This is a genomic window from Streptomyces bottropensis ATCC 25435 (assembly GCF_000383595.1).
In the GTDB taxonomy this organism is placed as follows: domain Bacteria; phylum Actinomycetota; class Actinomycetes; order Streptomycetales; family Streptomycetaceae; genus Streptomyces; species Streptomyces bottropensis.
Map to the genome: position 1 here is coordinate 5,495,716 of NZ_KB911581.1, position 57,671 is coordinate 5,553,386.

Annotated in this window: 43 protein-coding genes, 1 tRNA gene and 7 pseudogenes (1 of these 51 running past the window's edge); 23 read left to right on the top strand and 28 right to left on the bottom strand. The window is 67.9% G+C overall.

Annotated features, from left to right (window positions below):
- Window positions 1-287 precede the first annotated feature (287 nt).
- Together STRBO_RS40485 and STRBO_RS40490 are read right to left on the bottom strand one after the other, a co-directional pair.
- Window positions 288-476 carry a hypothetical protein gene (locus STRBO_RS40485; RefSeq protein ID WP_020114959.1) on the bottom strand — a complete coding sequence of 63 codons (189 nt, stop codon included), beginning with the start codon at window positions 474-476 and terminating at the stop codon, window positions 288-290.
- A 244-nt stretch (window positions 477-720) separates the two neighbouring features.
- Complete coding sequence (locus tag STRBO_RS40490; RefSeq protein WP_020114960.1) at window positions 721-1,317, bottom strand: RNA polymerase sigma factor; 597 nt, start codon at window positions 1,315-1,317, stop codon at window positions 721-723.
- Between the two features lie 530 nt (window positions 1,318-1,847).
- Here STRBO_RS40490 and STRBO_RS0124515 point away from each other — a divergent pair.
- From STRBO_RS0124515 to STRBO_RS45695, 4 genes are all read left to right on the top strand, one after another.
- Window positions 1,848-3,035 carry a nucleoid-associated protein gene (locus tag STRBO_RS0124515; RefSeq protein WP_005477051.1) on the top strand — a complete coding sequence of 396 codons (1,188 nt, stop codon included), beginning with the start codon at window positions 1,848-1,850 and terminating at the stop codon, window positions 3,033-3,035.
- Between the two features lie 19 nt (window positions 3,036-3,054).
- On the top strand, window positions 3,055-4,053 hold the full coding sequence (locus STRBO_RS0124520; RefSeq protein WP_005477052.1) for a nucleotidyltransferase family protein: 999 nt from the start codon (window positions 3,055-3,057) through the stop codon (window positions 4,051-4,053).
- Window positions 4,050-4,703: a hypothetical protein gene (locus STRBO_RS0124525; RefSeq protein WP_237547419.1), complete on the top strand. Its 654-nt coding sequence runs from the start codon at window positions 4,050-4,052 to the stop codon at window positions 4,701-4,703. Before STRBO_RS0124520 ends, STRBO_RS0124525 begins: the two co-directional genes overlap by 4 nt.
- Before the next feature lie 275 nt (window positions 4,704-4,978).
- Window positions 4,979-5,899, top strand: a complete 921-nt coding sequence (locus STRBO_RS45695; RefSeq protein WP_005477056.1) for an HD domain-containing protein — start codon at window positions 4,979-4,981, stop codon at window positions 5,897-5,899.
- A gap of 174 nt (window positions 5,900-6,073) precedes the next feature.
- On the opposite strand, the gene STRBO_RS0124540 is transcribed toward STRBO_RS45695, so the two are convergent.
- The 3 genes from STRBO_RS0124540 to STRBO_RS0124550 form a co-directional block, all read right to left on the bottom strand.
- Window positions 6,074-6,484 carry a hypothetical protein gene (locus tag STRBO_RS0124540; RefSeq protein WP_005477058.1) on the bottom strand — a complete coding sequence of 137 codons (411 nt, stop codon included), beginning with the start codon at window positions 6,482-6,484 and terminating at the stop codon, window positions 6,074-6,076.
- Window positions 6,481-7,050: a hypothetical protein gene (locus tag STRBO_RS0124545; protein WP_005477059.1), complete on the bottom strand. Its 570-nt coding sequence runs from the start codon at window positions 7,048-7,050 to the stop codon at window positions 6,481-6,483. The genes STRBO_RS0124540 and STRBO_RS0124545 overlap by 4 nt, the downstream gene beginning before the upstream one ends.
- A 115-nt stretch (window positions 7,051-7,165) precedes the next feature.
- A complete protein-coding gene (locus tag STRBO_RS0124550; RefSeq protein ID WP_005477060.1) occupies window positions 7,166-8,518 on the bottom strand; it encodes a HEPN/Toprim-associated domain-containing protein in 1,353 nt (450 codons plus the stop codon).
- Between the two features lie 165 nt (window positions 8,519-8,683).
- Here STRBO_RS0124550 and STRBO_RS43030 point away from each other — a divergent pair.
- Both STRBO_RS43030 and STRBO_RS0124565 read left to right on the top strand, forming a co-directional pair.
- Window positions 8,684-9,537: pseudogene (locus STRBO_RS43030) on the top strand (IS5 family transposase).
- 39 nt (window positions 9,538-9,576) lie between these two features.
- Entirely contained in the window at window positions 9,577-9,936 is a 360-nt protein-coding gene (locus tag STRBO_RS0124565) for a type IV toxin-antitoxin system AbiEi family antitoxin domain-containing protein (protein ID WP_005477063.1), read from the top strand.
- Between the two features lie 71 nt (window positions 9,937-10,007).
- Here STRBO_RS0124565 and STRBO_RS0124570 read toward each other — a convergent pair whose 3' ends face one another.
- Window positions 10,008-13,298 (bottom strand): tetratricopeptide repeat protein, encoded by a 3,291-nt coding sequence (locus tag STRBO_RS0124570; protein ID WP_020114963.1) that lies wholly within the window; start codon window positions 13,296-13,298, stop codon window positions 10,008-10,010.
- Between the two features lie 193 nt (window positions 13,299-13,491).
- Between STRBO_RS0124570 and STRBO_RS45510 the strand changes: the two genes are divergently transcribed.
- A complete protein-coding gene (locus STRBO_RS45510; RefSeq protein WP_272926546.1) occupies window positions 13,492-13,614 on the top strand; it encodes a hypothetical protein in 123 nt (40 codons plus the stop codon).
- Between the two features lie 253 nt (window positions 13,615-13,867).
- Here the strand turns inward: STRBO_RS45510 and istB are convergent, their stop codons facing one another.
- The 3 genes from istB to tap form a co-directional block, all read right to left on the bottom strand.
- Complete coding sequence (istB, locus tag STRBO_RS0124580; RefSeq protein ID WP_005477086.1) at window positions 13,868-14,632, bottom strand: IS21-like element helper ATPase IstB; 765 nt, start codon at window positions 14,630-14,632, stop codon at window positions 13,868-13,870.
- A 638-nt stretch (window positions 14,633-15,270) separates the two neighbouring features.
- Window positions 15,271-15,828, bottom strand: coding sequence for a telomere-protecting terminal protein Tpg (tpg, locus tag STRBO_RS0124590; protein WP_005477097.1), 558 nt, complete (start codon window positions 15,826-15,828; stop codon window positions 15,271-15,273).
- 12 nt (window positions 15,829-15,840) lie between these two features.
- Complete coding sequence (gene tap / locus STRBO_RS0124595) at window positions 15,841-18,096, bottom strand: telomere-associated protein Tap (protein ID WP_005477099.1); 2,256 nt, start codon at window positions 18,094-18,096, stop codon at window positions 15,841-15,843.
- A 283-nt stretch (window positions 18,097-18,379) separates the two neighbouring features.
- On the opposite strand from tap, the gene STRBO_RS45700 reads away from it, so the two are divergent.
- From STRBO_RS45700 to STRBO_RS46030, 3 genes and pseudogenes are all read left to right on the top strand, one after another.
- Window positions 18,380-18,562: a zeta toxin family protein gene (locus STRBO_RS45700; RefSeq protein WP_005477101.1), complete on the top strand. Its 183-nt coding sequence runs from the start codon at window positions 18,380-18,382 to the stop codon at window positions 18,560-18,562.
- Window positions 18,477-18,803 (top strand): annotated as a pseudogene (locus STRBO_RS44945) (zeta toxin family protein); the annotation flags it as partial. The gene STRBO_RS45700 and the pseudogene STRBO_RS44945, both read left to right, overlap by 86 nt.
- 211 nt (window positions 18,804-19,014) lie before the next feature.
- Window positions 19,015-19,194 (top strand): annotated as a pseudogene (locus STRBO_RS46030) (IS1380 family transposase); the annotation flags it as partial.
- Here the strand turns inward: STRBO_RS46030 and STRBO_RS0124605 are convergent.
- From STRBO_RS0124605 to STRBO_RS40945, 5 genes are all read right to left on the bottom strand, one after another.
- Window positions 19,136-23,506, bottom strand: a complete 4,371-nt coding sequence (locus STRBO_RS0124605) for an nSTAND1 domain-containing NTPase (protein ID WP_005477103.1) — start codon at window positions 23,504-23,506, stop codon at window positions 19,136-19,138. The pseudogene STRBO_RS46030 and the gene STRBO_RS0124605 overlap by 59 nt on opposite strands.
- Before the next feature lie 34 nt (window positions 23,507-23,540).
- Window positions 23,541-23,885, bottom strand: coding sequence for a CU044_2847 family protein (locus STRBO_RS0124610; protein ID WP_020114967.1), 345 nt, complete (start codon window positions 23,883-23,885; stop codon window positions 23,541-23,543).
- Window positions 23,886-23,958: 73 nt separating this feature from the next.
- On the bottom strand, window positions 23,959-24,573 hold the full coding sequence (locus STRBO_RS0124615; RefSeq protein WP_158690955.1) for a hypothetical protein: 615 nt from the start codon (window positions 24,571-24,573) through the stop codon (window positions 23,959-23,961).
- A 243-nt stretch (window positions 24,574-24,816) separates the two neighbouring features.
- Window positions 24,817-25,332: a lamin tail domain-containing protein gene (locus STRBO_RS0124620; protein WP_005477107.1), complete on the bottom strand. Its 516-nt coding sequence runs from the start codon at window positions 25,330-25,332 to the stop codon at window positions 24,817-24,819.
- Window positions 25,333-25,650: 318 nt separating this feature from the next.
- Window positions 25,651-26,106, bottom strand: coding sequence for a PASTA domain-containing protein (locus STRBO_RS40945; RefSeq protein WP_020114970.1), 456 nt, complete (start codon window positions 26,104-26,106; stop codon window positions 25,651-25,653).
- Window positions 26,107-26,707: 601 nt separating this feature from the next.
- On the opposite strand from STRBO_RS40945, the pseudogene STRBO_RS45705 reads away from it, so the two are divergent.
- Window positions 26,708-26,862 (top strand): annotated as a pseudogene (locus tag STRBO_RS45705) (IS5/IS1182 family transposase); the annotation flags it as partial.
- On the opposite strand, the gene STRBO_RS0124640 reads toward STRBO_RS45705, so the two are convergent.
- Window positions 26,856-27,080 carry a hypothetical protein gene (locus STRBO_RS0124640; RefSeq protein ID WP_005477110.1) on the bottom strand — a complete coding sequence of 75 codons (225 nt, stop codon included), beginning with the start codon at window positions 27,078-27,080 and terminating at the stop codon, window positions 26,856-26,858. The pseudogene STRBO_RS45705 and the gene STRBO_RS0124640 sit on opposite strands and share 7 nt — an antisense overlap.
- Before the next feature lie 705 nt (window positions 27,081-27,785).
- On the opposite strand from STRBO_RS0124640, the gene STRBO_RS0124650 reads away from it, so the two are divergent.
- From STRBO_RS0124650 to STRBO_RS0124675, 6 genes are read left to right on the top strand one after another with little or no spacing between them, the layout of a single operon-like run.
- Window positions 27,786-29,078 (top strand): helix-turn-helix domain-containing protein, encoded by a 1,293-nt coding sequence (locus STRBO_RS0124650; protein ID WP_020114973.1) that lies wholly within the window; start codon window positions 27,786-27,788, stop codon window positions 29,076-29,078.
- Between the two features lie 12 nt (window positions 29,079-29,090).
- The gene (locus STRBO_RS0124655; protein WP_005477116.1) at window positions 29,091-29,846 is read left to right on the top strand and encodes a TIR domain-containing protein; all 756 of its coding nucleotides are present in this window, start codon (window positions 29,091-29,093) and stop codon (window positions 29,844-29,846) included.
- The gene (locus STRBO_RS0124660) at window positions 29,843-31,825 is read left to right on the top strand and encodes a hypothetical protein (protein ID WP_005477117.1); all 1,983 of its coding nucleotides are present in this window, start codon (window positions 29,843-29,845) and stop codon (window positions 31,823-31,825) included. Before STRBO_RS0124655 ends, STRBO_RS0124660 begins: the two co-directional genes overlap by 4 nt.
- On the top strand, window positions 31,822-32,277 hold the full coding sequence (locus STRBO_RS0124665; protein WP_005477119.1) for a hypothetical protein: 456 nt from the start codon (window positions 31,822-31,824) through the stop codon (window positions 32,275-32,277). Before STRBO_RS0124660 ends, STRBO_RS0124665 begins: the two co-directional genes overlap by 4 nt.
- A gap of 33 nt (window positions 32,278-32,310) precedes the next feature.
- Window positions 32,311-32,856, top strand: coding sequence for a hypothetical protein (locus STRBO_RS0124670; protein WP_237547420.1), 546 nt, complete (start codon window positions 32,311-32,313; stop codon window positions 32,854-32,856).
- Between the two features lie 48 nt (window positions 32,857-32,904).
- Window positions 32,905-33,348, top strand: coding sequence for a hypothetical protein (locus STRBO_RS0124675; protein ID WP_005477122.1), 444 nt, complete (start codon window positions 32,905-32,907; stop codon window positions 33,346-33,348).
- A 346-nt stretch (window positions 33,349-33,694) separates the two neighbouring features.
- On the opposite strand, the gene STRBO_RS40950 is transcribed toward STRBO_RS0124675, so the two are convergent.
- From STRBO_RS40950 to STRBO_RS42110, 5 genes and pseudogenes are all read right to left on the bottom strand, one after another.
- Entirely contained in the window at window positions 33,695-34,456 is a 762-nt protein-coding gene (locus STRBO_RS40950; RefSeq protein ID WP_005477124.1) for a hypothetical protein, read from the bottom strand.
- Between the two features lie 518 nt (window positions 34,457-34,974).
- Window positions 34,975-35,048, bottom strand: a tRNA-Met gene (locus STRBO_RS0124685).
- Window positions 35,049-35,109: 61 nt separating this feature from the next.
- A pseudogene (locus tag STRBO_RS44950) lies at window positions 35,110-35,310 on the bottom strand (transcriptional regulator); the annotation flags it as partial.
- A 321-nt stretch (window positions 35,311-35,631) separates the two neighbouring features.
- Window positions 35,632-39,354, bottom strand: a complete 3,723-nt coding sequence (locus tag STRBO_RS0124690) for a hypothetical protein (RefSeq protein WP_020114975.1) — start codon at window positions 39,352-39,354, stop codon at window positions 35,632-35,634.
- 596 nt (window positions 39,355-39,950) lie between these two features.
- A pseudogene (locus STRBO_RS42110) lies at window positions 39,951-40,389 on the bottom strand (transposase); the annotation flags it as partial.
- Window positions 40,390-40,725: 336 nt separating this feature from the next.
- On the opposite strand from STRBO_RS42110, the gene STRBO_RS43045 reads away from it, so the two are divergent.
- Together STRBO_RS43045 and STRBO_RS42115 are read left to right on the top strand one after the other, a co-directional pair.
- Entirely contained in the window at window positions 40,726-41,352 is a 627-nt protein-coding gene (locus tag STRBO_RS43045) for a pentapeptide repeat-containing protein (RefSeq protein WP_086016309.1), read from the top strand.
- Window positions 41,349-42,776, top strand: coding sequence for a pentapeptide repeat-containing protein (locus STRBO_RS42115; protein ID WP_106961095.1), 1,428 nt, complete (start codon window positions 41,349-41,351; stop codon window positions 42,774-42,776). Before STRBO_RS43045 ends, STRBO_RS42115 begins: the two co-directional genes overlap by 4 nt.
- A 187-nt stretch (window positions 42,777-42,963) precedes the next feature.
- Here STRBO_RS42115 and STRBO_RS0124705 read toward each other — a convergent pair whose 3' ends face one another.
- From STRBO_RS0124705 to STRBO_RS44960, 4 genes are all read right to left on the bottom strand, one after another.
- Window positions 42,964-44,187 (bottom strand): VWA domain-containing protein, encoded by a 1,224-nt coding sequence (locus STRBO_RS0124705; RefSeq protein ID WP_005477138.1) that lies wholly within the window; start codon window positions 44,185-44,187, stop codon window positions 42,964-42,966.
- Window positions 44,188-44,468: 281 nt separating this feature from the next.
- Window positions 44,469-45,443, bottom strand: a complete 975-nt coding sequence (locus STRBO_RS0124710; protein ID WP_020114977.1) for a hypothetical protein — start codon at window positions 45,441-45,443, stop codon at window positions 44,469-44,471.
- A complete protein-coding gene (locus STRBO_RS0124715) occupies window positions 45,443-46,018 on the bottom strand; it encodes an RNA polymerase sigma factor (protein WP_005477142.1) in 576 nt (191 codons plus the stop codon). The genes STRBO_RS0124710 and STRBO_RS0124715 overlap by 1 nt, the downstream gene beginning before the upstream one ends.
- A gap of 765 nt (window positions 46,019-46,783) precedes the next feature.
- Window positions 46,784-47,338 (bottom strand): hypothetical protein, encoded by a 555-nt coding sequence (locus STRBO_RS44960; protein ID WP_237547421.1) that lies wholly within the window; start codon window positions 47,336-47,338, stop codon window positions 46,784-46,786.
- 631 nt (window positions 47,339-47,969) lie between these two features.
- Here STRBO_RS44960 and STRBO_RS0124735 point away from each other — a divergent pair.
- The 4 genes from STRBO_RS0124735 (at window position 47,970) to STRBO_RS0124750 (ending at window position 51,313) form a co-directional block, all read left to right on the top strand.
- Window positions 47,970-48,233, top strand: coding sequence for a helix-turn-helix transcriptional regulator (locus STRBO_RS0124735; protein ID WP_005477147.1), 264 nt, complete (start codon window positions 47,970-47,972; stop codon window positions 48,231-48,233).
- 236 nt (window positions 48,234-48,469) lie between these two features.
- Window positions 48,470-49,276: a DUF6083 domain-containing protein gene (locus tag STRBO_RS0124740; protein ID WP_005477149.1), complete on the top strand. Its 807-nt coding sequence runs from the start codon at window positions 48,470-48,472 to the stop codon at window positions 49,274-49,276.
- 5 nt (window positions 49,277-49,281) lie between these two features.
- Complete coding sequence (locus tag STRBO_RS0124745; protein ID WP_381327052.1) at window positions 49,282-49,764, top strand: hypothetical protein; 483 nt, start codon at window positions 49,282-49,284, stop codon at window positions 49,762-49,764.
- A gap of 79 nt (window positions 49,765-49,843) precedes the next feature.
- Window positions 49,844-51,313, top strand: a complete 1,470-nt coding sequence (locus STRBO_RS0124750) for a UvrD-helicase domain-containing protein (RefSeq protein WP_020665609.1) — start codon at window positions 49,844-49,846, stop codon at window positions 51,311-51,313.
- A gap of 217 nt (window positions 51,314-51,530) precedes the next feature.
- Here the strand turns inward: STRBO_RS0124750 and STRBO_RS0124755 are convergent, their stop codons facing one another.
- The 4 genes and pseudogenes from STRBO_RS0124755 to STRBO_RS45515 all read right to left on the bottom strand — a co-directional run.
- Window positions 51,531-52,610, bottom strand: a complete 1,080-nt coding sequence (locus tag STRBO_RS0124755) for a response regulator (RefSeq protein WP_028796830.1) — start codon at window positions 52,608-52,610, stop codon at window positions 51,531-51,533.
- A 720-nt stretch (window positions 52,611-53,330) separates the two neighbouring features.
- Window positions 53,331-53,828: a lamin tail domain-containing protein gene (locus STRBO_RS0124760; protein ID WP_020114983.1), complete on the bottom strand. Its 498-nt coding sequence runs from the start codon at window positions 53,826-53,828 to the stop codon at window positions 53,331-53,333.
- A gap of 609 nt (window positions 53,829-54,437) precedes the next feature.
- The gene (locus STRBO_RS42130; RefSeq protein ID WP_078531405.1) at window positions 54,438-54,803 is read right to left on the bottom strand and encodes a DUF2750 domain-containing protein; all 366 of its coding nucleotides are present in this window, start codon (window positions 54,801-54,803) and stop codon (window positions 54,438-54,440) included.
- A gap of 409 nt (window positions 54,804-55,212) precedes the next feature.
- Window positions 55,213-57,671, bottom strand: a pseudogene (locus STRBO_RS45515) (polymorphic toxin-type HINT domain-containing protein); its annotated part runs 205 nt beyond the window's last position; the annotation flags it as partial.

Below are 57,671 nucleotides of genomic sequence, written 5' to 3' on the forward strand. Positions count from 1 at the left end.
TCGGCGCCGGCCATGACGGCCGTCGGCCTGCGAGGACTAGCACCTCCTTCTGTCGTGTTCGAGGACGCGCCCATGGCCTGGTGCCATGCGCTGCGGCTGTTGCAGGGACTTGCCGGTCGTACGTGCGTCGCAGGGCAGTACAGGTTCGCCGGCCTCAACGGAACGAGTGCCCTCGTTCCTCCTCCTCGAAGGCCGGTGCTGACTGCGGCGACCAGTTGTGCGGCGATGCCGATCGATGCATACACGACCGCAAGGTCGTTACGACTTCGCTGGTGATGGTCCACCGGTTACCTGTCCTGTCCGATGAGGTGCAGGGTGTCCTCGTTCTCCAGGGCACGGCTGATCCGGTTGATCACCGTGTCCGGGTCGGGGCCGTCCGACACGAAGTGGGCGATGGCAGCGTCGCTCTCCGCCAGGAAGTCGAGCATCCGCTGATGCGGGCTGTTTGGCAGGGGCTCTGGGATGTCATCGAACATAGAGTGCTGTTCCTTTCGCATGGATTTGACCGGAGGCGAGGGTGTGGGCCGAGCGTTGCAGCGCTCGGCCCACACCCTCGTTATGCGGTGGTGCGATGCTGTCTGCCTCTCTGTGATGGGGGCTCTTCGCCCCTGCTGCCGAGACCTGGCTAGGTCCCGTCCCCGAGGTACGGAAGCGGCGGCCCGAGTGATTGGCTTCCGCACCTCAGAGGCAGGCTCTAGACGATGCCTACTGACCGTTGGCTCACTTGAGGCCGCCAGCCTTCCGGACGGCTGATTGGTAGCGGCGCGACACGGTGGCCGCGCTCACGTCGAGAAGCTCCGCGACCTCGACGCCGCTCATGCCCAGCAGGACCCGGCAGGCCCATACCGTGTATTCGGCGTCGTTTCCAATAGCCTTCTGGACTTCGTGGAGCAGCTCGATGAAGCGCACCGTGGCGGCCGTGGGGTCCATCTCGCCGCGCCCCGTCAGCCACGCCGATGAGGCATCGCCAACCCCCTCCAGGGGCATCTCGACCATCTTCTTGTTCTTGCGAATCTGGTCGATCATGAGGTGCGTGGCGATCTTCATCGCGTAGGCGATCGGGCGGCCGGTGAAGACGTGGCCCCTCGCGATCTGCCGGCACATGCGGTAGAGGGTCTCCTGGGTAAGGTCCTCCGCGGTGGGGAGGTCTCGGGTTGCCCTCAACAGCATTCGGCAGATCGGCTCGTAGCACTCCTTGACTAGCGCCGTAGCGTGCGGGATCTGCTCTGGGGTCAACCGCAGCGGCTTTGGGCTGGCCCCCTTCTGTGGGTCACCTCCGTTCTGGTCGTCGTCTTCCGGCTTGTGGAATGCGGCCATTGCAACTCCATTTCTTCGGGTCGCTACCTAGGTCCACGCCAGGAGGGCCGGAATGTTGCACGGGGATGCGCCCAATTTTTGCGGGGCAGGGCGAAGGAAGGTTCGAAGGCGCAGGGAAGGAGTCGCGACCTGGAGAGACGACAACGTCCGGGCACCGCGGCGCGGCGTGCCCGCCGCCCAGCTCGCAGGGGACGAAGGGGTCCACGCCAGTCGGCCCTGCGCGAGATGATCACACCCCACAACGGAAGAGCCTCATCGCACGGTCGGCGGTGTTCGCCGCCCGGGGCGAACACACCGGGACGCGTCAGCGGCGACAACTGGGTGAGAACTGATGGAGGTTGGACCACTCGCTGCCCATTGTCATGGCATCTGCATCTATTACACGCTCCGTCACGAAGAGCGCTACGGTGTGTACCAAGCGGCACCGAGGGGGCGTAGTGCACCGCTTTCTGCCCTCCCTGTCACCCGCGCGTGAGGTTCAACCCAGCGCCCCACCAGATGGACGCGGGCGGAGAGGCTAGAGGTGAGAAGTGCGGACCGAGTTCGGTGATCTTGTGGTCGAGCAGGCCATCGTCCACGTAGTGCCCAAGCGCATCCGTGGAGAAGAACTCGCCCCTATCGAACTCAGCCAGACTGTGTGCCAGCTCGACAACACGGTACGGACGCAACTGCAAGCAAGACTTCGCACCGTTCTCGACCGTCTGGCGCGCGAGGTCGTGGAGGAACCCGAGATCGAAGCCGGGCTCCCCGCCGCTGTCCGCGCGTTCCTGAACGACAAGCAGGATCTCGTCAGCGTCTCAGGTGAGATCGCCCACCTGCTGCGTGACAATCAGACCGCGTCCAGCCCCGCGGGACTGCTCCTCGTCGCCACCGCTCGGCTCGGCGACCAGCCGGCGCTGCTGATGGTCAAACTCGAGCAGGAAACCGGTATGCAGGCCAACTCGATCGTCACCGACGGCCTGCGCACCTTCGACGTGCAGTACTTCGCGAACCTGCTCTTCACCGAGCGATCCAAGGTCTACAAGGTAGCCCTGTTCTCCCAGCAGGGAGCCGCGGAGGAGAAGCTGGAGGGGTGGGCCGCTGACGCGCAGATGTCGGGCAAGGCCGTGGCCAGGTTCTTCCTGGAGAAGTTCCTCGGCTGTCGGCACAAAAACGATCCGCGAGAGCTTACCCGTCGCTTCCACGACACGGCCATGGAGTGGGTCAACAGCCGCATCACGGATCCGGACGTGCGCATGGACTACGTCATGGCGGTCATGGTCGAGCTGCAGAGCACCGCATCCACGCTGGATCCGACAGCGTTCATCAAAGAGCACGTCCGCTCCGCGCACCGCGACGACTTCGCCGAGTTCCTCGAGGAGAACGACGTCCCTGTTCGTGTCTTCGACAAGGACATCGAGCTGGTCGGCAACCGTCTGCAGAGGATGAGGGTGGAGCTGTCTAGCGGCGCTTTCCTGGTGGCACCGGTGGAGGCCGTGCAGGACGGAAGCATCGAGCTCCAGGACCTGGGAGACGGCCGGATTCTCGTCACTATGCCTGGCACCGTCACCAAGACCAGCAGCTTCGCCGGGACGGGGCGCCGCGCCCAGACCAAAGAGGAGGGCAAGGCGGCGACGACGCCCGACTCCTCCGGCGCTGACGGTGCCTCGATTCCCGCAGCCCGGTCACAGACCGAGCAGCGCCCTGCGGACGGCGAAACGCCAGCGGCGCAGGCATGATCTCCACGTCCCTCAGGTCATGCGGCGGCCCGCGATGGCCCTGACGCCGGACCAAGCGCTGCAGCGCTTCAAGGAGCAGCAGGAGCTGATCGGACAGGCAGCCAAGGCGACCGCTGATCACATCGCGCGCGCCGCCGCCCGTGAAGAGCTCGCCTGTGCAGTGAGCTGGCGAGCCAAAGAGCTCAGCAGCTTCGAGAAGAAGATCGACCGTAAGGGCTACACCGACCCCTGGACCGAGATCACCGACAAAGCGGGCGTCCGTGTCGTCGTGCAGCACTCCGGGCTTCTGGATCCCCTCAAGAAGGTGATCACCGACTGCCTCGAGATCATCGACGTGGAGGACGACCGGCACGTCGCCGGGAACGAGGACCGTCTGAGTTATCCCCGCCTGCACATCCAGGCGGTCATGGCCGGCGGGGAAACAGACCCGGACGGCAAACCGTACGAGTGCGAGATCCAACTACGGACCGAGGCCGTCGACTTGTGGGCGCGGATGTCGCACAAGTTCCTCTATAAACCCGGTGTCGCCCCTCCTGCCGATGTCAGCCGTTCGCTGTACCGTCTTATTGCTCTGGTCGAGCTCTACGATCTCGAAGTCGAACGGGGGGCGAAGGCCATGTCGAAACACCCCCAGCTTGTCCGCGGCAGCCACCTACTCGATCTCGCCGAGCAGATCTACCAGACCTTCACCCACCACCCCTACAGCCGGGATCTGTCCTACGAGGTCGTCGAGGTGCTCGCCGACGCCATCGACGACGAGACCGCCTACGGCGAGCGACTCGCCGAGTTCGCCGAACGCTTCCACGACCGCCTCGAACGGATCTACACCGACTACGGGCCCACCAGCGTCCACGCCATCGAGCACGGCCGCTACCTTCTGACGAGCCAGCCAGAAAGTCTGATCATTTTCGAACGGCTGACCAACGCGCGCTTTGGCATTCTCGAGGCGTGGGAGCAGAGCGAGCTGTCCGAGGCATGGCTGAACGACTTGGCCGATGCCTGGGGAACAGCCTTATGAGCAGCCCTGCACCGCCTCAGCCGCCGACTCTGGCCGCCGCCACCGCTATGTTCATCGAGGTCCTCGTGGTCGGCATCGGTACCCTGTCCGCCGGAACCCTGCTACTGATCGCCCTCATCGGCCCCGCCACCACAGCGAAACTCGCGCCTGCGACAGACTCCACGCTGGTTGCCGGAGCAGCTCTGGCCGCCGCCTACGCGCTGGGGGTCCTCACCGACCGGGTCGCCGACACCACCTTCATGCCGATCGACCGCCGACTGCGCACCGCGTCCTTCCCCACGGAAGCTTCCTACGCACGAGCGCGTCTGCGGCTTGCGGAGATCCCCTCCCTCTCCGCCCAAGCCGACTACGCACGCTCCCGTACCCGGATCTGCCGCGGCTGGGCGTTCAACACCGCTGCTTTGATCCTCACCTCGGACCTGGCGCTCCTGCGCTACTCCTTCGATCGCCGCCCGCTCGTCATGGGCGCCATCACCGTCCTCGGTCTGCTCATCGCCTTCGGCTTCTACCGCTCCTGGCACATGCTCACCGCCATCAGCTACAGCAAACTCGCGGAACAGACAGCCCTGCTGGGTCCCAGCCCCGCTCTCCCCAACCAAGGCCCGGTACAACCGCAACCCGGTGCCGGTACCTCCGGCACTCCGAACTGACGTCACAGCTGGCCGGCAACCGAACGGATGCGGCAGACGGCCCTCGCCGGCCTGCCACGCGATGCTCGTCGTCCCAGCCAGGCCACCCTCCTCAGCATCGAAGACGAGATGACCACAACACGGACAAGGACGGCGACTACTCACCAGCACAGTCGCCCGGCCACGGTGATCACCCGCGGACCGGCTCCCGGGAACAGTCACCAGATGGCGGGGAGCGACCACCTCCCGTCCTCGCTGACCAAACCACCCATGGGTGCGACGGCTACCCTGTCGCGGTGACGACCTCGCGAATACTGTCGATCGCCCTCCAGGACACCGGCCAGCCCCCGCTGCGTCCACTGCCAATCGAAGCAGCCGAACTGCTTCACGACCTTGACGCTCCGCCACGCCTGGTCGCCCATCTGCGAGCAGTCCACGACGTTGCAGGGCAACTCCTCGAATGGATCGCTGCACGCGACCTCGATCTGGGCATCAACCCGCAGGCCGTTCTCTTCGGAGCCGCCACCCACGACATCGGCAAGGTGCAGCACCCCGCCGAGTTGTCCGCTCCCGGCGCACAGCACGAAGAAGCCGGCCGTGAGCTGCTTATAACCCGAGGCATCGATTCCGTCATGGCTCGCTTCGCCGGAACACACGCCGCCTGGACCGCCGATGAGGCCGGGATGGAAGACCTCCTGGTCAGCCTGGCCGACAAGATCTGGAAGAACAAGCGGGTCCCCGAACTCGAAGATCTCGTCGTCGCCAGACTCGCGGAGGCGAGCGGAAGGTCGGTCTGGGAGGAGTTTCTCGACCTGGACAGCGTGCTCGCTCGCATCGGTGACCAGGCCGATGAACGCCTCGCCTTCCAGATGTCCTACCCCACAGCCGGGAACGGCCAGCGACTGCCTAACTTCCCGGACGCGCTCACGACATGGTTCGCCGAGAACGACGCGGTCGTCTGCGCGCGTGGGATCACCGCCGAACTACGGCACTCCCCAGAAGACGGCCGGCTCAAGAACAGCGCATGGCTGACCGTCGAGGCCGGGAACCGGGTCATCCAGATCACTGTCTGGAGCAGCGGCGAAGCCGAACTCGACTACGTGGACCTCGGGAGTGGGGACAACCGTCCTGAGCACCGAGACCTCCAAACCGACCAAGAACTCCATGCTCTCCTCAGATCCGCGCTCGACTGGGTCGACCCCGGCACGAACGGTTGATCACGAGGATTGGACACGACTCTGCGGACGGACGTCGACGACAACCAACGCGGACTCGAACGAAACACCAGCTCAACGCCGCACGATTGGACACTCAATCGCGGAACCTACAGCCCGAGACGCAGCAGAGCCGCCAGCGTCAGGGCGACGGGGGCGGCTCTGCGAGTCGAGCGGTCAGCAACTCGATGGGCGGAAGGGGACGACGTTGTCCGGGGCCGGAGGGGGCTCGGGAGTTGGGTCCTTCTTCTGGGTGAGAACAGCGCCGGCGAGAGTCAACAGAGTTACCCGCTGGCGAAGTTCTTCGAGCTCGGCTTCTTTGTTGGCGAGGGTCTTCCGGAGTTTGGTGACGGTTTCCCGTAGTCGCCTTTCAGTTTCCGGAATCTGTTGCGTCTCGTTGCGGACGCGCTCGTAAAACTCATTCTTCAGATCGGCATGCCGCCTTTGGAGGGCCATGCGGTGGACGCCGGCCTCAACGGCAAGGGCAACGACGGTGAGACTGCCGTTCGAGGTGGTGGCCTGTCCGGCCAGGAGCCGGTCCATCGCCTCACGGATGCGGAAGCGCTCGTCCTGGTGCTGGTGGTTCATGCCGGTGCCTCGGCGGTCTGGGCGGTCGCGTCGTGAGTGTCGGCCGTCCTGCGGAGTTTGTCGGCGTTGGTTCGTAGCCGCTTGCCGACCGGGCCAGGGGCGTGGGCGGCGAGTTGATCGATCTCGCTGGCGCGCTCCCGCAGCTGGTGGGCATGAGTGTCGGTGCGGACGGTGTTGCCGCAGCCGGGCCGGCAGTCGTACTGCCGCGGGGCTGTCGCGCCGGGCTCGGGTTCGCAGAGGGCGGTGTCGTGTTTGAAAGCGCAGATCAAGAACGCGTCTGGGTTGTCATAGAGCACCACGCCGTCCCGGGCGAGGAACTTGGCGGCCTTCCTCGCGAACGTCCCAGGGACGATGCATCCCTCGAAGCGAGGGGTCTGGGCAGCAGCGGTGAGGGCCCGCCGGGCGCCGGGGCCGGAGACCTTCTCCCCGTCGGCGAGGCGGTCGCGCAGACGGGCGGCGGTGTCAGCTACGGCGAGAGCGGTCTCGATGTCGAGCTCGCTGTGGATGCCGCCTCGGCTGCGGGAGCCGTAGCCGCTGGAGGTGCGTACATCCAGGATGGTGCGCATGTGCCCGTACTGAATCGCGAGCGCGATCAGTCCGCCGGGGCGGCGGGCGATGTGCCAGGCCAGGTTGTGGCTATGGTTTGGAGCTGACCGTTGACCGCTGCGAGTGCCGGAAGTGCTATCGGCTCTGGGCAGCATCGATGAGGATCTGCGCGATCTCTCGAAGGGGATCCCAGCGCTCGTCCAGCTGCACCTGGCCAGCTTCCGCGGCGTCAAGCAGAGCATCGATCCTCTCTTCGACGTAGCGCTTGTTCTGCAACTCTCCCTGCCACGTGTTCACCGATTTGTTCAGTGATGTCCACTGGATGGGGACGGGATTTCCGTCGGGGCCGATGAGGCAGTCCAGGCCGAAGTAGAACTCGACGGAGCATGCTCGGCCGTTGATGTCATCCAGACTGGGGCCCGAAGGTCCGCGGGTTGGGTAGGCGCGGGCGTAGTCCAGATCGGGCAGATTGCGAGCGACATAGGTCTTGGGGAGAACAGGGTTGGCCAGAGTCTTCAGTGCTGCCCGTCCGGCCGCATCGTTGTCGACGAGGGCGACGACACGGTTCATCACACCGGCGGCTGCGAAGCTCCTGAGGTTGGCGACCACGCGGTCTGTCCCGCCGGCGGCCTTGGTTTCCTCGAGGTCCCAGAAGGTGAAGTAGCTGGCGATATCAGGCCTGACGAGACGTAGCGCCCGGCCCAGGACGCGGGAGTCGTACTTCCCTTCGGTGATGACGATGATGGGCCCACTGCTTGCCATCTCGTCTCGCAGCTGCTGGAGAGCCTCGGTCGAGACCGCCTCACTGCTCTCAAAGTAGCCAGCGTCAAGGAGATCGCTCAGGTCGAGCTGCAGGACGGCTTGAGGATCTTGGGAAGCCAGGATCAGCGCTAGGAGCGGCCTCGGATCGACTTCAGGATCCTCGGTGAAGTAGTCCAGATCCGAAAGGCAAAGCTTTTCCAGCTCGGTCAGATCCGGGTGCTCGTCGTACTTTGACCACTCCCAGTCGGGCGCCTCCGCCCGCTTCAGGTAGGTCGCAACCCCAGTGCTGATGACCTCTTCGGCGGAGACCCGGTAGCAGTTCTCCTGACTGCCCGCCCGCCGTTGGGGACGGCTCAGCAGCAGAAGACCATCCTCTAGGTCGTCCTGGCTAAGCTCCTCGAGTGGGTCGTCCACGTGAAGCTCCTCGAGCTCCTTGATCATTTCCTGGCGGCAGCGCTCGGAATCGAAGCCCATCAGCTTGAGGCGCGTGATCGCCGTCTGGACCGTAGTGCGGTAACCGAAGCGCTCACGTTGGTCGACGTTCTCTTCCTCGAACCAGTCCCACCCCGCCTCCCCGCCTGCATTGACCTCGTCCGTGCGCCGAGCCCACTCGGCATGTTGGTACTTGTCTTCCTCACGGAAGACAGTCATCAGCTTGGCGGGCGTCTCATTCTTCCCGCTCCTGATCTGCCGGTCACCCAACAGGAGGTGCCAGTAGTCCCCCACGCGCCTCTCCGATCCGTGTGCAGGTTCATTCGGTGCTCATAGTTTCAAACGCTGATCTTTCAGAGGGCGTTAAGTCCCGTTCCTGATGATGTGGTGTCGCCCGTTCGTGGGTGATGGGGTGGTTCCGCCCTCGCGTCATGTCGTGTGCATGATGGAGTCGCGGGCATGGAACGGATGCCGTACACAACGGACTTGTCCGACGAGCAGTGGGCGTTGATCGAGCCGCTGGTCACCGCGTGGAAGCAGGAGCGGGTGGCGCGGTCGGCGACCGGGGCCCCAGGTTCCTGCGACCTGCGCGAGGTTGTGAACGCGCTGCTTTACCAGAACCGGACGGGCTGTCAGTGGCGGCTCCTGCCCCACGACCTCCCGGCCTGGTCGGCGGTGTTCTACTACTTCACCCTGTGGCGCCAGGACGGCCTTGACCAGCGGATCCAGGAGATCCTGCGCTGCCAGGTACGGGAGCGGTCCAGACGATTAGAGGACCCGTCCCTGGTGATCATCGACACCCAGTCCGTCCGCGTGGCGCCGGGGTGCCGAAGGAGACGACGGGACTGGACGCGAACAAGAAGACGCCCGGCAGGAAGCGTGGACTCGCCGTCGACGTGCTGGGCCTGATCATCGGTGTGGTGGTCCTGGCCGCGAGCGCGCACGACAACGAGGCCGGCATCGCTCTGCTGGACCAGGCGGCCGAGCGATGCGGGATGCGCCTGGAAAAAGTCCTGGTCGACCAGGGTTTCAAGGACGTCGTGATCATCCACGGGGCGGTGAAGGACATCACCGTCGAGGTGGTCCGACGCAACCCCGACGACGAAGGCAAGGGCTTCGTCCCGCAGCCGAAGCGGTGGGTGGTCGAGCAGGTCAACGGCACCCTCATGCTGCACCGGCGCCTCGCCCGCGGCTACGATCACCGACCCGACAACGCGGCCTCCCGCGTCTACTGGGCCTCCACCGCCGGCATGCTCCGCCGCCTCACCACCCCTGCCCCCACCTGGCGGGACGACGTGGAGCTGGCCGCGTGAACGTCTGCGAACTCCTGCGGCTGCTGGAGACCGAACACGATGAGACCGCCCTACGAGCCGACAGCCTGCGAGCAGATCGAGCGGCTCACCACCGCCCTCGCCGAGACCGAGGCCCGCCTGGCCGAGCTCGCCGCCACCCGCAAGGTCATTGACGGCCTCACCTCTCCCGACCAGGCAACGGCCCCCGCGGAGACCGCCACCAACACCGTCTACCAGCGCATCGTGACCACGTTCAACGAGCACCCCGGGAAGGTGTTCCGCGTCCGCGATCTGCACGAACACCTCGGCCTGCCCACCGACGAGCCCTCGATCAACGTCACCCGCTCCCGCCTGGGACGACTCGTCCGCCAAGGACTCCTCGAACAACCTGGACGCGGCCGCTATCAGAAACGGACTTAACGCCCTCTGAGAAGGGAGTCAGGGGCAAATCGGACACGGTCCGGCGGTGGTCTCCGGTCTCTCAGAACTACTCATGGCTGCGAGCCGGGAACGGGGTCGTTCGCTGCGAGCCAGGTCCGGATCTCGCCCGCCTCCTGCGGGCGCCCGAGGCTGAGGAGTATGTCCGCCTGCAAGTCCAGCACAGAGCGAAGCGGCGGAAGGAACTGTGCAGGTACCGCTCTCACGCGCCTGCGGTAGATCTCCACTGCTTCTCCCGTCACTCGAAGCGCCTCAGACAGGTCCTGGTGTGTTTGGCAACGCACCCATGCCCAAGTGGTCAGCGAGCCGGCGAGGCCGTATTCGTGGGCGGCCGGGTTGCCCGCCGCCAGCCGACGCGAGATCTGAACCGCCTCCTCCGCGGTGGTCAGAGCTTCCTCCAGCCGCCCCACTTCGCACAGCCAGATGCCGAGGTTGGACAGCGAGCCGGCGAGGCCGGGTTCGTGGGCGGCCGGGTTGCCCGCCGCCAGCCGATACCAGATCTCCACCGCCTCCTCCGCGGTGGTCAGGGCGTCTTCCAGCCGCCCCATCGCCGACAGGGCGGCGCCGAGGTTGGACAGCGAGCGGGCGAGGCCGTATTCGTGGGCGGCCGGGTTGCCCGTTGCCAGCCGACGCGAGATCTGAACCGCCTCCTCCGCGGTGGTCAGGGCTTCCTCCAGCCGCCCCACTTCGCACAGCCAGATGCCGAGGTTGGACAGCGAGCCGGCGAGGCCGGGTTCGTGGGCGGCCGGGTTGCCCGCCGCCAGCCGATACCAGATCTCCACCGCCTCCTGCTCGGTGGTGACGGCCTCTTCCAGCCGCCCGACCTCTGACAGCCAGATGCCGAGGTTGGACAGCGAGCGGGCGAGCTCGGGTTCGTGGGCGGCCGGGTTTCCCGTTGCTAGCCGATGCGAGATCTGCACCGCCTCCTCCGCGGTGGTCAGGGCCTCCTTCAGCCGCCCCACCTCTGACAAGGAGACGCCAACGCTGGAAAGCAAGGCGGCGAGCTCGGGTTCGTGGGCAGCCGGGTTGCCCGTTGCCAGCCGACGCGAGATCTCCAACGCCTCTTCCTTGGCGGTCAGAGCTTCCTCCAGCCGCCCCATCGCCGACAGGGCAGCGCCGAGGCTGGACAGCGAAGCGGTGAACTCGGGTTCGTAGGCCGGGTTGCGCGCCGCCAGTCGATACCAGATCTCCAACGCCTCCTCCGCGGTGATGAGGGCTTCCTCCAGCCGCCCCACCGCCGACAGGTCCGCGCTGAGGTTGGAGAGCGAGCGGGCGAGGCCGGGTTCGTGGGCGGCCGGGTTGCCTGCCGCCAGCCGACGCGAGATCTGAACCGCCTCCTGATTGGCGGTCAGGGCTTCCTCCAGCCGCCCCACCGCCCACAGGCGCGTGCCGAGGCTGGACAGCGAGCGGGCGAGTTCGGGTTCGTGCGCGGAGTTGGTGCGGGTGAGGTCGCGCCAAGCCCGCAGGGCATCGTGGCCGGCAGTGAGTGCTTCATCGTGAAGGCCAGCGTAGGACTGGCGTGCCGCGAGGGTCTCGTGGATGCGGGCGCGCATGGCGGGGTCGTGGGTGGTGGCCAGGCGGTGGTGTGCCAGCCGTGCGGTGATGGCGGCGATTCCGACATCGAGGTCGGTGTGCCGGCCAGCGGGGAGGTGGGGCTCGATGGCTTCCAGGACGGTGAGGTCGATGTTGTCGAGGCGAGCCAGGGTGGCGAGGGCAGAGCCGCCTGCGTGCAGGGCGAGTTCGGGGTGCTTCTTGAGAAGGGGGTAGAGCTGGCGTGTGGCCACGTGGGGCCAGCGTTCTGCGGTGTTGATCAGGATGGTGAGAGTGTCGCGGGTCCAGGGCAGGGCCGGGGCGGGGTCTTTTGCGGCGGCTGCCAGAAGGTGAGCAGGGGCCCGGTCGGCCCAGCCGGTGGACAAGTGCCGGTGGGTCGGGTAGCCGGGGGTGGTCAGGGCGAGGAAGTCTTCGCCGAGCCGGTCGGGGTACAACGGTTGCAGGTAAGTGGCTGGGCTGTCGGGGGTGTTCGGGGCGGGTGGTGGGTAGCACACGGCGTGGTCACTCAGGACCCGCCCGGTGGTGAGGGTGGCCGGGGTATCGACTCTGGCGTGGGTGAGGGCTTCCAGGGCGGTGTCGTAGTCCAGGGGGCGGGTCAGGGTCGCGGTGTAGACGGCCTGGGCCATGATCTCCGGCACGATCTCGACGTCGGGGCTGTCATCGTGGAGTTTGGCCCAGTAGTCGCCTTCGCGCTCCAGCAGGTACTGCGAAAGACTCACCGGGTCGTTGGGAGGTGCGGTGCCGCGCAGACGGGCGTCGACGGCGACCAGGGCGGCCATGTGGACGGTCAGGGTGAGACCGAAGGCTTCAGCCGCGAGGTTGGTTGGGCACGGAACGGTCTCGGGGTCGGTCAGTCCCAGCGCTTTGGCGAAGCGGTCCCGGGCGGCCGTAAACGCCTCCTTCCGGGCGTCCGTGCGCTGGCCTGGCAGGGGCGGCAGTTCGACCGTGTCGGGGAGATAGTTCACCTTGCGCAGGTCGTACTGCCAACTGGTCCACCAGGTCCCTGCGGAGCGGGCGAGGAGCAGGATCCGCAGCCTCTTGCCAGGGCGGGCCGCCAGCGTCTCCAACAGCGTTCGCAGGTCCTGCCGGGGCCAGCGTTCCGCGTAGTCGACCACCAGCAGGGTCCGCCTGCCCAGGGCCGACAGCGTCGGTGCGGTGGTACCCGCTGTGCTCATGCTGCCGCGAACGGCCTGCCAGACCTTCCAGCCGGTTGCCGTGGTCTCGGCCAGGTGAGCGGCCAGGCGGGTCTTGCCCTGCCCGCCGGGAGCGTGCAGCAGGGTCACGGCGGCCACTGGCCCGTCGCCGTCCCGCCAGTCCTCCAAGCGCGCTAGGTCGCCTTCGCGTCCGGTGAAGGGCACCACCTGGTGCTGGGCAGACAGCAGCTGGCTGGGCTGATCCCGCCACGCCGGCGCCGCCTGCCTGCTGGGGCGGGGGAACGGCTCGACCGTGAACAACGCCGCAGGCGCCGCTGCGGCTTCTTCTCCCCCCAGGAGTTCCAGCACGCCGGTCAGGACCGTATGACGCCTTTTCCACAGCTCCCGGTCGTACAACGCACTGCTCAGGGCGATGCGGTTGTGCTTGGCGTACTGGTCGCAGGCAGTCAGGAAGGCGTCGATGAACTCCCACGCGACCGGCTTCGTGAACTCGGCGTTCAGCACATTGCCGATCCGCGTGGTACTCAGCTTGCCGCCGCTGTGCCGTTCCAGGGCCGAATAGGCAGGGCTACCAGCCTCCCGGAGCACCTCCTTCAGCTGGGTGGCGAAGCCTTCGCGTGCCTGCTGCGCTGCTGTCATCCACGTCCTCCCGCCTCGTTCACTGTCCTGAGTTGTCCCGGGCCGACCCACGCCGTGGTGGCGGTGACCAGGACAGACGCGGGCGTATTCCTGTCTCGTCCCGGATTGGGGCAGCCCAGCCACCACGGCCTTGAGCATCGTTCCTGTCGGCCGACACCACCGCCCCAACGACCCTATGAAGGGAGAGATCGCCATGCCTCGCACCAGTCTGACCCGGCGTGAGCGGATGGGCCTAGCCGCCGCCGCTCTGGGAGCTATCCTCAGCGGCGCCGTCCGCGCCCTGACTGCCTGGATGCTGAACCAGATCTCCGGCTGAGCACTGCACCACGCCCGGACGCACAGCCGGTGGTGCCTCGCGAACGCACAACCGGCTGTGCCAGGGCTCTGCTGGCGCACAGGAGACCGTCTCGGTCCCCATTCTCACCCAGCCTGCCGCGTCATGACCTGCGGCCGCCGCACCCCGGCCCCTGCCCCCCAACCGCTGCAGCCCCTGCGCGTGCGCGGCCGCAACACCGGCCATGCCCGACGGCAGGGCTCTTGCCCCGCATTCGGTTCCGCAGCCAGTTGATCTATTTGACCGGTGGCTTGTCGGTGAGGTTCTTGGGGCGCTTGTTGGGACGGTAGCTGGGGCCGTTCATGATGACCTGGTGGCTGGCGTTGATCAGCCGGTCCAGGAGCGACTCGGCGACGACGGGGTTGGGGAAGAGGGGATACCAGTCGCTGGGCGCCCGGTTGCTGGTGATGATCAGGGACCGGCCTTGCCGCTCGGAGACGAGTTCGTAGAGGTCGTCGGCCTGGGAGGCGGTGAGCTGGCGCATGGCGAAGTCGTCGAGGATGAGCAGGTCCGGGCGGGTGAGTTCGCGCATGCGTTTGTCCCAGGTGCGGTCCGCGTGGCCGCCGGCGAGCTCGGCCAGGATGCGGCTGATCTTGGTGAAGCGGACGTTGGCGCCCTGGCGGACGGCTTGGTGGCCGAGGGCCTGGGCGACGTGTGTCTTTCCGACCCCGACGGGCCCGAACAGGATGACCGACTCTCCGGAGTGGAGCCAGCGCAGGGCGGCGAGGTCGCGGATCTGGGCGGCGGGCAGTTTCGGGGAGGCGGTGAAGTCGAAGCCTTCCAAGGTGGCCTGCTGCTCGAACTTCGCCCTGCGCAGGCGCCGTTCGAGGGCGACGGACTCGCGGCGGGTGATCTCGTCCTGGCAGAGGACCTGGAGGAAATCGAGGTGCCCGAGCTCGCCCTTCTGGGCCTGAGTGAGGCGGGCGTCGAGGGTTTCCAGCATGCCGGACAGCCGCAGCGTCTTCAGCGACTCGCGCAGGGCGGTGGTCATCACGCTCACCGGCTGGCCTCCTCGGCGTCGGCATGACCCTGGTCGTCGTGCCCCATTTGTGCATTCTGTACATTTGACTGAACCCCACGCTCCCCGCGATAGCTGCGGCCGCCAGTCCGCTACGGGCAAACACCGACGTCGAGCCGTCGAAGTCGACGAGTGCCTGAGTGGGCGGAATAGTCACCCTCGGGCGCTTTAGCAGGTCGGAATGCGTGATCCACATCACGGGCCACCCATTTGGTTTGACTCGCCTACCCGGCCCAACCAGTCTTCATCTCGGCGGTTTTGAGCACTGCTCCTAATGGTGAAGTGTGCTCATCGCTCCCTTCCCAGTAGGTGCACGCGCGGCCGACAGACGGGCCACGTGGTGAGCGGCACGAAAGTGCCCGATCCCTGGGAGGGCGAAGCTCAATGAACGGCAGCCTTGACCTGCGCACGGCGGTCCTGTTGCTGGTGGGGGTAGGTGCCACGTACGTGGCCTTTCGGTATCCCGCTTTCGGTATCGCTCTACTGGTAGGTGTCGGAGTCGTGACGCTCCTGCACCTCTTGCTCAAGCCGTGACCCGTGTGGCGTGCGGACTGGCGGGAAGGTGACGCTCCGGATTGATTGCGCACGGACGTTGGTTCGGCCCCCGCGTGCACACGCTTCTACAGGTCGAACTCCAGGTGCTCGATGTCCGTGAAGCGGACCTCTTCCAGGCTGCCGGCGCGGCGGCCGCCGTCCTGGAAGTACACCTCCTTGAGCGCTTCGGCCGCGATCTCCCGCAGACGCTGCTCGGTGGCGCCCTGCTCCTGGGCCTCGAAGAGGCGGGCGGCGTAGCGGGGCGGCAGGGCGACGGTCAGGTGCCGGATGCGGTCCTGGTCTGTCGACCCGATGGGCGCGGTGTAGCCGAGGCGGGCGCGGGTGTCGATGACGATGCCGCCAGTGGCCGCTGCCTTCTGCCGCGCCTTGGCACGGATCTGTGGCTGCCACCGCTTCTTCACCTCGCGCTCCAGCCGAGCGGCAAGGGCCTTCCGGGGGTGCTTGGCCGTGCCCGCCACGTACCGTTCCACCTGCCGCTGGGAAATCCCCAGCAGTTCGGCGACGACCTTCGTGCCCTTGAGTTGCTCGACCAGGTAACGCATCTGCGGGCCCGCGCTCTTGGGCGCCGGGCGGGTGAACGCCTTCTGCACTGCGGCGTCCAGGCCGTCCCCGAACAGGCTCATCGTCGTCTTCTCCTACTCTCCGTTGTCGACGTCGGTGACGGTGCCGTCCTTGATGTACCGGGCGAGGTTGAGCTCCGGTGCGTTGAACCGCTCGCGGACCTCTTCGCCCCACAGGACGCTCTGGGTGCCTTCGTGCTTGACCAGGCCCGGGTTGATGCCGAGCTTGAAGCCGCCGGGCAGCGGCTTGCCGTCCCGGTAGGGCAGGAGGTCCAGCGGGCTGGTGCCGTCGGCCGCGTACACGACGCAGTCGGACAGGATCGCCGCCGGGTACTGCCCGGTGAACGCCGCATGCTTGACGATCTTCCGGTGCAGGTTGATCCGCGTGCGGGAGATGACCGCCGCGCGGATGTCCGGCCGCCACGTCGGCCGCTCCAGGGCCCGCCACCGCTCGCCCGGCCGCCAGCCCTCACCGCGCGGACGCTCGCGCAGCTTGCCCAGGCCGCCCTTCACCGTCGCCTTGACCGCCGAGACGACGATCGCCAGCTCCGGGTCACGCTCCTTGTAGCCATCCATGGCCGCGAGGAAGTCGGCCGGCGACAGGTCGGCGTCGACGCCGAGGTCGGCCATGGTGGCGAGGAAGGCGTCGCGCAGCCGCTGGTACCAGCCGTCCAGGTAGCGGCCGTTCTCGTAGCGGACGTACGCCTCGATGGGCGCGACGTCGTAGCCGAGCTCCACCGCGTACGCCACGGTCGGCGTCGCGTACCAGGCCGGGCCCTCGGGGCGCTCGCCCTTCGGCGTGAACGGGCTGGGCAGCAGACTGGCGTCCAGGTCCGCCCACTTGTCCTTGCCGACCTTCACCCGCGACAGGTCCACATGGCTGAGGTCGACCAGCCACGAGCCGGGCAGCTTCGCATCGAACACCGGCGCCTTCACGTGCGTCGGCGCACCGAGACCGACGACCAGGCCGTTGGCGCCGGCGGCGAAGGCCATGTTCACGTCGATGCCCACCAGGTGCCGCAGCATGCACTCGGCATCCGTCATCGGCCGCGCCCAGTCGTACGCCTCCTCGAACAGCTTCTCCGCCGGGCCGCGCACGTGGAAACGCGGTAGGTCGGCTAGGAGCGGGTGCCCGTCCGGGGCCTCGCACGGCGCGCAGTCCACCGCGTCCTTGCCCAGCGAGCCGGGGTTGTGTTCGGAGTGCCGCTTGCCGTCGGCGTCCGGCTCGGAGGCGCGGGTCGGCGGGTGCAGGGCGGTCATCAGCTCCAGGCCGGTCACCGCGGTCGATCCGCGCGGCGTCATCACCCGGGACGCGTACACGCCCAGCACGCGGGCGAGTTCCGCCGGCGGGAGCTGCCCGGCCTCGCCCCAGTGCCGGGTGTCCAGCGCGTTCCATGACGGGATGCACAGCTGTACGCAGGCCCGCTCCGAGCCGGTGGCGGGACGGTAGATCCGCGCCCACGGCCCGAACCCGCGCTTGGTCAGCTTCCATTCCGCGCGTACCAGCTGCTTGATGACCTTGTGGCCCTCCGGGATGCGTCCGGCGAGCCGCTCTTCGTCGGTGAGGGCGACGGGCAGGCCGTAGCGCTCCAGCGCGGACTGGGTGAGCACGAGCAGCGGGTCAGCGTCCTTGCCCGGCCCGGACAGCTTCGGCTGACCGAGCTTGGCCTCCTTCAGGGTCCAGTCGACCAGGGACGGGATGGACTTGGCGGGCACGTCCAGGACCAGGCCGCCGACGCAGTACGCGAGGACTTGGCCGTCGGCGTCGACGTCGACGACCGCGAGCGGACCGTTGGCGAAGCGCGGATCCGTGCCACCGGCCGGGGTGTTTGCCGGGGCCGCCTTCCGCGCGGCCGGGCGCCGCGACGTCGACGACGGCCTGGCGGCGGGCGCCGGACGCGACGCGGCAGCCGGAGCTGCGGCGCTGGCGGTGGGGCGGGGCTGGGTCTTCTCTTCGGTCGTCATGACCGCAGCCTCGGGCGCCTGGCCTGTCGATACAGGGCCCGCCGGAGCCGGGGCGGGCATGCCGGTGAACGTCTCGGGCACCTCAGGCGCTGGGGCTGCCCCAGCATCTGGGGCGGGGAAGCGCGCGGCAAGGTTCTCGAGCAGTCGGGCGTAGGCGGCGCGCTGCGGCGGTCGCGGCTCAGTTTTGCCGGATTCCCAGTTCCCCACCGCTTCCCGGCGGGTCTCCAGGGCGGTTGCGATCTGCGTCTGGGTCAGCCCGGCTGCCTCGCGCAGCCGTTTGCGCTCAGCGTGCGGCGGCAGGTCGTCCTGGGCGACCTGCTCCAGCAGCGCATCGACAGCGCTGAACAGCTCGTTCTCAGTTGGCACAGTGCACCTCCACAAGCCACTCTACATCAATCACGCATTGGATCGCTCATTGATTCGCGCTTCAATCGCGCATGATGCTAGGTGGATCGCGCCCGCTCAGACTCGGGGCGGGAAGAACAGAGAGGCGTAGTGGCAGGAGGAGACGGGGTCTCGGTCATGCTCTCCGAGCAGGAAAGCGTCGACGCGCTGCACGGGTGACCCTCCCAGCCGCGACGCGAAGCGCCGTCTCACAGCCGCGGCCTGTGGTGGCCGTCATCGCCGGGAAGACGCAATCGCTGACCTTGTGCAGGCAGTCCCTGACCGTCGCGGCGGCGCCGTGCGGGTCGGCCGGGACCTGTGCAAGCCGGTCCACCGCCGCTACCCGGGCCTCCTGGCCGACGATGTCCGCACGGCCGGAGCCCTGGTCCGCCCCGACACCGCCGCTGGCAGACCGCCGTCGAAGCCCACGTCCGCGCCCGGCGCTTGACGTCGTGGTGGAGTCCGCGCTCGCCGACTCCGACAACTTTCGCGCCTCCTCCCTCGCCTACCGGCCCGCCGGCCACCGGATCGAGGTGGTGACAGTGGCCACCGCCGAAGCCCTGAGCCAGCTCGGGATCGTGGACCGCTTCCTCACCGAAACCGCCAACGGCCAAGGCCGGTACGTATCGTGGGAGAACCACGACTCGTGCGCGAAGAATCTGCTCGCCACACTGGCTGTCATCGAGACCGAACAGCTCGCCGACCGCGTCACCGTCGTACGGCGCGACGGCACCGTGCTGTACGCCAACGGGTTCACCCCCGAGGGCAGTTGGCGGCGCCGTCCGGCTGCGGACCGGGCTGTACGGCTGGAGCGGGCCCGGCCGTGGACCGCACCCGAGACGGCCGTCTTCCGCCGCGCTCTCGCCCGTACCGACCGGCGCGTACACACCGAACTGACCGCTGAGGACCGGCCACCCGCGTGTCCGTGTCGAGGGTGGTGGCCGTGCGGTGGTCTCGCAGGCGGGAGGCGTCCTGCTAGCGGAGACGGAGACGGCCCGCAAGACCGGGCTGGACCAGGCGATCATGGGCGGGGAGGGGATCCAGGGCAGGGGGAGGGTCTCGGTTGGCCCGGGGCGTATCTGCGCCACTCCGCGTCGGTCGGCCCGCCGAACCGGGCGCACAGTTCCGCCGATGCCACCCGTGGCACGGGTACGAACCAGACACGTGCTTCGGCTTCGATGTCGGCGGTGGCGAGGAAGGTCCCGTCGCGGCTGAATGACATAACGCCGGACAGCTCCTGAGCACCTCTCAGCTCCTCACCGAGCTGCCGTCCGGCCTCCGGGTCCCAGAACCGCACGGTGCCGCTCCGGTCAGTGACGGCGAGGACCTCGCCGTCACGGTCGAAACTGAGCGCGGTTGCCTCGATGGACCCGTCGGCGCGAAGCAACGTGAATCCCTTCAAGGTGCGTGCGTTCCAGACCTCCACGGACTCGTCGGAGCCTCCGCCCAGAGCGAGCCGGGTGCCATCGGGGCTGAACGCCAGCGCGTCGACGGAGTATCGGCCACGTGGGGCGAGCTTCCCGCGGTTGCGTCCCGAGGCGGTGTCCCACAGACGGACGGCTCCGTCCGCGCCGCCGGTGGCGAAGCGGCGGCCGTCGGGGGCGAAGGCGACCGCGTGCACGAACATCCCGTGTCCGGTGGGGATCGCGCGGACCAGCCGGCCGGTCGTGGTGTCCCAGACGCGGACGGTCGCGCCGGATCCGGCGCTGACCAGGCGGGTGCCGTCGCGGCTGATCGCCAGGGCGGCCACGTACTCCCCTTGACCGATGAGCGGGTTGGTGACCTCCTTGCCCGTGTAGGGGTTCCACAGCCGCACCGCGTCGCCGTCGCCGGCGGTGGCGACGATCCGCGCCTTCGGATCGGCCGCGACCGTGAGCACGTCCTGGGTGTGCCCGCCGACGGGCAGACCGAGCGCGCGGCCGCTCTCAGGCTGACGCAGCTGTACCGAGCCGTCGGCGGTGCGGGTCGCCACGAGCGTGGACACCGGGGCCATCGCCACCGACATCACCCCCTCGCCCGAACGGGGCGTCGGCATGGTGGCCGGCAGCCCGGTGGACGGCTGCCACAGCCGTACGGTGCCGTCGGCGCCGGCGCTGGCCAGGACCTGGCCGTCGGGGCTGAACGCGGCGGACCACACCAGCGCACCGTGGCCGGTCATCGGCGACCCCGCCGGCTTCTGCGTGCGCGAGTCCCAGACACGTACTGTCCCGTCCTGCCCCGCCGAAGCCAGCGCCTTGCCGTTGGGGCCGAATGTCACCGACAGCACCGCTCCGGTGTGCCCGGACATGGGCTCCCCGACCGTGCGGCCCGTCACCGGGTCCCACAGGCGGATCGTCCCATTGCCGTGCGCGGTCGCCAGCATGCCGCCGTCGGGCCGGAACGCGACACCGCGTACCGAGCCGCCGAGCTTCTCCTTGAGCGGGGCGCCTTTCTGCCGGCCGGTTGTGACGTCCCACAGCCGCGCAGTGCCGTCCCGGCCGCCTGACCCCAGCAGCATGCCGTCGGGGCTGAACGTCACGCTGTCGACCTGTTCGGTGTGCCCTGTCAGTGGGGCCCCCAATGCGACCCCGGCCGCCGGGTCCCACAGCCGTACAGTGCCGTCCCAGCTCGCGGACGCCAGCCGCTTTCCGTCGGGGCTGAACGCCAGTCCGCCGACATGGTTCGTGTGCCCGGTCAGTGGACCGCCGAGCGGCGCCCCGGTGCGTACGTCCCAGAGCCGGATGGTGCCGTCCTCGTCGGCGGAGGCGAGCATCTTCCCGTCGGGACGGAAGGCGACGGCGATCCCTTTCCGCGAGCGGGCGGCGGCTCGTCGGATGTGCCCGGGCCGGCCGGTGGCCGCGTTCCACAGTCGTACTGTCCCGTCGTGTCCGGTGGTGGCGACGCGGGCGCCGTCGGGGCTGAACGCCACCGAGGTGACCGCCCCCGAGTGGCCGACGAGGACCGACTGCTGCTGGGTCAGCAACGTGGTCATGGCGAGGCCCGCCTCGGCGGTGGGCGACGTCGACCAGGCCGCGACGGCCAGACGGCGGGCCGTCACCGGCCGTTTCTCCGCCATGGCCCGTGCCTGGGCGGCGAGTTGGCGGGACAGGCTGACCGCGCGCTGTTGCCTGGCCTCGGCCGCGGAGTTGAGGGCAACCCCCGCCAAGGCCGCCGCGGTGAGCGTCAGTATGACCAGGCCGACGGTGAAGGCACGGCGGGCCAGCACCTCGAGCCGGGCGGCACGCCTGCTCGCATCCAGGAACTCGGCCGTGGCGCGCGGGAGTCGGCGCCCCGCTGAAAGGGCGAGCCCTTCGTCCAGGTCGGTGCCGTGGATCAGGTCGGCCTTGTCGCGCCGCTTCTCCCAGAGCCGTCGCTGGTCCGCGGCCCGTTCGAGCCACTCGGAGAAGCGGCGGTCGCCCTCCACCCAGTCGCGCAGGACGCCCCAGTCCCGGACCAACGCGTCATGGACCAGCTCGGCGACGGGTTCCTCGTGCGCGGCGACGTTGCGGGTCACGATCAGCCGACGCCGGACGAGGACGGCCAGCACATGGTCCACGAGGCCGGTGGCGGTGACGTCCACGTCCGGCCCGGTGGCAACGCTGTCCTGGTCCCGCCCGGTGGCGGTCTCGTCCACGAGTCCGGCGGCGTCCGCGGCTGCCCGCCTGCCGGGTGGGCCGGCCGGGGCGGCCAGCTCGCGCAGCACCGACAGCGGCACCTGCCGGCGCAGGGCGGGAATGTGCCGCACGGGGTCAGGCGGCCTGACCAGCGCGGTGAGGACCCGCCGGGCGATACGGCGTCCCTCGTCCGTGTCGCGCAGCGACCGCATGGCTCCGTCGTACCAGGAGGTAATGCTGCCGGTGATCCCGCCGATCGCCTCGTACCCGGCGTGCGTCAGCACGCCGTCAGTCGCACGCTCCCAGAGTTCGCTCATCGCAACCTCGACCAGTGGCAGCACGGTTGTCGGGGTCTGTTGCCGCAAGCCGCCCAGTTGATCGATCCGCTGGACGTCGGCGATGATCCGCTCAGGCAGACCGGCCTGGCAACGGGCGCCCACATCTCGGGCCGGCTGGACGATGATGTCGTGCAGGTCCTCGACGCCCAGGGTGGCGGGAAGGTTGACGAGTCCGGGCATGAAGGCTCGCAGCAGTTCCGGTGCTTCGGCTGCCAGCCGGGGGTAGAAGTCGTCGCGCATGACGAGCAGCACGGTGAGCCCGGGCGTCCCAACGGCCGAGGTGAGCCGGTCGAGGCCCTCGCGCAGCTCGGAGCCGGAGGTTGTCGCGGCGGATGGCGCTGTCAGGGAGGCTTCGGGGTACGGGAGCCCTACCGCACGAGGGGACTCCCCGGTCGGCGTGACTCCCCCGACCGGAGCAGTCCCATGGGATTCACGCGCCTCCTCGGAGTGGCTGAGCTCCTCGGGCTGGAAAATCTCTTCGAACTGATCCACGACGAGCACCCGGTGCGGTGCACCGCCCGTACCCGCCCGGCCCGGGGCATCCGGACTGCCGAAAGAGACCGGGCCGCCGAGGTGGTCGAGGCCGTCGAGGGTGTCCAGCAGGGCCCGGCCCGGCCGAACGGTGACGACCTCCCAGCGGTCGCTGCCGGGCAGGCGGCAGGCGGCCAACGCGGGTACCAGCCCTGCCTGGACCAGCGACGACTTGCCGGCTCCGGACGGACCGAGCAAAAGGAGCGCATCCGGGACCGCGGCCATGCGATCGAGGATCATCCGCACCGCCCCGGCCCGCCCGTGGAACCAGCCAGCGTGCTCGGCACCGAACGCCTGCAGCCCGCGGTACGGGCACACTGCCCGGACGGCCAGGTCGGGCCAGAGCTGACGCAGCCGCCCAGCGGGGGTGGCGTACGCGATCCCGGTGCCCCGCTGGTGCGGGTCCGGGCGGGTGATGCGGGTGACCATGCCGATCACCGCTTCGACGGTGTCGTCCCACACGGGCCCGCCGCTGAACCCCTGGGTGAGGTCGTTGGCGCAGGCCACCTGCAGCAGAGCCTCGGACCCGGAGTGGGGCGAGAGAATCTCACCGGCGTGGCCCTCACCATAGTGGCCGCCGGGAACCGCCTGGCCAGGGAATCCGAAGGACCGCACCCGGTGGCCGCGGCACCCGTCCGCGCGGGCCAGCGGCAGCGGGGAGGTTCCCGGCGGCGGGGCGCTTAGACGGACGATCGCAACGTCCTCCGCGGCAGGTTCGTTCCGTCCCCGGTGGACAACGGTCCCGTACGCCTCGGGCGCGCCCCGCGCCTGCGGGAAGTCCAGCCACAGCACGCCCTGTTCGCCCGTCCCGGCACCCGCGACGACGTGTGCGCAGGTCACCAGGAGGTCGTCGGCCACAAGGAACCCGGCTCCCGCAACGGCGCCGTCCGGGCCGATCACTCGCGCGACGGAAGCGGCCCAGTTCACCATCTGCCTTTGTTCCGGGTGGAGTTGTGGCGGGTTCTCATGTCGGGGTCGGCGGCATGTCTGGGGCGCCGCCCTCAGGCCGCGTCCATACCATTCGCACTTTCACGTGCGTGCCGACTGTGCTCCGGGTGATCACCGCGCCGGCCTCTGCGGCGAGATCGATCCCGAACTCCACTTCGAACTCTGAAGGGCCGGCCGCGCTCAGCCGGTCCATAAGGACCCGGGCGGTCTGGGTTACCGGCTCGATGATCTCGCCCAGCCTTCTGGGCACGTTATGGACCGCATCACCGATACGGCCCGCCATGACGGGACCGCCACCGTCCGCATGCGGACTCTCGACGAGAATGGCGCCCCCGCCGTCGAGCGGTATACGGGTCAGCACAGAAATACCTCCTCATTCATTGAACGGGTCATATCAAAGGGCGGCAGACTTCGGCGTATCGGGACTCTCGAACTCACCCCCTCAGCACGTACCACGGCTTGGGGAAGAACGCCCAATGCCCGTTCACGTACACCAGTCCGTTGTAAGCCATCCCACGCTCGTCGCCGGGCTTCGTGTAATCCCAGGTGTACACCGTCAGTCCGGCCTTGAAGCGGTCTTTTACCTGCGCGTATCCACCGGGGAAATTAGCTCGCACCACAGGCGTCCAGGCCCGGATATCGTCGGTGGTCGCCTTCCACATCCGCATTTCAGTCTGCCCGTATTTTGCCCAAGGCCTCGGTGGCTGGGGCGAATTCCCCCAGAGTGAGCCTTCGTAGAAAGCCTCGGCCTGGCGGGCGAAGTCCGGCTGGAACAGCGCATGATAGTCCGCGGCGGCTGGCCGGAGCGACCGCACCAACCCGGTCCCGCCACTCTCCCCCAACTCCTCCATCAGGGCCCGCGCACCTTTTTCATCGCCCGGATAAGGGTCCTGCACACGGGAAGAGGAACGGGAAGCGGAGGGGCGGTCTTTCCCTGAGGTCTCGGCGTCACCGTCCTTGCCAGCGGCAGAGCAGGACACCAGAAGGGCGATCCCGAATACCGATCCGACGGACAGGCGCCACCGCCGCCATGACGAGGAACTTCGCATGCTTGCGCTTCTCATTTTTCTCGACCTGTCCAACCATTTTCACTTCACCCCGAAAAACACCGGAACGAGCACCCAGAGTGCCACAGAGAGTGGAGTCCGCACAGCAATTACGCGAATTCCGCTTCCCCGCTGACTCATCGCCATACTGTCCGGCTCCCGGCGGTACGGCCCCTGGACGGGCATAGCCCTCATGCAGGGACCGCAAGGCCCAGATACATTACGGACACCGAAAGCCAGCGGGCCTCAATTGTGGTAGCGGATGTAGCCGTCGCCGTCGGGGTCGGATCCGCTCTTGGTGTAGGAGTGCACGTCTGCGCGGCTGCCGGAGGGCTTGTACAGGTAGATGGTGTCGCGGTCGTTGTTCCACAGGAAGTTGCAGTTGTCGCGGTAGACCACGTTGTACTTGTCGGAGTCGCTGCCGTGGCCGCCGCGCAGCTTCACGTAGTCGCCGGGCTCGAGGTAGTGGTTGGCGGGGAAGGCGAAGCGGTTGCCGGTGGCGTCCTTGACGACGTAGCCCTTGAGGTTGACGGTCGCCGTGGAGGAGTAGTTCTTGACCGTCAGGTACTCGGCGTCGGTGTTGCCGGTGGAGCAGCTGTTGGAGTCCCGGCCGGGTGCGTCGTACTGCACCCCGCGGACCTTGAGCGCCGAGCTGTACTCAGCGGCCTGAGCCGACACGGCTGGTGCCAGGGCGGCGAGAGTGCCCGCGGTGACGGCTGCGGCCAGGATGGAACGCTTACGCAAGATGATGGTCCTCCACATGGAACGAACGGTGCTGCATGTGGAGGACTGCTGAGCGACTGCGGCAGTTGCACACCAGCGGAGCTGTCACCCATTCGAGTGGCAGAGGATGGTTTGGTGCAACTGCCAGGCGTGTGCCGAACATGAGGGTGGCGGCGACGTCATCGTCGGCGAAGGCCTCAGTGCCCCGGTCGCGGTTGGGGCTGCACACGGTGTTGTGACCCGAGCGCCGCCTGCAGGTGTACGGCGGGCGGGTGACTTGGATATGCCGGTGTTCATGGGGCTCTCCTGGATGGAGGCTGCGCCCATTCTGATGGGAGCAGCCTCCCGGCCGTCAGGTCAGCAGGATTCGTCGAGCTTCACGGAGTAGATGGCGACACGGATTTCGTCCGTGGCGCCGGGCGCCGGGTCCTGACGGCACACCTTCCAGTTGCTGTTGTCGATGACCCAGCGGCCTTCGGACGACGCGTCTTCCTCGTCAACGAGGAAACCCTTGCTGTGCAGCAGGGCCAGCGCCTCGCTGTGGTTCATGCCGACGACGTCGGGCATCTCGGGCTCGGCGCTCTCGGCGGCTTCGCTAACCTCGGCCTCCAAGCTCTCGCGGGCAGCGGAGTTGCTGGCCTGGATGTCGTCGAGGACGTCGTCGGAAGAAGATGATGTCGGCGACGAAGTAGCGGTCCTCGTTGCCGACGGGGTGTCGCTGCTGGCTCCGCCGTCACAGGCGGCCAGCAGGGTCACGGCCGCGAGCATGGCAGCCGCCGGGAAAAGACAGCGGTTCAGCCTGGTGATCTTCACGTAATTCCCCTAGGGATGCTGCGTACTGGCAGTGAGCCAAGTGGTACGGGGCGAGCCAGGGTGTACCGGCCCGGTTGGCGTCGTCTATTACTTGCTGCTGAGTCCGGTAGGCGTTATCCCGGGCGCGGTCGAGGGCGTCGGGGGCGATGGCGCCCCGGGTGGAGAGGATAGTGATGGTGCGGGCAGGCGGCGGGGAAGGCGCGGCGCCGGTGTTGCCGAACTCCGCAGCACAGATGATCGTGGAAATTACAGCGACGTCGACGGCGACGTACGTGACGGCTTTGCTACGACTAATGAACATGCGAGCGGCCTTAGAACTTCCAATAGAATGCTGCAACTAACCCTGGAATGCAGGTGTCTGATGGGGCATCAGCCTGCACATGCCTGGTGGCCGTCGCGGAGCCGGACGACCTGGACAGCGAAGCGCCACTCCAGCAGGGCCGCGGGCTGAGCCGTGCACGCCGCGGCGCTCAGCGCACCTCCGGCGTTGCCCCCTTCAGGCCGACGTCGTCGGAATCGCCGAGGGCCTGGAGCGCGTAGGCGAGCTGGTCGCTCTCGATAGCCGTCGCCACATACGCCCGGGGATCGTCGCTCAGAACCCGACGGTGCCTACATCAACGCCGGCGGTGTCGTCCCGCACCGCAAACGACCCGGCCGGGCCCTGCTGGGCCGGTGAGTAAGCCGGACAACGCGGAACATCGCCGGGTTCGTGCGACGCAGGTCGAGCATGCGATCCGCCGGCTGAAGAACTACAAGGCCTCGGTCACCCACAGGCGTCGAGTTTCCCCGCCGGTGTACTTCCAGCCGCCGCCGAGGGCCTCGGAGCGGAAGCGGGGCAGTGTCTGAGCCACTGTCATGGTCGCCAGGTCCGTGCACAGTTCGGGGTTGTCCGCAAGGTCCGCCTGCTCGCGCTCGGTCGGATACAGAGGGAACCCGAGCCGGGCCGTGAGGGCGAACACCCAGCCGGTGGACATCCAAGCCCTGTAACACCGAGATGCCTTAACGGGCGAACTCCTCGGCGAAGCGTGTGTAGCGCGGACCGGCGAAATCGTCGTCGGCCAGCACCTTGAGCAGATGTTCGTCGCCATGCTGCCGGGACGGACCTGGGGTCATGTCTCCCTTGCATGTCTGCCACTCGCCGACGGCCCACGGCCCGTCCGAAGAATCCGAGGGTCCGATCTTCGAGGAGGATTCGAAAAACGGCCGGAAGATCTATGCCGAGCTGCACCAGGACGGCAGCGCCGTCCTCGCAGACAACCTCTCCTGGAAGGCGCTGAGGAGCGGGCGCAAGGGGCGAGGCGCAGCCGATCGAGGGCACCGACGGATCCGTGGCGTCCACTCAACTCCCTGCGCCGCCAGCACCTCGTCGACCCCGCCCGCCGGACCCGGTACCTGATCCGCCAGCTCAAGGCCCTCGGCCAGTCGACACTCTCACGCCGGCCTGGCCACCAACTCCGTCCAGCCCCTGGTTGCGGGAAGATCTTCCGTTCAGGCCCTTATCCGCTCCGCGCCAGGTCGGCTGGCGCCCGATCTGGCGGGTCCCTCTCGTCGCGAGTAGCGCCTCCCGTCTGCGGAGAGGAAACGGGAAACAGTGCCATTGCCTTGTCCGTCCAGTCAGGGGTGCCGCACTCTTTCGTGCAGCAACCCTCTTGCCTGGATGGACGGTCCTGGAGGTTTCCGTGCCACAGCCGTCCAGCGAGTTCGGCGAAGAGCTGAGGAAGCGGCGCTTGGGCGCCGGATTGAGTCTCACAGCGCTATCCGCGGTCGTGCACTACAGCAAGGCGCAGTTGAGCAAGGTCGAACGAGGCATCAAAGCGCCCAGCCGTGATCTGGCTCGGTTGTGCGACGCCGCCCTCCACGCCGGCGGAGCGCTGATCGCTTTGGTCGCCCCGCCCGTTACTGACGTACCGAAGGAACCGGCTCCCTACGGGGTCAATGAGGAGGAGTGGGTGATACAGCTGTCACCGGATGGTTCGAGCGGGTTTCAGCCCGTGGGTCGGCGGCAGGTCGTGAGCGCCGGTGCAGCCTCGCTGATGAGCTGGCGTACGGGCGGCCAGGGCCGCGTATCGCCGAGCGGGGGCGTGGGGATGCTGGATGCATCCCGTTCGCTGTTCACGCACTACCGGCGGCTCGGCCAGAGCGTTGAGCCCGGCTTCCTGCTGCCCGGGCTGATAGCGCAGACCCATACGCTGCGGGAGTTGTCCGCACACGTGGATTCCCGCACCCGCCAGGAGTTGCTGGCGCTGGGCTCCCGGTATGCCGAGTACGTCGGCTGGCTGGTGCAGGAGACGGGTGACGAGCAGGCGGCGCTGTGGTGGACGCAGCGCGCGGTAGACCTTGCTGCAGCCGGTGGCGACCGGGCACTGGCCGGGTATGCGCTGGTCCGGCGGGCCCTGGTCACGCTGTATCAGGACGATGCCGAGCAGACCGTTGCTCTGGCACGTCGGGCGCAGAGCGGCACGCTCCCGCCGCGGATCCGGGGTCTTGCCGCGCAGCGCGAGGCGCAGGGGCACGCTCTCGCCGGCGATGGTGAGGCGTGCTTGCGCGCTCTGGACCGGGCCCGGACACTGCTGGCCCGCCAGGAAAGCGAGAGCGACGCTCCCGTGATCGGCAGCATGCATCTGCCTGACTCGGTCGGCATGATCACCGGGTGGTGTCTGTTCGACCTCGGCCAGATGCGGAGGGCAGCCGAGGAATTGGACCGCCAACTTGCACTGGTGTCGCCTGATGCGGTGCGTACGCAGGTGCGTTACGGCGTACGCCGGGCGCTGGCTTATGCGTCACATGGCGAGATCGACCACGCCTGCGCATTGGCAGCGCCGCTGCTCGACGGAGTGGAGGCTGTCCGGTCCGCGACCGTGACGATCGACCTCCGTCGCCTCTCCCGCGTCTTGGCCCGCCATTCCGGCCACGCCCTGGTGCGCCGGCTGGAGCCACGCCTGGCAGTGCTATCCCGACTCCCTGTCTCCTGAGAGGAACCTGGCATGCCCGAGGTGTTCATCAACTACCGCACAGGGGACGGCAATGACATCGCCGCCCTGATCGACAACGAGCTTGCCAACCGTTTCGGCAAGGACCGGGCGTTTCGCGCCTCGAGGTCCATCCCTCCGGGCTCCACCTACCCCGACGCCCTCCTCACAAGCGTGCGCCGCAGCGCACTGGTGCTGGCGATCATCGGGGCCGACTGGCTCAACTTCCAGTCCAGGCTGCGCGACCCGGAGGACTGGGTCCGCAAGGAGATTGTGGAGGCGTTCAACTGCGGAGTGCCGGTGGTGCCCATCCTCGCAGGCAGGGGGACGGAACGCCTGCGCAAGGAAAGACTGCCGGACGAGCTGGCGAGGCTGGCCGAACTGCAGTCCGTGCGGCTGGACACACAGAACGGCGAAGCGGACTTGAAGCGCCTGAGCGACCTGGTAGCCGAGATGGTTCCCGAGCTGTACGACCTCGAGCACGCCGAAGTACCGGCGCCTGGTCCCGGCTCCGTCTCCAATTCGGCTGGCGCCGTCAGCGGAACGGCCGTGCAGAGCCGTGACTTCACCGGAGATGTCGGCAACACCGTGATCAAAGGGTCGACCGGTCCTGTGCATTCCGGTCAGGGAAACATCTACCAGAACTCGCGCCATGTTTCGGGTGATCGGCACTACTCGGGCGACGGCATGACGAGCATCGAGGGTGATCAGCGTGGTGACATTCGCCACCGGTTCGGTGACTCGGGCCAGCCCGAGGACGACGAGCGGTGAACGATACGTTCACCACGCGCGTCGAGCAGCCCGGCGGGCCGGTGCACGCCGGCTCGGGTGACTTCTACAGCTACACCGTCCATGTGGGCCTTGGCGACCAGGAGACGCCCGGCCGAAGTCCGCGCCGCATCGCAGATGACCAGCTCCGCCTTGTTCGGCAGCAGTTCGTCGACCCCGCCGGGATGGGCATGGCACGCCGGGTGCTCGACGGCAGCAGTACCGTGATCCTGCACGGCGCTCCTGGCAGCGGCAGGACCGCGGCAGCCTGCGTCCTGCTGTACGAGGTTCACCAGGGCGCCGGAATCTTCCGCGAGCTTCTGCCCGGGGAGGAGGAGGGGGCCCTCACCGATCCCGGTCTGGTCGGCGTCGGTGACCGGCTGCTGTTGAACCTTGCCGAGGCGGACGTCTCCCAGTGGGCTCAGACGCGCAGGGACCTGTCTGCTCTGCGCAAGGCCGTGCAGGAACAGCAGGCGCATCTGGTGGTCGTCATGCCGCATGATGGCGCCTTGGAGTCTCACCTCCAGCCCTACCGAGCCGATATTGCGCGCCCGCCGGCCATGGAGGTCTTCCGGCGGCATCTGCGTCTCCACCGGATGCCATACGAGGAGTACCTGGTTCCCGCCCCGGCGCTAGATGAATTCCTGGCAGAACAGCCGCCGATGGAGGAGATCGCGCACTTCGCCGACCGCGTGCGCCGAGCTCGTGCCGCGTCTCCGGTTCGTGGGAGGTTCGCCGCTTGGTGCGAGCAGTCCCGCGACGCACGCACCCTGTGGCGCAAGGAAGTCGCCGAACTCGTCTCGGCAAAGAGCGCCGCCCAGCAGCGGGCGCTGCTGTTTGCCGCCGCCATGCTCCACGGCGCGCATGCTGACGTCGTCCACCGCGGCGCCGCACTCCTGCTCAGCACCCTCAACACGCCTCGGGACGAGACCCCTTTACTCGAAGGCAAAGACCTGGCCGAGCGCTTGGCGGAGATCGGTGCAGCAGCCGGGCCGGACGGCCGCGTGCGGTTCAACAGGCTGGACTACGACGCCGCGGTCCGCGCCCACTTCTGGGACCACATGCCTGACCTGCGGCACCTGTTCAGCACCTGGACCGCCCAGAGTGCGGAGGTGGACGATCCGCATATCACTTCGGACCTACGCAAGCGACTGGTGGGCCGGCTCGCCGACCAGTACTTGCGCACCGGACGGGGAAACGATTTGGCATTCCTGGCGGAGGAGTGGAGCGCTGCGCCCACGAGCCGTGCCCGGCTGGAGGCCGCTGTGGACACATTGGCCTGCGGTCTGAACGACCCGCGCTACGGCCGAAGCCTGCGGATGCTCATCTACTACTGGTGTAAGGGGAAGCAGCTGACGGGGAACCTCGCGCATGTTCTCCTACGCGCCTGCACTGACGTGATCGCCCCCACTCACCCTGACCAGGCCGTGATCCGCTTGCATCACCTGGCCCGCCGGGAACGCGGCGCCACCCCCGCTCTCGATGCGTTGTGCCGCCTGGCAGCGACCAGTGCCCGACTTCGCCGCCGCATGCTCGACCGCCTCACCTGTCATTCGGCCGCACCGACCGTCGACGCCCACCTCTTCCTGCGGATCTGCGACCCCGTGGCACTCACGGACCCAGCAGGCGCACTGCGCCCGCTCATCGACGAAAAGGGCGTCCAGGACTGCGCGGTAGCAGGCTGGGCGGAGGCACTCGCCCGACTGCCGCAGCCTCACTGGCAGCCGTACGCCGAACGATGGCTGCACACAGCCTGCACCGCCGACAAAAATCGCGACCGGCTGCTCGCTCTGTTGGTCGATGCCGCAGGCCGAAACGGCAGCACCCTCGCAGCGCTGTACTCGGCCGCCCGCGCCGCAGAGCCCGCCGCCCCAGGTGGACGGGCATCCGGCGCCGCAACCACCGAACACCTACTCCAGAAGATCTCCACGGCCCAGGGCCTACGCCCGCCGGCCGCACCGCCCAGGGGGACCACACGATGACCACCGGCCGCAAGACGACGATCGTCTTCCTCACCGTCCTGTGTGCCCTACTGCTGACCATCCTCGGCCTGGTGCAGGAATGGCCCGCATGGGCGTGGGCCGCCCTGGCCCTCGCCGTCATCGGCGCTCCCGCGGCAGCCTTCAAGATCGCAGCGACACGCCGCGGCTCTCTACCCGCCGACTTCACGAACTTCCTCCCCGCCGCCCCGATCGAGCGCAGAGAACACCACGTCAGCCGCGTCGCACTGCCCAGCCGATGGCCCGACTACGACTTCGTGTTCTCCGCCACCGTACGGTGGCACCCTCTCGAAACCCACGGCGACGACCCCGTCCTCAACCCGGCAGGCCTCGCCGTCGAAGCGGTGCTGGACCGCGCCCGCACACTCACCGAACAGCGGGAGCCCGGCCGGGCCTCACTCGTCCAGCACGAACTGAGCGGTGCCCTCAGCTGAATGCGCCCGGACCACACCGGCCACCTCCAAGTCATGGCAGAAAACGTCACGCTCACCTTGCACGAACCCGACCAGGAACGGCTGACCAAACTCGCTGAGATCCGCAAGGACAAGGCGGTCTGGGAACACCAGCGCACATACGAGCAGAGCAAGCGCGAATACCTGGGCGACGACGTACTCAAGGACACTGGCAGCGCGGTGGTCTGGTGGCTGGCCAAGAACGACAACCACATAGAGAAGACCGTGGCAGACCTCGGCCTCCTTGCCCAGCTCACATCCGCAGCCAACGACGCCGACATCCCCGAGCGGCTTCAGGATCTCATCCCCACGTCCAGGGAGACCTCCACGCCTGCCGAACGGGAACCGACAGCTTCTGACCACTTCGATGCCTTCCTCACCGGCATGGGCTTCACCAGCGGAGATGACCGACGGGGAATGCTCACCAAGCAGATCGCCGACATCATCAGAACGCAGGACAAACACGAGACGGCTGATGAACTGCTGCGCCGCTACGACCCGCCAGCAGCCTTCACTTCCCACGCGGACGACCAGCCAGAAGAGCCAGAACACCCCAGATGACGCAGACGGCCGAATACCCGGAAGCCCAGATTTACTTGAAGGAGAACCATGGACAGCGAGTTGGCCGCGTTGACCGCGTCAGGAGCGACCACCCTGGTCTCACTCATGGTCACCGATTCCTGGACGCACGCCCGCGAACTCCTGCGGCGGTTCCTCTCACGCAACGATCCAGGCAACTCCACGATCACCGATCTGGACGCCGCGCGGGGCAGGCTCCTCGCTTCCCAGTCCACAGGCCATCCACACGAGGCCCGCGAGACCGTCGAACAGTGGGACGCATACCTACGACATCTGTTGGAGGACCGCGCCGTCTCTGGCGCCGAACTGCGCGAACTACTCACGTCGCTGCAGCACCTCCAGAGCGGAGCCGCGCGGCCGGGCACCGTACACAACCACGTTAAAGGCGGTGTACACCACGGCCCAGTCATCCAATCAGGCCGGATCACCGGACTCACCATCCACGCCCACCACCCCGACCCGCCACAGGACTGAGTTCTGAGCACACAGGCTGTCGTGGGCGAGTCCGTGAGGCAGAGGGAAACGGTAGGTACCAGCGCCGTCGACGGAGTGGGCCTGGTCGTCCGCCGCCCAGCTCAGCTCCAGTACCGCACCGTCCGTGAGTACCTGGTCAAAGTTCAGGAAAGAGGGCCGCCCCCGGCCAGCAGGCCATTTATGGACAGCCGTCGCAGGAGTTGTCAGCGGTCACGCTTTTACCCACGATCTACATGATCAGCGTCATGTAATTCCCCACCCGGACGGTCACGCTTCCCCATGGGGATGGCGGTTGCGAGTGGATGCCCAACGGCAGGGGAGGCCCGACCCCGACTCTCCCTGCCGTTCACATGAACAGCGGGTCGACCGGCGGCCATGGGTAGTCCAGTTGCTCGGCATCATGGGAACCTCCCCAGACCTCGGCGGTGGCACGGGGATCGCCTGCGGTCAGCCGCCTTTCAAGGCGCTCGGCCTGGGCCGATGGTACGTCCGCGGAGATCGGGAGGGTCATCCCGAACTGGAGCCAGGGCAGGTCTGCACCGGCCCGGTCACGGGGATGCATCAGGACGACGTGGATGCAATCGGGTTCCTTGCGGGAGGCCCAGACGCCTTCCAACTCGCAGTCCCACCTGGCGAGCCAGTCACCCCGTCGCCTCAACCCCGCCTCAAGCAGCCGCGCAACCGCTCCTGCCGGCCACTCCCAACTGCGGTCCTCTCCGGCTCGTAGGACCTCGGCCTCGTACTGACCCACGGTGAACCGAAGCTCCGGCATACCGAAGTCCTGATTGGCCAGGTCGCGCCAGCCCGCCCAGACCACATGATCCCCGTTACGCGTGACCGTCATGTACAGGGCGCCGCAGCACTCCTCCACGCCGCACCCGGACCAAGCGAGACGAGCCTCGTGGGGCGTCACCGTGGCCTGCAACGGCCCGTCCCGGCCCAGCAGATACCGGGGCCCCACTCCCAGGTACCGGGAGCCTCCCACGCCACCGGGCACCACCTCGGCCAGAAGATCCCGCCCATTGACGATCGGGCGGACCTGCACGACGCCCTCGTCGGGTGGAGGGCACACGATGCTCAGACTGAGAAGATCCGGTCTCGTGGTCATCGGCCAATGATCGCGGAGCCGGCTCGCAACTGTCATGCGCATTCGCGTGGTCTCCGCTCAGGGCGGTAGTTCGGGCCGCCTTCAGGCATGGTGGCCCCGGGTACCTCTCCGGGGCGGCGGGATGGCAGCCCGGGGAATTACGTGACCGTAGCCTTGGGGAATTGCGTGACCGTCCACAGGAGTCACTGATAGGGATGCCCCCGCAGCGGACCAGAGCGCCGCAGGAATCGAGCGGCCAGGTCGTCAGGCAACTGCCGGAACCGCACGGCGACCGCGACGGGGCAGGCTACGGCACGCGAGGATGTTCTTGAGGCGGCGAGCGGGCGCGGGAGATGACAGCCAAGGCTGACCCGTTGGAGCTGCGATTGCATCAGTCGCGGAGATGTGTGGCTGTGTCTGTCTCGCTGATCAAAGACGTCGCCTAATTGAGCGTGCATCACCAGATCTGGTGCAGAGATGGGCTCGTCCAGAAACGGCGAAAGGACCCGGGTCGTGTGGATCCGGGGCCTCTCCATCAGTAGCGGGGACAGGATTTGAACCTGCGACCTCTGGGTTATGAGCCCAGCGAGCTACCGAGCTGCTCCACCCCGCGTCGGTATCCCCCACCGTACGCCATCCCAGCAGGCCCGAAGACCATTTTTCCGCACAGGGCTCTATGCGGCGAAGCCGACGCTGGTCATGTACTCGTACTGGCCCCACGGCGAGCCGAGGTCGACGATTACGTCCTACCACGCGGCATCAAGGCTCTGGTGGCTGCCGGCTGCCCAAGAGCCGACGATGTGGTCCCAGCGGCGCACGTTTATCGTCCGGTCCTTCACCACGCGCTGCAGCGGCTGCGGCACTTGGGACTGGTGATCGTGGTCAGGTCCTGGCCGGAGGAGCGGAACACCACTGAGTTCAGTGTGACGCTCAGGGACTCTCGAAGCGCTCGCCGGTGAAGCGGCGGGCAGCGAGTCGGCCGCGGAGGGGACCCGCCCAGCCTCAGGTCCGGGTGGAGTGGCCCATGTATGACAACTGCGAGAGAGCCTTGGTGAGCGAAGTAATTGCGGGTTTCGCACATGATGCGTGGGAGCAGGACCTCTACCTTCTGAACGATCAGAGGAGTCATGCCAAAGCAAGGAGATCACCGACACAGCCCAGTCCTTCGCGCCGTGCGCCGAATGCTGTGGCCGGGGTCATGGGGTGGCTGCGGGGGCCGGGATCCATCCGGGTTCCGGGTCGGTCGGGTGGGTCAGGACCGTGGTGAGGTGGTCGGCGGTGGTGTAGGGGATGCGGGGGTCGGCGAGGAACGCGGCCGGCTCGATGGTGCGGGTGACCATCAACGGCAGCACCCGCCAGGGGCGTTCGGCCGTGGCGCCGCAGGCCGCCGCCGCGTGGTCCGCGTACTGGGCGACGGTGGCGGCCTTGGCGAGCAGTTTGTCCCGGTAGCGGGTGGTGAACTTCTTGATGTGCTGTTGCAGGGCGTGCACCGCGACGGCCCGGGTGGGGTTCTTCGCCTCGATCACCCACAAACGGCCCGTGTCCGGGTCGGCGACCATGAGATCGATCTCGCCGGTCAGGCCGGGGACGCCGAGCTGAGCGGCGGTCTTCTCCAGGAGGCGGAAACGGTGCGGCAGTCCTGCGGCGCGGGCGGCTTCGCGGACATCGGACTCCAGGCGCTGGTCGAGTTGCTGGCGATGGCGGGTGAGGGCCTTGTCGACGGGGTCGGGGAGTTCCGGGTGCGGCAGACGGCCGTCGTCGAGGGAGGCCGCGTAGGCCTCGCGGGAGGCATGGGCGAGCCAGGGCAGGACGAGAAGGTCCTCGCCGTCGGTGATGAGGGGGTGGGTCAGGGGGCGGGTGCGGCGTTCGACCTCGGTGTAGGCGTGCTCGGTGGTGCTGGCCGCGTTACCGGGGTGCAGGCGCAGGCGGCCGACGGCGGCGCGGAGGTGGTCGCCGGGCAGCCCGGACCAGGCGGCGCTTTCGGCGACCAGGTCCTCGACGGTGACGGTGGCGGTGCCGTGTTCGCTGGTGGGCCAGTCGGACGCAGTGGCGAGGACGGCGCCGAGCGCGTCCAGGCCGCAACCCCACTGCTGGCGCAGAAGCCGGTCGGCCTGGGCGAGTTGGCTGCCGGACGGGAGGACGGGCGCGGCAAAGGGGGTCTCAGTGCGCACGGGTGGGACGGCGAGCAGGGTGCTGGCGTCGAGGAGTTCGGGCTCGGCGCCGACGGCGGCCGCGATCATGCGCTGCTGGCGGGCGCGCCGGTAAGCGCCGAGGTCGAACCCCAGATGCTCACCGCCGCGGGGCTCGGTTGTGGAGGCCGACGCGCCTTCGGAACCGGCGGTGAGGGTGAACACGCCGGCGGGGTCGATGTCCAGGCTCACATCGTGCAGACGGCGGGCAGCGGCCACTGCGGTGATGCCGCTGTCGAGGACGAGTTCGGCAAGGGCGACGAGCTCGGCGACGGCGAGGACGTCGACGGGTCGAGCGCCGGTGGGCGCCGTGATGAGGGCCTGCTGCAGCAGCAGATGCAGGGCGGAGGTGGCGGTGACGGCATCGGTCTGCCGGCGGCCCGCCTCGGCGGTCCAGTTCTCGGCCCACGGGGCGGCAAGGTTGACTGCGGCCTCGGTGAGCGAGCGGGTGCGCTGCGCCCAGGCGGCGTTCACCTGGCGGGCGAGTTCGCCGAGCAGGGCGGGCTGGTGGGCGCGGAGTTGTTCGGCAAGTGCGTTCTCCAACGCGTGTAGGAGCTGCTCGGCGGGCCCTCCGGGGCGCAGGGCGTCGGCGCCGCGCCAGCTGCCGGCCGGAACGCGGGCGCGGCGGACGGCGGCGGCCGCGGTGCGCAGGGCGCGGGCGTGCAGGTGAGGGGTGCGCGGCAGGGTGTAGGCGGGGGCAGTGGCGGGCCAGGAGTGGGTGGTGCCGGCCAGCCGCAGCACGGGGTGGGCGGTGTTCCAGGCGGTGGTGAAGGTGTCCGCGTCGGTGCCGGGGCCGGCGTCGCGGCCGGTGCGGACCTGGGTGATCAGGTCGTGGACGAGCATGCCCAGGATGTCGTGTCCTCGCTGTCCGTCGCCGTTGAACGCGGCGAGCAGGGGCGGGTCGATGACGAGGCCGATCCGGGCGGCGGCCGGGTCGGCCCCGGCGCGCAGCAGGAGCCGCTCCCCCGCATCCCTGGTCTCGTCTGCCGGGGTCATTTCGGTGGCGGGTGGCTGGTGGGGCTGGTCGGTGACGGTCACCTCGAGGACGAGGGGCATGCCGTCGGGGAGCGTGGCGTGCGTGGTGACGGGCGCGAGGGTGGTGAGGGTGGTGCGCAGGGAGTCGGCGAAGGCGGCCATGCCGTCGGCGTCGAGCAGGGCGCCGGGGTGGTGGGAAGGGATGGCGACGATCGCCACTGGGGGGACGGTGGAGGTGCGGATCAGCAGCGTGCCGTCGTCCGTGTGGTGCTCGAGGTCGGTGTGGGTGCCGCTCGCTCCGGCCTCGGGCGGGGTGTGCCGGGCGTGTCTGAACTCCCGTACGGCGGGCAGGCCGGCGGCGGTCAGGACGCGGTCGGTGGCCGCGTGGTCGGCGGCGCGCTCCCAGACCTCGTCGTGCGGGGCGGCGGGGACGTAGACGACGTCGTCGCTGTCGGGGCCGGGCAGCAGCAGGGTGGCGTGGTGGTGCCAGGCGGTCCAGGCGTCGAGGGCGTCGTCGTAGGCCACGCCGTGCACGCCGGGGTGCTCGGTGAGCTCCAGGAGGAACAGCGCCGTGAGCGTGGGGTCGCCGTCGGCGGCGTGCAGGATCTCGGCGAGTTCCTCGACGTGGAGGAGGGCGGTGTCGCGGATCAGCTCGCGTCCCAGGAAGCGGGGCCCGCCGTATACGACGAGGCGGCCGCGGCCGGGTGGGGTGTCGGCGAGGGCGGCGCGGCCTTCCTCGACGCGGGCGCCGAGGCGGCCGTCGGCCAGGGCGCTGACGACGGCGATGTCGTAGCGGTGGGTGGGCGAGGTCAGCCGGCACACGGGGCCGGTGCGGGCGGGGATGTGGTCCAGGCCGAGGAGCTGGGCGAGGCGGGAGACGGTCAGTTCCTGCAACCTGGTCTCGGCCGCGGGCAGTTGGTTTGGTGGCAGCAGGCCGAGCAGGCGTCCGGCGGCCGGGGCGAGGGCGTCGGTGGCCGCGCCGGCGGGGACGGGCAGACGTCGGCCGTGCGCGGTGAGGGCCAGGACCGGTCCGAGTAGGGGGGCGTCGGGGTGGTAGCGCAGCGGCAGGTCCTTGACCGGCCGGGTCAGCCACGCGAGGGCGCGGGCGGCGCGCTGCGGGTGCTGGCAGGCGGGGACCAGGTCGCTCGGGTCGGCCGTGGCGATCGCGGTGGCGGCATCGACCTCGGCCGGGGTGAGGCGGCAGGCGACCTGCTCCTCGCTGTCCCCGGTGACGGGTTCGGGCCATACCGGGCTGAGGGCGCTCAGGGCCTGGTCGGTCAGACGCAGGGCCAGCTCGAGCACGTCGCCGATCCCAAAGCCGGTGGCCGTGGACAGGGGTTCGTCGACGGCCAGGGCCGTCAGCTGCAGGCTGCGCAGCACGAAGAGTGGGTGGGCGAGCTGTCCGGGGTGGACGAGCAGATGCTCGCCTGCGAGTAGATGGCGTACTCCTGGGCGCAGGCCGCTGGGATGGCGGCCGGTGACAACGCCGCGGCCGGGTGCGGCCCGCACAACGGCCTCGACCAGACGGGGCAGGTCCTCGGCGCTGGCGGATGTACCGGTGCGGGGTGGGGTGCGCAGGACACGAGTGAGCATCAGCAGCAGGTGGTCGGCGAGGCGTTGGCAGTCCGGCGAGGTGAGCGCGGCCTGGAGCAGCACGATCAGGGAGTCGGTGTCGTAGGGGGCCAGGGCGCGGTCGAGCACCTTCCACTCCACGCGGCGGTGGGCGGCTGAGGTGACGGGCGTCTTCGAGGGCATGGCGCGCTTCCTGGTCTCATACCGGGCTAGTTCAACGGCACAGCTTCGCAGGCGGGTAAAGGACGTTGCGACGGATTTGACCGATCGGCGTCCGCCTTGCTGGGTGAACTGCGCGATGGTGGCTGCGCGTCAGGCACATGCGGCTGGGGTCTCGCTCGGGTGGCGGGTGGGGCAGGGGCACGACGCCAGTTCCACGAAGACTGGGCAGTCAGGGTGGGCCAGTCCCAGTCACGGCAGCGCTCGTCGAGGAGTTGCCCGGTGAACAGGTCGGCAACGCCTACCGGGGCGGTGTCGGGCGGGTTCGGCCGGGTATCGCTGGTAGTAGACGCGTGCGCGGGCGGAACCAGTCTCCCAGGCCTGGGGTACCGGCCTGTTCGGCGGCGTGGGTCGTCGCGTTGCAGGGGTAAAGGGCCGGCAAGACGGGGGAGGTAGTGCATGCCTTCGCGTTCGAGGGCGAGGCCAATCGCCGACGAGCTTGGCCAGACGGCGGGTGACAGTGGTCCGGTGCAGGCCAGTGGCGTCCTTCAGCTGATTGTGCTGGTGCCGTCCGTGAGGTCGAGGCAGGCCAGCTATGGAAGGCGTTGGTCCCGTTGTCGGATGGCGGAGAAATGCGCGGATATCTCGGCGTGCGTGAGCCCCTTTCACGGACAGCGAGAACTCCATCTCGTCGACCCCGGTCAGCCGCCACTGCCGATTCTTGACGATCTGCCGCTCGAACGTGGCCGAGGTGTCACGCGGGACCTTGACCTCGACCAACCCAACGTCGGTCAGCACAGTCTTGGCCCAGGCCGCGTTGCAGGTAGTTGCCGCTGCCCGACCCGGCGGCACCGTGCTTCTCGTAGCCGAGGTGAATCGCAATCTCACCTTCCAGCGCAGACTCCAGGACCCGCTTGGTCAACTGCTGCAGCAGCCCACCTGCCCGGTCAGCTGCAGCCCCTCCGACCGAGCCCGCACCACCAGCATCGCGACCAGCTGTTCGTCGGACACGGGCGCAGACGGCCCGGACCAGGCAGGCCTCACGGTCTCCACCTCCACGAAGATGTCAGTCACTTGACGTCTCTCTCATGATCGTCGAGTCCGCCGTAGACTTACACTCCCCATAAAGACCTGGAAGGTCCTCCGTGGCTGCCGTCTCAAGCGACTGCGTCCGCCACGCCGTGCGCTGCATCGCCCGGATGCACAACCTCACTCTTGCCGGATAGAACCAGCAGGCCACAAGCCCGCCAAGCACGCCCAAGGCAAACCGAAGATCACTTACGGAACAAGCCTTGGGCACCATCGATCTCGGGCAAGGTCGAAGGACGTTGCAGAGGGGTTGGTAGTCTCAGCCGACTGGGTCAACTAGCGGCAGGCTAAAGCGCATTCAGGAGCATGACGATCAACGGCACCTCACCCTCCATGACCACACCGCTATGGCCACACTGCTCACGTGGTGCGGATCCGGTCAACGACCCGGTCGGCTGCCGTGGCCGCCAGGTAGCGCCATATACGGAGTGCCTAGCTCACCTCAGCGATACGGAGCGGATCACCTACCTCAGCACACTCGCGCCCGGCAGAGACGTCGACCACTCCGGCACTCACCTTTCGGGGGCACTGCTGGATGAAATCTTGAATGCGATTCGGGAACCACTCAGCAGAAGGCCCCGATTCGGACTCGCCCGATTTCGCGAGACCACTTTCTCCGACTACGCCCGTTTCAACGGAACGATATTCTCCAATGATGCACAGTTCAGTGACGCGACGTTCGCTGACGCCTGCATCTTTTCCGGGGCAATGTTCACCACAGCAAAATTTATCCACGTCAAGTTTGCCCGCGTCGCCAGTTTCGAATCGGTAAGGTTCTCTGGCTCCGTTAGGTTCAACAGATCCCAGTTCGAAGGGGTCTCGCGATTCACGAGCGCAGCGTTCGCGGATGAGGTCTGGTTCACTAACGTGACCTTCCATGATCATGCAACCTTCAAGAAGGCGAATTTTTCCAAGAAGTCTCATTCAATCTGACCAATTTCTCCGGTGATGCCACATTCAACGATTCCCGATTTGTCGGCCAGGTAGATTTCGATGCGGCGGCCTTCTCGGAGAGATGTTGGTTTACCAAGGTGAGATTCGTCGAGACCGCCAGCTTCGCCGGGGCGAATTTCTCAGAGAAGGCATGCTTCGAGAAATGCATTTTCTCTGCTGTAGCCAAGTTCGACCAGGCAAAATTCTCTGGCGCCGCCCAGTTCGGCGATGCGATGTTCGCTCAGGCAAAATTCTTTAAGGCGGTTTTCTCTGGTGATATCGATTTCAGGAGAGCCGCCTTCTCTGGTGATGCTGATTTCAGCAAGGCAACGTTCGAGACAGCGGCTCAGCTAGGCCCTCTGGTTTGCCAACAGGCTTTCAGAATGTCTGCAGCGCGGTTCAATAGCCACGTAACCATCGAGGCTGCAGCGAGATACGTGGTTTGCGACCGAACGCGATGGGACTCTGTCGCTGCCCTACGTCTCAGGTATGCCTCGGTCGACCTCCAAGACGCTGTTTTCGAATATCCGCTGAGTATCACCACCCGAACCGCCCCTTTCGCTTTGAGTGCATCAGAAGGTCAACTGGCTGCACGCGATCCAGGGGTCCGCATGTCGTCGCTGCAGGGCGCCGACGCGGCGCATCTGGCGCTCTACAACGTAGATCTCAGTCGCTGCAACCTGACTAGCACCGTGCATTTGGACCAATTGCGGTTAGAAGGTGACTGCCCCCTAGCACCAGTCCCCTCGGGCCTGAGGCTTGGGAGGTTGTTGCCCTTGCGGTGGACTCCCCGTCGCACGCTGGCCGAGGAGCAGCACTGGCGCGCCGCGCAGGGGCTGTCTGGCTGGAGGGCGGCACCATCCGGGAAGGAGCTGGTGGGGCCGGAGCAGTTGGCGCCGGTGTACCGGCAGCTACGGAAGGCGTTCGAGGACAGCAAGAACGAGCCGGACGCTGCGGACTTCTACTACGGTGAGATGGAGATGCGCCGCCACGACCGCAGCCGGCCCTGCGCCGAGCGGTGGCTGTTGGCGCTGTACTGGGCGGTGTCCGGATACGGTCTGCGAGCGTCGCGCGCTTTGGGCTTGCTGTTCTGCTCCATGGCCGCCACCGTGCTCGTCATGATGCTGTGGGGATTGCCAGTGGACGATCCTAAGCTGGCCACCACGGGAAGCCTCGCCGGTCAGAACATTTCGCTGACTACCGACAAGCCGGACCCCGTCAATCCCGGCGGATCACTGGCCTCACGGCTCACATCAGAACGATGGGAGAAATCGGTTCAGGTCGTAGTGAACTCGGTTGTCTTCCGCTCTAGTGGCCAGGACCTCACCACCGCTGGCACGTACACCGAGATGTCATCCCGACTGGCCGAACCCGTACTCCTTGGCCTCGCCATCCTCGCTATCCGCGGGAGGGTCAAACGATAGCGGCAACAGGCCCGACCCGATCAGTAGGCCCCTCGCCTCCCGGCGTCTTCGGGGAGGCGAGGCGTAGGCGTGTGATGGCCTGGCCGATCGCGTCGGGGCCGAACTTGGCACGGATGCTGTCGCTGATCACCTCCGCCGTCAGCCGGTTCTCGCGTTCCTGGTCGAGACTGAAGGAGCAGCGGCGTGCTCACGATCGCATCCAGGTGGCGAAGGCATCGACGAGGCCGGTGTAGAACTGTTCGCCTGGCACCGAGCCCGGGTTCTTGCTGGCGTCGTAGAAGGCGACGTTGGTGAAGGTCGCTGAGGCGGAGGCGTTGAGGTTCTTGTAGAAGGCGAGCTTGCCGCGGCCGAAGCCCACGAACAGCCAGAACACCCCCAGGGACGCGGTGTTCTGCAAGAGGGAGCGGACTTCGGCTTTGTCCCAGGGCTCGTCCCCGACCTGGGTGACGATGAAGGCGGGGTCAGCCGCGCCGGATTCCTGGTAGTGGCTGACCGCGCGGCGCATCGCGTCGGCGACGTTGCCCCAGCCCCAGTCGACTTGAGTGTGCAGCTGCCCGATGCGGCCTCGGTAATTGTCCAGGCGAATCTCTTCAAGGAACGGCTCTCGTCCGCTGGAGAAGACCACGGGCACGGTGCCGTCATCGTCCAGGTTGGCCGACAAGGCAAGGACCCGTTCAGCGAAAGCCTGGACCGCAAAGGACTCGTACAGCTCTTCCATGTGCCAGTCGTGGTCCAGGATCAGATATACCGCTGCCCGCCGACCTGAAATCCCTCGGTTCACGAGCGCCTGGCCGGCCTGTCGTGCAGGATCCAGCAGGCCAGGGGCCTGCCGTTCCACCTTTGCCAGATCCACCGATGCTGGCGCAGGAGCAGAACGCGTCTGCGCCGGTAGTGGTGCAGAGGGCGCAGCGGCGGGTTCTGGGTCGACGTCGACGCCGTAGTCCATGGCCAGCCCTGACAAGCCAGAGGCGTAGCCCTGACCGACGGCGCGGACCTTCCAGCCGTCGCCACGCCGGTACAACTCCGCCAGAACCACGACGGTCTCTCCCGCAGCAAAATCCGGTGCGGTGAACGACCAGGCAGGCGCACCGTTCTGGTTGATCGTCAGTTGGGGTGCATGCGTGAAGACGGCCCCTGGTTGCAGCGGATCAGCGCTCGCTACGATCACCACCTGGTGCACGTCGGAGGGCAGGCGGGGCAGGTCCGCGGTGACCGCCGGGCCGGCGACCGACACACCGTCCTGAGTCGGATGATTGTAGAAGACGAGGTCGTTGTCGCTTCGGACCTTGCCATCCGGTCCGAGCAGCAACGCCGACACGTCCACCGCAAGCCCCTGCACTGCCACGGACAAGACCGTCGACGCCGTCGCCAGTGCCGTGTTCTCGCCCTTGCGCAGCGATGTCGTCTGCATCCCGGTCCCCCTTGATCAGTGGAAAGACACGGTAGTCACCCACACGCCCAACTGTCGCCGCTTTGATCGGAATTAGCCCCAGCAGCACACGCCGAAACGGCGCCGTCTGCGGGCTCTCGACTTTCCTGCGCGATTCTCGAGGGCATGTCGTCCGTGACGCATCAGCGCTCGAAAGACGCCTCATCTGTCCGCAGGTTCACCGGCGGGCACACCCCAGCTCTGTGACCGCCGCCTGACACAGGCAACACGCTGCGGCCCGACGGGCATCGCGAGCATGCGTCCTACGCATCGGCATGGACCACAACGTCGCATCCCTCGGCTGCCACCACGAGGACTCCTTGCTCTTCACCGGACGGCAGTGAGGCACGGCGCACTCGGGTTTCCCACTGCGCTGGCCACAAGGTCGTTGCATCCCACAGAATTCCCTCCAGGGGCACGTCATCCAACTTCGCATTGGTGAGGTCTGCTCCGACGAAGTCGTTGCTGGCCCGCTCGACTTCTGCGACAGCCTTGACCAGCGCGTCGGCGTACTCGCAGCTTTGGACCAGATCGTCGATGAGGTCCTGGGCAACCACCTCGACACCGAACAGGTAGGCGCGTCCGGTCGCCACGAGGGCGGCGACAGAAGGAGCCAGTTCCTCATCCACGAGTTCCCGGATGTTGTGGAGTTCATCGGCGAGGCGCTCGGCCGGATCGGCGAGTGCGGACTCGACTGCGTCGAGATAGTCCAGGCCGGTGACGGCGGCCTGGGACCGATACAGTGCAGGCTGCTGGGACATGCCCTCCAGGTGCTTGCGGAGTTGTTCCACCGCAGTGTCGGCGCGGCTCAGCGGCTGTGCGCTATCGCCCGCGAGTTCACACAGGTCCTGGACGATACGGACAGCGGTACGCACCGCCTCTGCCAGGTCGAGAGGCCAGTAGTTGCGGACCAGGCGGAGCGCCTCTTCGCGGTACTTCACCCGGATTGTTGCAGGGCGGCGGGCCAGCGGGCCCCGGGCTCCCAGACGTGCTTGGAGCGCGGAATCGCGCTGAGCGGCATCGGCGTCCCGGGACAGACGGCGGCTGACAGCCGTCCCCGTGGCGCGGTGGGTCGTAGCCAGTAGGCGGTCCAGTGCAAGGTCCGGGGTACGCAGTTCGGGCGGCCCGCCATGGGCGTTGAGGCGGTCGACCACGGCAATGCCCAGTCGACGGTGCGCAGTTGTCAGCAGGGCGTCGAGGGGGTCGTTCCCTTCCGCTGCGCGGGGATCGCTGCCCATCACGCCTTCCTCCTCTCGTTGGTGAACCGGCCCTCGAGCCGCAGGCCTTGCTTGAGTGCGGCTCTCGCGCGGGCCAGGTTCTGGCGGACGGCCGCCTGGGTGGTACCCATGGCGCGTGCGCTTTCCTCAGTGGTGAAACCGTCCAGATGCCAGGCCATCGCGGCACGTTGCTTGGCCGGCAGCTGATGTAGTAGAGAGATCACCTGGCGTTCCTCCTCCCCTAGTTCGGCGGCGTGAGCCGGCGTCTGCCAGCGCAGGCTGGGCTGCGGTTCCGGCAGGTCCGCACAGGTCTCTTCGAGTTTCACCTGCTGGCTCACCCAGAACCGCCAGGCCACCGTGCGCAGCCAGGCGCGGGGGTAGGTGATCGTGACGCCTGGCGCGCACATCTGGGTGAAGGCGTCCTGCGCGGCATCCTGGGCCTCTGTCCAGGACGCTCCTTGCAAAAGCAGGAAGCGGACCAGGGCGGGATACTGCTCGTCGTGCAGGGCACCGGCGAGCTTGATACCCGGCAGCGGGGTGGCATCTGCCTCCAGCGGCTCGGCAAGGTGCAAGTCAGTGCTGACGGAGTCGTCCATGCTCGCCACCCCCGCTCCGGCCGGCGGGCTCCGCCTCGCGGCCGCCGCGGTAAGAGGCGGATGTTGCGGACCGCCCGCTGATGCAGCGAACCCGCTCGGTCTGTGCCGTCTCGCTGATGCGCGCTATCTCCACGGAGACGTTCAACCTTCGCTGAGCGATCTTCACTATGGCGTTGATGACACTGACGGCCACGGTCACCACCGCTGCGGTGATCACAGGCTCCATTCCGCACCTTTCCCTTTTCCGTACGGGCTTTTCGCCCGCTCTCACGCGCCCCGCGCACCTCAACAGTGCGATTTCCCCTAGGAGTTGTGACATCTGCCTGGTCACGAGGCTGCCCCCGCGCGGAAAGGCGGCCGCAGAGGCAGGGCGGCAGCACACCGCCATCCGAATGGGTGCGCCTTCTGTGCGCGCCGAGGACAGGCGTCGGACGGGAGGGCTGTGGCAGGAGACGGAGCGCCGTGGGGGTGATCCGGTGTGTGCGGGGCAGCGGTCTGCCTCCGGTCACTGATACGGCCAGAACTCGTTCGTCATCACTTTCATCTGTGCCTGCATCAGGTGGACCAGCCAGACGCGCAGATTCACCCGGGCCGGCTTGTCTGGTCTGCTGTCGCGCCATTGAGTGCCCCGAGCACGCACAGCGTCTCGCTGCACAAGGCCAGTTCCGACGCTCCCGCCTCGGCTATCGACTGATCCCGTCCGCGCCGAGGGCCATCCTCATCCGTGCAAGGGTGCAGCAGGCAGCTGCAAGGTGCACGTCCCCTTCACTGCGGAGTCGGCAGGACCCAGTGAAGGTCTTCCGTATCGGCGGAAATCCGCCAGGCGTTCAGCAGCCCTGCTGTCGTCATCTGCTGGAGTACGTGGGGCAGTTCCTCGGGTTGGATACCGCATTGGTGGGCTGTCCGGTCGGCGTCGTTCAGTCCGTGGCCGGTTTCGGAATGGCTGTGTGCCGCGAGATAGACCCTTACTACTTGCGGCAGCGGACCGAGTCCCCCTGCCTGACCCCGGCAACTGGCGCGCAGCGCCCAGTCAGCTGCGTGACAGCGGTCGGTGCGGGTGGGCGCCTGGCCGAGCAGCCCCGCGTCCAGTAGCACGGCAGCGACTTTGCCGGTGGCGTGGTCGGGGATCCGGCGCAGCCATCGCGCTTGTTCCAGTTCCCGCCAGGGGGTCGGGTCGGAGCCGAGCCGGAAGCTGCGCAGCAGGCCCGCGGGAAGGCTGACCTGCATGCTGGCGCTTATGCGCAGTGCGCACTGCAGGGCGATAAGCCGGGTGGCGGGTGAGGTCCCGGCCGGGAGCGCGGCAGCCAGATAGCTGAGCATGTCCCGGACTCTGGTTTGCCTGTCCGGCTCGCTGCGCCGCTGCCGTCGGCGGCGGGGGCGGAGGGTGGCTGGCGTCTGTCGGGGGGTGGGCAGGGCGGTGTCGGGTACGACGGCGGCGTGGGCTGTCGCTGCGGCGCAGGCGGTGCAGGTGTCGGTGAGTCGCCATACGCGGCCGCCGTGTTCGCAGGCGAGGAGCAGGCGGATGGGGCCGGCGCAGCCGCGGTGGCGGCGGTGCCAGTGGCAGCCGCGTTCGTGGCACTGGCAGGTCCTCAGGTGGGGCGGGAGGGTGTCGCTGCGGGCGTGGCGTGCGAGGTGGGCGAGGGCGGCCGCGCGGGCGGATACGGCGGGGATGGGGCTGGCGTCGCGGGGGCACTGCCGGCAGGTGAGAACGAGTCCGCCGGTGTGTGAGCGCAGCTCCACGGTCCAGGCGCGTGGGGTCGCGGGGCATGGTGCGCGCAGCCTCATGGGCGGGTGGCCCTCCTTATCGGTGCCTCCGCTGGTGTCCGTCCGGGAAGGGGCGGCGGCGGACACCGTAGTGCAGACCTCTGCCCTTCAGTTGTCGCTACCACCTGGGCAAATAGGGCAGAGGTCTGCACTGACAGGGCAGGGGTCTGCACCGTCGGATAGTCGGGTGACGATCTTGCCGCCCGATCCGGACCTCAACGCGCTGCGGCTGGAGCTCGCGCGCCTGCGGGCGGTGCGCGGGTGGACGTATGACGAGCTCGCCGCCCGCAGTGGCCTGGCCAGGCGCACGGTCATCGAGATCGAGCAGGGCCGCACCATCGGCACCCTGAAGACCTGGCACGCTCTCGCGCACGCCCTGGGGACTCCGTTCGAGCAGCTCTTCGGCACGCTGTGCCACGACCATGATCTTCCCGGATCCGCCGACGGCTGACGGCTTCCCAAGGGTTGCCGCGGATCACCTGATGCAGCGACGGCGAAACGAACGTTCAGGCGTCTCTTCGCACACCAGTAGCCTCATAAAGGGCCGACCGGGCGACGTGGCGGCGCCAGTTCCGCAGGTGCGGCGTGTTGGCTGGCAGGTTCACGCGTATGCGCTCCACTCCCTCGTCTTCTGCCCGGCACTGGGACGGCAGCCCCGTCACCGCCCCAGCCCTTCGTTCTTTGCGGGTGAACCCTGGCGGCACCAGCCGGCTGCTGCGCTGCGGCCAGCACAGCCGTTGCCGTGAGTGCGGCAACCGGATCGAGTGGTACCACCGCAGCGCCCTGCGGATGGTCCGTCTGCACCCGCGCGAACTCCCCGCCGCCCGGGTACCTGCCGACTGCCGCTGGCACGTCAGTTCCGGCATCGCCCACCCAGCCGGGGACGGCAGCAGCTGGTGCCGCATCCCGCACGCCCTGCTCTGCCCCGCCAGGGACACTCCCGCGGCAGCCGGGCTGGGAGCGCTGCGCAGAGCGCTCGCGGTGAACACCCGGCGCCTGATCGACGCCGGCACCTTCGTCCCGCCCGCCGCCCCGCCGGACGGGGCAGTCCCGCAGCAGGCCGTGTGCCGGCCGGCCCGGCCTGTGGTGCAGTTGCTGTACGTCCGCTACCTGGCCGACCGCCCGGTGGAGGAGATCCAGTGCGTGGCCCTGACCCGGCGCCGCGGCCGCTGTTCCCGCCCGGTCCTCGCTCCCCACATCCCGGCCGGCACCTGGACCTTGATGCCCGCCACCTCCTCCGCCACCGGCCAACTGGCACTGCCCGCCGACATGATGGCCGTCTACGACCTCAGCGGCCTTTCCTACGCCGAGCAGCTGCGCTGGCGCGCCCAGCACTGCCCCCAGCACGCAGCCACAGCCGCCGCACCCGACCTGACCGTGCCGGACTGGGAGCCCTTCGACGCCCTCCTGCACCGTGAGCACATCCACACCCGGCTGCCCACCCACAGCCGCTCCGGGCCCTCGGGCTGCGCGCGGAAGGCGGCCCGGCCGTGACACCCGTGACGCGACACCATGCCGTCGAGATCCTCCTGACCCGGCCCCTGTCCCCCGGTGAACTCAAGCGCGCCCGGAGGGCCGTGCCGCTGGCCGCGAATGCCGACCGCACCCGGCTGATGGCTGTGCAGGACGCCCGCAGCCCGGCCCACGCCCTGCACCGGCTGCGGCGCCGCCTGGGCTCACGGCTGCCCATCGACGTGCTGAGCACGCACTACCCGGACCGCAAAGGGCAGGTGCGGCTCAATTTCGCGTTCAGCCGGAGCGATGATGCCGCCGTCCGGCAGGCAGCGGCCTGCCGGGGCCTGCGGCCCGGGGAGTTCCTCAGCCGGCGCGTGACCGCGGCCCTCGCTGAGCGGGAGCGGCAGCGCCTTCGCGTGCTGGAGGACCGGCTGCAGGTCCTGCTGGCCGACCACGCCCTCGAAGAAGTGCTGACCTGCGCCGTCCATGCCCTCAGCCGGCGCCGCCGTTCACCGGCGGCACCGTAACGCCCCCTTTCCTGTGAGGGTTCCCTGGCTGAAGGAAGCCCGGGGGCTCCTCGTCTTCATGCTCGCTGCGGAGTCTTCGTTGCCTACGCCCACCGATGAACAAATCCACGCCACCGACGCCTTCCGCGCCGGCCGCCACCTCGTCCTGCAAGCCGGCGCCGGCACGGGCAAGACGGCCACCCTCGTCATGCTCGCCGCCGCCACCAGCCGCCGCGGCCGCTACCTCGCCTTCAACAAGAGCATCGCCCTCGACGCCGCGGCCCGCTTCCCGCGTACCGTGCACTGCAAGACCGCGCACGCCACCGCCTACGCGGCCCTCGGCCACCGCTACACCCACCGCCTCAACAGCCCCCGTCAGCCCGCCTGGAAGACCGGCCAGGCGCTCGGCATCACCCGGCCCGTCCGCATCGGCGAGCACGAGATCAGCGCCAGGTCGCTGTCCAACACCGTGCTGCGCACCGTGACCCGCTTCTGTTACTCCGCCGACCGCACCCTGGCCCGCCACCACGTCCCCACACTGCGCCGTCTGGGAACACCCGCCGAACACGCCCAGCTCGCCGAGGCGGTCCTGCCGTTCGCCCGCCGCGCCTGGGTCGACCTGCACAGCCCCGACCAGGGAGTGGTCCGCTTCGAGCACGACCACTACCTGAAGATGTGGGCCCTGACCGAACCGCGCATCGGCGCCGACTTCCTGCTCCTGGACGAGGCCCAGGACACCAACCCCGTGCTGGAACAGGTCTTCTCCGCCCAGCGCGACCATACGCAGCTCGTCCTGGTCGGCGATTCCGCCCAGGCCATCTACGGCTGGCGCGGCGCCCGCGACGTGATGACCGGCTTCGACGCCACGCACCTCACCCTCACGCGTTCCTTCCGTTTCGGCCCTCTGATCGCCGACCAGGCCAACCGGTGGCTCGAGCTCGCCGAGGCACCCATCCGTCTGACCGGCAGCGACACCGTCCCCGCCACGGTCGGAGGCCTCGACCGTCCGGACGCGGTGCTGTGCCGCACCAACATCGGCGCCATGACCGAAGTCATGCGCCTGCTGGCCGACGGCCGGCGCGTCGCCCTGGCCCGCGGCGCACAGGCGCTGGCCGCGCTGGCAATCGCCGCCCGCGACCTCAAAGAAGGCCGCCCCACCGCCCATCCCGAACTTGTCCTCTTCAGCTCCTGGGGCGAGCTGCAGGAGTATGCCGAACACGACCCCGCAGGCCGTGACCTGCAGCCCTTCGTCAACCTCGTCGACACCCACGGCCCCGACGCCATCCTCACCGCGATCAACCAGCTCACCGACGAGGAAGACGCCGACGTCACCGTCTCCACCGCCCACACCGCCAAAGGCCGCGAATGGCCCACCGTCAGAATCGCCGACGACTTCCCCCCGCCCAAGGACACCGACCAGCACGACGTCCAGGGCCGCCCCGTCCCCGAACCCGTCAACGACACCGACGCCCGCCTCGCCTACGTCGCCGTCACCCGCGCCCGCCACCACCTCGACCTCGGCGGCCTCTCCTGGATCAACACCCACCCCACCACAGCGAGCGCGGGCTGAAACGACGCCTGCACCACCGATCTCATTGAGGTGCAACGCCTTGAGGGCTACTCGTCGTCAGCGTCCTGATCAGCCAATGGAGTTGCTCCCAGCCTGCACCCACCGGGAAGACCGTCTCGGCGCTCGCGTCGCCACCACCGGCCCTGACCGGGAGCTCGCCGTTGGCAGGCCACCGCCGGGGTTCATCATCAGGTGCCGGTGATCAGTCAGCCCTGGGCTACTGCGCGTACCGTTCCAGGTAGATGGAGGTGAACACGGCGACCTTGGCACGCAGGGCCCATGGGTCGAAGGGCTTGCTGATGTAATCGACGGCGCCAGCGGCGTAGCCGCGGGCCGAGTGCTCCGCGTCGACGCCCATCGCGGTCAGGAAGATGATCGGGACGTCGCGGGTGCGGGGGCGGCGTTTGATGTGGGCGCAGGTCTCGTAGCCGTCCATCTCCGGCATCTGCACGTCCATGATGATGACCGCGAAGTCGTCGTGGTCCAGCAGAGCCTTGAGGGCTTCCCGGCCGGAGGAGACGGTGATGAGTTCCTGGTCGAGTGTGGACAGGACCGCGGTCATCGCGAGCAGGTTGTCCGGCTGGTCGTCGACGACGAGGATCTTGGGCATGCCCTGTGGCGTCGCGGGCAGTACAGCCGCCGGAGCAGCCTGCTCGACGGCGTCGAGCTGGCGTTCGAGCAGATCGCAGCGGTCCTCCGCCGCGGCACGCTGAGCCTGGGCCTTGTTGAGGTCCGTCCGCAGCCGCTCGACTTCCTGCTGGAGCTCGTCACGCTCGGCGATGAGCCCCGAGATATCCGGGTGTGCCGCCGCAAGTTCGTCTGCCCGCTTCTGCTCCGTGATGCGGTCGGCCTCGAGCTGGTTGAGCCGTGTCTCGAGGTCGGCGATGCGCTGAGTCCTGTCCAGCAGCGCGTCGCCCAGGACGTCGCCGCGGATGCTTGACCGCCGGGAGACATGGTCGGCGTCGGCGAGTTGCTGCTCGAGGATCTGCACGGCGTGTCTGGGTGAGGACGCGGCGTCCACAGCCAGCCCGTACAGGCCTCGAACGAGTTCGATGGCCTCGGTGGTGACTGCGGTCCCCCGGTGCTCGGCAACATCCGCGAACAGGTCGTTGATCATCTGCCACGGCGGTAACCGGGTGCCGTTGAGATAGCGTGAAACGGTACCCGGGTCGATTCGACGGCGCGCGGCATACCGTCGGACGGACACCTGCAGGCCCTCGAACAACTCCCGCAGGGCCAGGGCCAGCGCGCGTGAGGCGTCGTTGAGGTCCTCCCCCAAAGGCCGCAACTCAGCCATCGCTTCCCTCCTCACCGGCACCGGTTCCAGCAGGAGCCAGCGGCGGGTGCGTGGGCCCGTCAGGGGCGATGAGGCGGTTGAAGAAAGGGACGGAGATCCCCACGACGGCGAGACCCGCGAGCACACTGCGCGGCGTTTCTTCCCCCGACCACGCCGTGAGTGCACCTGCTGCCGCGCCGGCGAGCACAGCGAGCAGGAACACCAATGTCGATCTCAACGACAGCAAGGAGCGGTCCACCACGAACTCCGATCATCCAACCCATCGCAAGGGAAGGGGACTTGTCCCCCAGCGGATTGCGGGGGAAAGTCCAGAATGAGGGAACCGCGAGGTGTTGCAGACCGTGATCGGCGGACAATCGCGGCCGGATGTTCGGCTGCAACACCCCACGGTCTCCGCAGCGAGGAAGAGTGACTGGTCACGAGGCCGGTCCTGCCGAACGTTGCCTCATGTTTCCGTGCAACGGTGCCGGCTCCGGCAACACCGTCACACAGCCGTGAAGTGACCGCTGCACGGGCCCCGCCGGGCAGCGAGCGATATCCGCAGCACGGGAGACCGGCTGCACAAACCGGTTCCGAGGGGCCGGTTCGGGTCTCCGGAGACCAGCGCACGAGGCGGCTGGGGCTTTCGGAGCGCGCAAGCCCCGTTCACTCACCTGACCACCGCCCGCAGGGCCATCCGCGCGGGACGTGCCCCGAGCCCCTGACGACCTGAGGCTGGGTTCAGTTGTGGTAGCGGATGTAGCCGTCGCCGTCGGCGTCGGATCCGCTCTTGGTGTAGGAGTGGACGTCCGCCCGGCTGCCGGAGGGCTTGTACAGGTAGATGGTGTCGCGGTCGTTGTTCCACAGGAAGTTGCAGTTGCCGCGGTAGACCACGTTGTACTTGTCGGAGTCGCCGCCGTGACCGCCACGCAGCTTCACATAGTCGCCGGGCTCAAGGTAGTGGTTGCCCGTGAAAGTGAAGCGGTTACCGGTGGCGTCCTCGACGGCGTAGCCCTTGAGGTTGACCGTCGCCGTGGAGGAGTAGTTCTTCACCGTCAGGTACTCGGCGGCCGTGTTGCCGGTGGAGCAGCTGTTGGAGTCCCTACCGGGTGCGTCGTACTGGACCCCGCGGATCTTGAGCGCCGAGCTGTACTCGGCCGCCTGAGCTGACACGGCAGGTACTAGGGCGGCGACAGCGCCCGCGGTGACGGCTACGGCCAGGATGGAACGCTTACGCAAGATGGTGCTCCTCCACACAGAACGGATGGTGCTGTACGTGGAGGACTGCGGTGAGTCTGCGGCAGTTGCACACCGGTGGTTCTGTCACCCGATCGAGTGGAAACCTTCGGGGTGCCGAGGCCGACCCCTCAAGCCCGCAGAAGCCGAGTCCCGTGTTGCAGGAATCCGCCTTCGGTCGCTGATGTCGAAGGTGGGACAGCCCCCGCCGCCCATAGTCGGCGGCGGCACGCCATACACGGCAGAAAGCACCTCCGCATGGTCGTGCTGGCTCACCGGGCCCCCTGGTAGCCAATGGCTAGTCTGCGGGACCCACGCCACGCGACCGGCAGCCCATCCCGGGCGGGCCCTGAGAGTTGCTTGTCTCTCCAGCGTCGCCCGCAGCACCGCTGAGCCGAACTGGTTCGGACGCCAGCGGGAGGGGCCTGGCTGGTGTGGAGCGGAGTGGTGGGTGATGCCGTAGTCGCGGGCGAAGTGGTTGGCTTCCATCGCCGATCCGGTCATCCGGTGCAGCCAGAACCCGTACGCCACCGGCACCCGCAACGGGCCCGCCACAAAGAATCTTGGCGGGGCTTCCACAAGCTGTTTCCGAGCGCTGCAAAACAACGGAATCTACCGGCCGTATGGTGGTTCACCAAGCGCGTGAATGAGACGATTTACCACTTCATCGACAGTGAAGTCCCACCCAGTCAGGTACTGTCCGCTCCAATTAATCCCTACCCGAAAATCATCCTTAGCCAGGTCCGGCAAAGCCGCGCTTCGCCAATGATCCAGCGGCATTGAAACAGCACGAAATTGAGGACCCCATAGCCGAGCAGCGCGCTGCGCACGGGCCTCCGATGACCAGTAGGGGAATGCGGGCCGCCCAGAACTTGAGACCGGCGTCGGACTGCCGTCATCATCCCGAACCCACCAAATGGTACGAGTTTGAACGATCTCGCGGAAGAAGGCCGCTGCCTGCGCCCCACTCGTGCTCACTTGAATCCTCCTATACCGTCACGCCTTGAGGGAACGCTCGGCGCGGCGCCAGAGGGCGCTCGCGCCGCGCTCGTCCGCAGCGTTAGTAACCGGGTGGGAGCCTACGGTATCCGCCGGGATCCATAATCACATGATCCTTTGGCCATCGGGGTGTCAGCAACAAACCGCCATCCCGCTCGGGAATAGGTTCGTGGCTCAGCTCCATCGATTCCCACGATCCATCCTGACGCTGCCGCTGTGGCGCCGACCCCCGTTTCATGCGACCGATGTTCGCGGCACCGTATTGGTCTGCGGCACCCGGCTCCGCCGCTTCGTTCTTCCAAAATCGCTTACGCATGGTAGACAAGGATGGAGAGGCGCCATTCTTGCTGGGCTTGGAATAGTCTTCTCCCAATTTCCAACGCCCACCACAGTTGCTGTTGTGTACGAGTACAGGTGTCTCACCTGCCAGCACATAGAACGTGTGCAAGCCGTCGACGGTGAGGTTGTAGGTGGTGGCCTGCTGACGGTAGGGCCGGCTTCCCGTAACGATGACCGTGTTGCCCTTGTCGGCGAGCAGGGTCATGCCGGGGGCGAGGTCGTCGGCTTCGATCCAGTCGTTTTCGGAGGGTGACCAGAAGGGGTGCTCGTGGGTTGCCGTGAGCTGTTCGATGCCGTTTTCGGTGGCGATGGAGAGTTCGTTGAAGCGCTTGTCGTCCCGTGTGACGATGAGGCGGGTGACTTCGCGGGCTCCGGACTCACCGGTTTCAGGGTCGGTTGCCTGGACCTTGTCACCGGGTTCGATGTCTTCGATGTCTTTGGTGGTTCCGTCGGCCATGAGGACGTCGGTGCCGGCCAGGAAGCATTTGGCGCAGGGGCTGCTTTTCGTACGCAGGCCGCCGAATCCGGAGCCTCCTGCTGGGCCTTCTCCGCCTTCGGCGGCGACCATGAAGCCGCCTGCCATCGCGACGCTCGTGCCCCATCGTGTCCCGTCTGGGCAGTTCAGCCCTGCCGCGACGCAGGCGTTGCCCTTCGCTCCGTTGACCGCCAGCGCGTCGGTTGGGCCGCTGCTGTCGGCGCAGGAGTCGCGGCCGTAGGTGCACAGCTCGTCGATCTTTTCGTAGAACGCTTCGGTGTAGATCTGTGCCTGGTCCCAGCCGACAGGGACGTGGACTGCGGGGTAGATGGTGACGTAGCCGTCGTTGTTGAGGTCGACTCCTGAATCGCCCTCCTGCTGCCACGATCCTCCGAGGATGGTCTCGCGCACCCACTGCTTGTGTTCTTCGCAGTGGTTGGTGCAGGAGCTGCCCTGGTCGGCGTCCATCAGGCCGCTGGGGTCGGAGCGGTTGACGGGGTCGTTGCTGCTGTAGCTGTAGGCGGAGAGGTTCTGTGGCCGGTACGGCGCACTGAGGGGGTCGGGGCTGAGGAAGCGTCCGAGGTAGGGGTCGTAGGCGCGGGCGCCGAGCAGGGACAGTCCGGTGCTGGTGTCTTCTGTCTTGCCGAGGAAGCCGTTGTCGGTGCCGGTGGGCAGGGTGCCGCTGCGTTCGTCGCCGAAGGGGGTGTAGCGGCGGCGGGTGGAGGTGCCGGTGGTGGCGTCGACGGCGATCTGGGTGGAGGCCTGGGTGTCGGCCATCAGGTAGGTGAGTCTGCCGTTGGTGGCGGTGGTGCCTTCGGTGGTGCGCATGGCGACGGTGGCACCGCCGCTGGTGTAGTGGCGGGTTGCGGTGACGGTGGTGCCGTCGGTGCGCAGTTCGGTGCCGCCGAGTGAGGCAATGGCTTCGCTGGGGGTGGTGCGGACGAGGAGGTTGCCGTCGGCGTCGTAGGCGTAGCGGGTCAGTTCGCTGCCGCTGGCTTTGGTGGTCTTGACCGTGGCCAGCTGGGCGAGTTTGGTCCAGGTGTAGTCGATGGTCGTTGCTGTGCCGGTGGCAGGTTGTTCGATGCGTTTGAGCATCGTGCCGTTGTCGTCGTAGGTGAGGGTGTCGGTGCGGGTGGTGGTGCTGCCGGTCTTGTGGAGGATTTTGCGGATGCCGTGGGGCCAGTTGGCGTTGGCGGTGGTCCAGGTGCCGGCGTCGTCGTATCCGGGGTAGAGGTAGTCGCGCAGGGCGGCGGTGCCGGCGGTGTTGGTGTCGGTGACGGACTGCAGGTTGCCCATGCGGTCGTAGGTGTAGGCGCTCTGGTAGGGGGCGGTGCCCTGGTTGTTGGTGGTGGTCTGTGCGGAGTTCGCGCAGACCAGGGTGTGGGTGAAGGCGCTGGTCAGGCGGCTCTGGTCGTCGTAGCGGAAGCACTGCGACTGGGCGGTCTGGCCGGTGGCCTCCTCGCGCAGTTCGGTGATCCGGCCGGACAGGTCGTAGCGGTAGGTGTCCTTCTGCCTTTCGGTGATCAGTTCGTTGACGTTGGTGGTCGTGGCGATGGAGGTGAGCCGGCGGGTGCCGTTGCTGTCGTCGTAGCTGTAGGCGCGTTGGGCGTTGGTGCCGGTGCCGTCGAAGTCGGCTCCGTAGGTGCGTCCGGTGAGGCGGTCGTAGGAGTCGTAGGCGGTGTCGTCGATGTAGACGGCCGCGCCCAGGGTGCTGGTGAGGCGGTCCGGTCGGCCGTAGGTGTCGTAGGTGGTGGTCACCGTCTCAGCGGCGAGGCCTCCCGCGGCCGGGTAGGTCGCCTTGGTGAGATGGTCGGCGGCGTCGTAGGCGAACGACGTCGTGTAAGTGCCGGCCAGGCCACTGACCGCGGCGGGGAGGGTGACCGTGCTGCTCAGGGGGCGGCCGCGGGTGTCGAAGGATCCGGTGCTGGTGGTGTAGGTGTTGCCGGCACTGTCGCGGCTGGTGGTGGAGGTGATCTGGCCCTTGCCGTTGGGGACGCCCAGGCCGTCCCAAAGCCAGGCGGCGAGTTCGTCCG

Bases quoted from the DNA above. Each gene is read 5' to 3' on its own strand.
- STRBO_RS45510 (WP_272926546.1), top strand. From the start codon at position 13,492: ATGCCTCGCACCAGTCTGACCCGGCGTGAGCGGATGGGCCTAGCCGCC.
- STRBO_RS0124675 (WP_005477122.1), top strand. From the start codon at position 32,905: ATGGACAGCGAGTTGGCCGCGTTGACCGCGTCAGGAGCGACCACCCTG.
- STRBO_RS0124565 (WP_005477063.1), top strand. From the start codon at position 9,577: ATGAGACCGCCCTACGAGCCGACAGCCTGCGAGCAGATCGAGCGGCTC.
- STRBO_RS0124605 (WP_005477103.1), bottom strand. From the start codon at position 23,506: ATGGTGAACTGGGCCGCTTCCGTCGCGCGAGTGATCGGCCCGGACGGC.
- STRBO_RS0124540 (WP_005477058.1), bottom strand. From the start codon at position 6,484: ATGAACCACCAGCACCAGGACGAGCGCTTCCGCATCCGTGAGGCGATG.
- STRBO_RS40490 (WP_020114960.1), bottom strand. From the start codon at position 1,317: ATGGCCGCATTCCACAAGCCGGAAGACGACGACCAGAACGGAGGTGAC.
- STRBO_RS0124665 (WP_005477119.1), top strand. From the start codon at position 31,822: ATGACCACCGGCCGCAAGACGACGATCGTCTTCCTCACCGTCCTGTGT.
- STRBO_RS0124710 (WP_020114977.1), bottom strand. From the start codon at position 45,443: ATGGGCAGCGATCCCCGCGCAGCGGAAGGGAACGACCCCCTCGACGCC.
- STRBO_RS0124655 (WP_005477116.1), top strand. From the start codon at position 29,091: ATGCCCGAGGTGTTCATCAACTACCGCACAGGGGACGGCAATGACATC.
- STRBO_RS43045 (WP_086016309.1), top strand. From the start codon at position 40,726: ATGACGATCAACGGCACCTCACCCTCCATGACCACACCGCTATGGCCA.
- STRBO_RS0124545 (WP_005477059.1), bottom strand. From the start codon at position 7,050: ATGCGCACCATCCTGGATGTACGCACCTCCAGCGGCTACGGCTCCCGC.
- STRBO_RS0124620 (WP_005477107.1), bottom strand. From the start codon at position 25,332: ATGTGGAGGACCATCATCTTGCGTAAGCGTTCCATCCTGGCCGCAGCC.
- tpg (WP_005477097.1), bottom strand. From the start codon at position 15,828: ATGAGCCTGTTCGGGGACGGCCTGGACGCCGCAGTGCAGAAGGCGTTC.
- STRBO_RS0124640 (WP_005477110.1), bottom strand. From the start codon at position 27,080: ATGTCCACCGGCTGGGTGTTCGCCCTCACGGCCCGGCTCGGGTTCCCT.
- STRBO_RS0124520 (WP_005477052.1), top strand. From the start codon at position 3,055: ATGCGGCGGCCCGCGATGGCCCTGACGCCGGACCAAGCGCTGCAGCGC.
- STRBO_RS0124670 (WP_237547420.1), top strand. From the start codon at position 32,311: ATGGCAGAAAACGTCACGCTCACCTTGCACGAACCCGACCAGGAACGG.
- STRBO_RS0124570 (WP_020114963.1), bottom strand. From the start codon at position 13,298: ATGACAGCAGCGCAGCAGGCACGCGAAGGCTTCGCCACCCAGCTGAAG.
- STRBO_RS44960 (WP_237547421.1), bottom strand. From the start codon at position 47,338: ATGCTCAGCTATCTGGCTGCCGCGCTCCCGGCCGGGACCTCACCCGCC.
- STRBO_RS0124615 (WP_158690955.1), bottom strand. From the start codon at position 24,573: ATGCGAAGTTCCTCGTCATGGCGGCGGTGGCGCCTGTCCGTCGGATCG.
- STRBO_RS0124705 (WP_005477138.1), bottom strand. From the start codon at position 44,187: ATGCAGACGACATCGCTGCGCAAGGGCGAGAACACGGCACTGGCGACG.
- STRBO_RS40485 (WP_020114959.1), bottom strand. From the start codon at position 476: ATGTTCGATGACATCCCAGAGCCCCTGCCAAACAGCCCGCATCAGCGG.
- STRBO_RS40950 (WP_005477124.1), bottom strand. From the start codon at position 34,456: ATGACCACGAGACCGGATCTTCTCAGTCTGAGCATCGTGTGCCCTCCA.
- STRBO_RS0124690 (WP_020114975.1), bottom strand. From the start codon at position 39,354: ATGCCCTCGAAGACGCCCGTCACCTCAGCCGCCCACCGCCGCGTGGAG.
- STRBO_RS0124715 (WP_005477142.1), bottom strand. From the start codon at position 46,018: ATGGACGACTCCGTCAGCACTGACTTGCACCTTGCCGAGCCGCTGGAG.
- STRBO_RS0124525 (WP_237547419.1), top strand. From the start codon at position 4,050: ATGAGCAGCCCTGCACCGCCTCAGCCGCCGACTCTGGCCGCCGCCACC.
- STRBO_RS0124755 (WP_028796830.1), bottom strand. From the start codon at position 52,610: ATGGCTGAGTTGCGGCCTTTGGGGGAGGACCTCAACGACGCCTCACGC.